Origin of the sequence: Streptomyces peucetius (genome assembly GCF_025854275.1) — a bacterium.
In the GTDB taxonomy this organism is placed as follows: domain Bacteria; phylum Actinomycetota; class Actinomycetes; order Streptomycetales; family Streptomycetaceae; genus Streptomyces; species Streptomyces peucetius_A.
On record NZ_CP107567.1, the window covers coordinates 7,997,322 to 8,050,611 of the forward strand.

46 protein-coding genes and 3 pseudogenes (1 of these 49 running past the window's edge) are annotated in these 53,290 nt (G+C 69.8%); 26 read left to right on the forward strand and 23 right to left on the reverse strand.

Translation table 11 applies throughout. The features are described 5' to 3' along the window. From OGH68_RS35835 to OGH68_RS35845, 3 genes are all read right to left on the reverse strand, one after another. A protein-coding gene (locus OGH68_RS35835) for an FAD-binding oxidoreductase (protein WP_264249768.1) crosses the window boundary here: on the reverse strand, positions 1-375 show its 5' end (the start). 978 nt of this gene lie to the left of the window's left edge; the window shows 375 of its 1,353 coding nt (coding positions 1-375); it begins with the start codon at positions 373-375; its stop codon lies beyond the left edge, outside the window. Positions 376-423: 48 nt separating this feature from the next. Further along, positions 424-1,176: an SDR family NAD(P)-dependent oxidoreductase gene (locus OGH68_RS35840; RefSeq protein WP_264249769.1), complete on the reverse strand. Its 753-nt coding sequence runs from the start codon at positions 1,174-1,176 to the stop codon at positions 424-426. Positions 1,177-1,280: 104 nt separating this feature from the next. Next, positions 1,281-1,925, reverse strand: a complete 645-nt coding sequence (locus OGH68_RS35845; RefSeq protein ID WP_264249770.1) for an isochorismatase family protein — start codon at positions 1,923-1,925, stop codon at positions 1,281-1,283. Between the two features lie 252 nt (positions 1,926-2,177). Here OGH68_RS35845 and OGH68_RS35850 point away from each other — a divergent pair, with 252 nt between their 5' ends. After that, positions 2,178-2,783, forward strand: a complete 606-nt coding sequence (locus tag OGH68_RS35850; protein WP_264249771.1) for a TetR family transcriptional regulator — start codon at positions 2,178-2,180, stop codon at positions 2,781-2,783. 117 nt (positions 2,784-2,900) lie between these two features. On the opposite strand, the gene OGH68_RS35855 is transcribed toward OGH68_RS35850, so the two are convergent. From OGH68_RS35855 to OGH68_RS35880, 5 genes are all read right to left on the reverse strand, one after another. Continuing rightward, the gene (locus OGH68_RS35855) at positions 2,901-3,356 is read right to left on the reverse strand and encodes an SsgA family sporulation/cell division regulator (protein WP_319020263.1); all 456 of its coding nucleotides are present in this window, start codon (positions 3,354-3,356) and stop codon (positions 2,901-2,903) included. Positions 3,357-3,725: 369 nt separating this feature from the next. Then, complete coding sequence (locus tag OGH68_RS35865) at positions 3,726-4,805, reverse strand: alpha/beta hydrolase (protein ID WP_264249772.1); 1,080 nt, start codon at positions 4,803-4,805, stop codon at positions 3,726-3,728. A gap of 86 nt (positions 4,806-4,891) precedes the next feature. After that, complete coding sequence (locus OGH68_RS35870) at positions 4,892-5,863, reverse strand: alpha/beta hydrolase (protein ID WP_264249773.1); 972 nt, start codon at positions 5,861-5,863, stop codon at positions 4,892-4,894. Positions 5,864-6,654: 791 nt separating this feature from the next. Continuing rightward, positions 6,655-7,515 (reverse strand): helix-turn-helix domain-containing protein, encoded by an 861-nt coding sequence (locus OGH68_RS35875; protein ID WP_264249775.1) that lies wholly within the window; start codon positions 7,513-7,515, stop codon positions 6,655-6,657. Positions 7,516-7,594: 79 nt separating this feature from the next. Further along, positions 7,595-8,581, reverse strand: a complete 987-nt coding sequence (locus OGH68_RS35880) for a helix-turn-helix domain-containing protein (RefSeq protein WP_264249776.1) — start codon at positions 8,579-8,581, stop codon at positions 7,595-7,597. A gap of 855 nt (positions 8,582-9,436) precedes the next feature. Between OGH68_RS35880 and OGH68_RS35885 the strand changes: the two genes are divergently transcribed. Beyond that, positions 9,437-10,723, forward strand: coding sequence for an MFS transporter (locus tag OGH68_RS35885; RefSeq protein ID WP_264249777.1), 1,287 nt, complete (start codon positions 9,437-9,439; stop codon positions 10,721-10,723). A gap of 99 nt (positions 10,724-10,822) precedes the next feature. Here OGH68_RS35885 and OGH68_RS35890 read toward each other — a convergent pair whose 3' ends face one another. Both OGH68_RS35890 and OGH68_RS35895 read right to left on the reverse strand, forming a co-directional pair. Next, complete coding sequence (locus OGH68_RS35890) at positions 10,823-13,696, reverse strand: ATP-binding protein (RefSeq protein WP_264249779.1); 2,874 nt, start codon at positions 13,694-13,696, stop codon at positions 10,823-10,825. 316 nt (positions 13,697-14,012) lie between these two features. Beyond that, positions 14,013-14,894 carry an alpha/beta fold hydrolase gene (locus OGH68_RS35895; protein WP_264249780.1) on the reverse strand — a complete coding sequence of 294 codons (882 nt, stop codon included), beginning with the start codon at positions 14,892-14,894 and terminating at the stop codon, positions 14,013-14,015. Positions 14,895-15,024: 130 nt separating this feature from the next. Here OGH68_RS35895 and OGH68_RS35900 point away from each other — a divergent pair, with 130 nt between their 5' ends. Further along, positions 15,025-17,010, forward strand: a complete 1,986-nt coding sequence (locus tag OGH68_RS35900) for a BTAD domain-containing putative transcriptional regulator (protein WP_264249782.1) — start codon at positions 15,025-15,027, stop codon at positions 17,008-17,010. 132 nt (positions 17,011-17,142) lie between these two features. Here the strand turns inward: OGH68_RS35900 and OGH68_RS35905 are convergent, their stop codons facing one another. Further along, on the reverse strand, positions 17,143-17,766 hold the full coding sequence (locus OGH68_RS35905) for a VanZ family protein (protein WP_264249784.1): 624 nt from the start codon (positions 17,764-17,766) through the stop codon (positions 17,143-17,145). A gap of 176 nt (positions 17,767-17,942) precedes the next feature. Here OGH68_RS35905 and OGH68_RS35910 point away from each other — a divergent pair, with 176 nt between their 5' ends. From OGH68_RS35910 to OGH68_RS35930, 5 genes are all read left to right on the forward strand, one after another. Next, on the forward strand, positions 17,943-19,178 hold the full coding sequence (locus OGH68_RS35910; protein WP_264249785.1) for a sensor histidine kinase: 1,236 nt from the start codon (positions 17,943-17,945) through the stop codon (positions 19,176-19,178). Beyond that, positions 19,175-19,828, forward strand: coding sequence for a response regulator (locus OGH68_RS35915; RefSeq protein WP_264249786.1), 654 nt, complete (start codon positions 19,175-19,177; stop codon positions 19,826-19,828). The genes OGH68_RS35910 and OGH68_RS35915 overlap by 4 nt, the downstream gene beginning before the upstream one ends. Before the next feature lie 305 nt (positions 19,829-20,133). Next, on the forward strand, positions 20,134-20,670 hold the full coding sequence (locus tag OGH68_RS35920; protein WP_264249787.1) for a PadR family transcriptional regulator: 537 nt from the start codon (positions 20,134-20,136) through the stop codon (positions 20,668-20,670). After that, complete coding sequence (locus OGH68_RS35925) at positions 20,667-21,386, forward strand: ABC transporter ATP-binding protein (protein WP_264249789.1); 720 nt, start codon at positions 20,667-20,669, stop codon at positions 21,384-21,386. The genes OGH68_RS35920 and OGH68_RS35925 overlap by 4 nt, the downstream gene beginning before the upstream one ends. Further along, on the forward strand, positions 21,383-22,927 hold the full coding sequence (locus tag OGH68_RS35930; protein WP_264249791.1) for an FtsX-like permease family protein: 1,545 nt from the start codon (positions 21,383-21,385) through the stop codon (positions 22,925-22,927). The genes OGH68_RS35925 and OGH68_RS35930 overlap by 4 nt, the downstream gene beginning before the upstream one ends. A 103-nt stretch (positions 22,928-23,030) precedes the next feature. Here OGH68_RS35930 and OGH68_RS35935 read toward each other — a convergent pair whose 3' ends face one another. The 6 genes and pseudogenes from OGH68_RS35935 to OGH68_RS35960 all read right to left on the reverse strand — a co-directional run bounded on the left by OGH68_RS35935 (position 23,031) and on the right by OGH68_RS35960 (position 27,732). Further along, positions 23,031-23,156: a hypothetical protein gene (locus tag OGH68_RS35935; RefSeq protein WP_264249793.1), complete on the reverse strand. Its 126-nt coding sequence runs from the start codon at positions 23,154-23,156 to the stop codon at positions 23,031-23,033. A 410-nt stretch (positions 23,157-23,566) separates the two neighbouring features. Next, a complete protein-coding gene (locus OGH68_RS35940) occupies positions 23,567-24,361 on the reverse strand; it encodes a hypothetical protein (RefSeq protein WP_264249794.1) in 795 nt (264 codons plus the stop codon). Between the two features lie 21 nt (positions 24,362-24,382). After that, positions 24,383-24,718 (reverse strand): RNA polymerase sigma factor, encoded by a 336-nt coding sequence (locus OGH68_RS35945; RefSeq protein WP_264249795.1) that lies wholly within the window; start codon positions 24,716-24,718, stop codon positions 24,383-24,385. A gap of 64 nt (positions 24,719-24,782) precedes the next feature. Further along, positions 24,783-24,947: pseudogene (locus OGH68_RS36265) on the reverse strand (hypothetical protein); the annotation flags it as partial. Between the two features lie 318 nt (positions 24,948-25,265). Continuing rightward, positions 25,266-27,050 (reverse strand): sensor histidine kinase, encoded by a 1,785-nt coding sequence (locus OGH68_RS35955; protein ID WP_264249796.1) that lies wholly within the window; start codon positions 27,048-27,050, stop codon positions 25,266-25,268. A gap of 1 nt (position 27,051) precedes the next feature. Further along, complete coding sequence (locus tag OGH68_RS35960) at positions 27,052-27,732, reverse strand: response regulator transcription factor (RefSeq protein ID WP_264249797.1); 681 nt, start codon at positions 27,730-27,732, stop codon at positions 27,052-27,054. A 224-nt stretch (positions 27,733-27,956) separates the two neighbouring features. Between OGH68_RS35960 and OGH68_RS35965 the strand changes: the two genes are divergently transcribed. The 7 genes from OGH68_RS35965 to OGH68_RS35995 all read left to right on the forward strand — a co-directional run bounded on the left by OGH68_RS35965 (position 27,957) and on the right by OGH68_RS35995 (position 35,676). Continuing rightward, positions 27,957-29,378 (forward strand): peptidoglycan-binding protein, encoded by a 1,422-nt coding sequence (locus OGH68_RS35965; protein ID WP_264249799.1) that lies wholly within the window; start codon positions 27,957-27,959, stop codon positions 29,376-29,378. Further along, positions 29,375-30,061, forward strand: a complete 687-nt coding sequence (locus OGH68_RS35970) for an ABC transporter ATP-binding protein (protein WP_264249801.1) — start codon at positions 29,375-29,377, stop codon at positions 30,059-30,061. The genes OGH68_RS35965 and OGH68_RS35970 overlap by 4 nt, the downstream gene beginning before the upstream one ends. After that, positions 30,058-31,368 (forward strand): ABC transporter permease, encoded by a 1,311-nt coding sequence (locus OGH68_RS35975; protein ID WP_264249803.1) that lies wholly within the window; start codon positions 30,058-30,060, stop codon positions 31,366-31,368. The genes OGH68_RS35970 and OGH68_RS35975 overlap by 4 nt, the downstream gene beginning before the upstream one ends. 40 nt (positions 31,369-31,408) lie before the next feature. Beyond that, positions 31,409-32,026 (forward strand): hypothetical protein, encoded by a 618-nt coding sequence (locus tag OGH68_RS35980; RefSeq protein WP_264249805.1) that lies wholly within the window; start codon positions 31,409-31,411, stop codon positions 32,024-32,026. Between the two features lie 493 nt (positions 32,027-32,519). Beyond that, a complete protein-coding gene (locus OGH68_RS35985; protein ID WP_264249807.1) occupies positions 32,520-33,095 on the forward strand; it encodes a Dps family protein in 576 nt (191 codons plus the stop codon). A gap of 333 nt (positions 33,096-33,428) precedes the next feature. After that, positions 33,429-34,280, forward strand: a complete 852-nt coding sequence (locus tag OGH68_RS35990; protein ID WP_264249808.1) for an alpha/beta fold hydrolase — start codon at positions 33,429-33,431, stop codon at positions 34,278-34,280. Between the two features lie 778 nt (positions 34,281-35,058). Next, positions 35,059-35,676, forward strand: coding sequence for a TetR family transcriptional regulator (locus tag OGH68_RS35995; protein WP_264249810.1), 618 nt, complete (start codon positions 35,059-35,061; stop codon positions 35,674-35,676). 234 nt (positions 35,677-35,910) lie between these two features. Here the strand turns inward: OGH68_RS35995 and OGH68_RS36000 are convergent, their stop codons facing one another. Then, a complete protein-coding gene (locus OGH68_RS36000) occupies positions 35,911-36,387 on the reverse strand; it encodes a MarR family winged helix-turn-helix transcriptional regulator (RefSeq protein ID WP_264249811.1) in 477 nt (158 codons plus the stop codon). Between the two features lie 122 nt (positions 36,388-36,509). On the opposite strand from OGH68_RS36000, the gene OGH68_RS36005 reads away from it, so the two are divergent. Further along, positions 36,510-37,499, forward strand: a complete 990-nt coding sequence (locus OGH68_RS36005; protein WP_264249813.1) for a hypothetical protein — start codon at positions 36,510-36,512, stop codon at positions 37,497-37,499. A 407-nt stretch (positions 37,500-37,906) separates the two neighbouring features. Here the strand turns inward: OGH68_RS36005 and OGH68_RS36010 are convergent, their stop codons facing one another. Next, positions 37,907-38,887, reverse strand: coding sequence for a lysophospholipase (locus tag OGH68_RS36010; RefSeq protein WP_264249815.1), 981 nt, complete (start codon positions 38,885-38,887; stop codon positions 37,907-37,909). A 619-nt stretch (positions 38,888-39,506) separates the two neighbouring features. Here OGH68_RS36010 and OGH68_RS36015 point away from each other — a divergent pair. From OGH68_RS36015 to OGH68_RS36030, 4 genes and pseudogenes are all read left to right on the forward strand, one after another. After that, the gene (locus OGH68_RS36015) at positions 39,507-40,010 is read left to right on the forward strand and encodes an SsgA family sporulation/cell division regulator (RefSeq protein ID WP_264249817.1); all 504 of its coding nucleotides are present in this window, start codon (positions 39,507-39,509) and stop codon (positions 40,008-40,010) included. 274 nt (positions 40,011-40,284) lie between these two features. After that, positions 40,285-40,518: pseudogene (locus OGH68_RS36020) on the forward strand (transposase); the annotation flags it as partial. 249 nt (positions 40,519-40,767) lie between these two features. Continuing rightward, positions 40,768-41,778 (forward strand): IS110 family transposase, encoded by a 1,011-nt coding sequence (locus OGH68_RS36025; RefSeq protein ID WP_319020264.1) that lies wholly within the window; start codon positions 40,768-40,770, stop codon positions 41,776-41,778. Between the two features lie 93 nt (positions 41,779-41,871). Beyond that, positions 41,872-42,402, forward strand: a pseudogene (locus OGH68_RS36030) (transposase); the annotation flags it as partial. Here the strand turns inward: OGH68_RS36030 and OGH68_RS36035 are convergent. Continuing rightward, entirely contained in the window at positions 42,397-43,011 is a 615-nt protein-coding gene (locus OGH68_RS36035; protein WP_264249819.1) for a TetR/AcrR family transcriptional regulator, read from the reverse strand. The pseudogene OGH68_RS36030 and the gene OGH68_RS36035 overlap by 6 nt on opposite strands. Before the next feature lie 95 nt (positions 43,012-43,106). Here OGH68_RS36035 and OGH68_RS36040 point away from each other — a divergent pair, with 95 nt between their 5' ends. The 3 genes from OGH68_RS36040 (at position 43,107) to OGH68_RS36050 (ending at position 46,875) form a co-directional block, all read left to right on the forward strand. Then, complete coding sequence (locus tag OGH68_RS36040; protein ID WP_264249820.1) at positions 43,107-44,039, forward strand: alpha/beta fold hydrolase; 933 nt, start codon at positions 43,107-43,109, stop codon at positions 44,037-44,039. Between the two features lie 497 nt (positions 44,040-44,536). Then, the gene (locus OGH68_RS36045; protein WP_264249822.1) at positions 44,537-46,153 is read left to right on the forward strand and encodes an IS4 family transposase; all 1,617 of its coding nucleotides are present in this window, start codon (positions 44,537-44,539) and stop codon (positions 46,151-46,153) included. Beyond that, the gene (locus OGH68_RS36050) at positions 46,150-46,875 is read left to right on the forward strand and encodes an IS5 family transposase (RefSeq protein ID WP_264249823.1); all 726 of its coding nucleotides are present in this window, start codon (positions 46,150-46,152) and stop codon (positions 46,873-46,875) included. The genes OGH68_RS36045 and OGH68_RS36050 overlap by 4 nt, the downstream gene beginning before the upstream one ends. Here OGH68_RS36050 and OGH68_RS36055 read toward each other — a convergent pair. The 3 genes from OGH68_RS36055 to OGH68_RS36070 form a co-directional block, all read right to left on the reverse strand. Beyond that, a complete protein-coding gene (locus OGH68_RS36055; RefSeq protein ID WP_264249825.1) occupies positions 46,817-47,320 on the reverse strand; it encodes a hypothetical protein in 504 nt (167 codons plus the stop codon). The genes OGH68_RS36050 and OGH68_RS36055 overlap by 59 nt on opposite strands. A gap of 133 nt (positions 47,321-47,453) precedes the next feature. Continuing rightward, on the reverse strand, positions 47,454-48,866 hold the full coding sequence (locus tag OGH68_RS36060) for an NF041680 family putative transposase (protein WP_264249890.1): 1,413 nt from the start codon (positions 48,864-48,866) through the stop codon (positions 47,454-47,456). 618 nt (positions 48,867-49,484) lie between these two features. Beyond that, complete coding sequence (locus tag OGH68_RS36070) at positions 49,485-50,063, reverse strand: TetR/AcrR family transcriptional regulator (protein ID WP_264249826.1); 579 nt, start codon at positions 50,061-50,063, stop codon at positions 49,485-49,487. Positions 50,064-50,165: 102 nt separating this feature from the next. Between OGH68_RS36070 and OGH68_RS36075 the strand changes: the two genes are divergently transcribed. The 3 genes from OGH68_RS36075 to OGH68_RS36085 all read left to right on the forward strand — a co-directional run bounded on the left by OGH68_RS36075 (position 50,166) and on the right by OGH68_RS36085 (position 53,200). Beyond that, positions 50,166-50,636, forward strand: a complete 471-nt coding sequence (locus OGH68_RS36075; RefSeq protein WP_264249828.1) for a nuclear transport factor 2 family protein — start codon at positions 50,166-50,168, stop codon at positions 50,634-50,636. A gap of 470 nt (positions 50,637-51,106) precedes the next feature. Then, positions 51,107-52,612: an ISL3 family transposase gene (locus OGH68_RS36080; protein ID WP_413471149.1), complete on the forward strand. Its 1,506-nt coding sequence runs from the start codon at positions 51,107-51,109 to the stop codon at positions 52,610-52,612. A 360-nt stretch (positions 52,613-52,972) separates the two neighbouring features. Then, positions 52,973-53,200, forward strand: coding sequence for a hypothetical protein (locus OGH68_RS36085; RefSeq protein ID WP_264249829.1), 228 nt, complete (start codon positions 52,973-52,975; stop codon positions 53,198-53,200). Positions 53,201-53,290 lie beyond the last annotated feature (90 nt).

Below are 53,290 nucleotides of genomic sequence, written 5' to 3' on the forward strand. Positions count from 1 at the left end.
CGCGAGCTGGGCGGCGACGTCTCCCCAGCGGGCTCCCGCTTCCACGCGGACCAGTCCGGATCTGGCGTCGAGCACCTGCACGGCGTTGAGACCGGAGAGGTCGACGACGATGCCGCCGTCGTTGGTGGAGCGGCCGCTGATGCCGTGGCCGCCGCTGCGCACGGTCAGGGGGAGCTGTGCGGTGCGGGCGTGGGCCAGGGCGGCTGCGATGTCCTCGTGATCGCGGACGCGTATCACGGCGGCCGGTGATCCGGTGCGGGTATAGGTGTGCCGCACGTTGTCGTAATCGCTGTGGCCCGGCCGGATCGCGACCGCGGCGAGACTGTCGGGAAGGGGCAGCCGAGAGGCCGGCGGTGAGCTGTCGATGGTGTGCATGGATGCCTCCGCGGACTCCGTACGGGGACGGGGATCCGCACGTGTTCTTTACTGGGGTGGGGTGGTCCGCACGCCGTGGGCGCGGGTGATCAGGTACTGCAGCGGGGCGTCGGCGTACGCGCCGCTGCGGGCGATGAGCCGGCCCGCGTGCTGCCCGAGGTCCTCGGCGCTGAACCAGCCGGGGTTGTCCGCTCCGATCGCGGCCCGTGGACGGGTGCGGATGGGGCCGATGATGAGCTCGTACACGCGCGGGCCCGCACCGTTCAGTTCCGCGTGCAGCGAGCGCACCAGCGACTTCTTCGCCGCGTTGGTGGCCCCCACGAGGGCGGAGAACGGATAGGGGATGTCCGCGCTGAAACCGCTCAGATGCACCAGCGCTCCCTCTCGGGACAGCAGGGGGGTGAGCGCCCGCAGCGCGTGGAAATGGCTCGTCAGGTTGGAGGCGATCATTTCCTCCCACTCACGGTCGGAGATGTCGAGGATGCCGGTGCGCTCCGGGCTGCCCCAGTCGCCGATGGTGATGACGGCGCCGTCCAGCGCGCCGTATCCGGACAGCTGGGCGCGCACCGATTCGCTGTCGGCGTCGCCGACATTGACCGGGTGGGTGATCAGGGTGCCGGGCCCGGCTTCCTTGACGTGGTCGGCGAGGCCGGCCAGTCGTTCCTCGCTGCGGCCGGTGGCCACGACGGTGGCTCCCTGGCGAAGCAGCGCGAGGGTCATTCCCTCGCCGATGCCGCCGGTCGCGCCCGCCACCAGAACGGTCCGCCCGGACAGCAGCCGGTCCTCCTGTATGTCGCTCATGAGGCGCTCTCCTCTCTGCGTGGCGGGCCGAGACCCGCTATGGGGTGGGTATGGATGGGTGCGTTGACTGGCCGGTACTCGCGGGTGCTCGCGCCGCCGCAGCCTCAGGCGGCTGTGGCGGTGCGCTTGCCCAGTTCGACGGCGTTGCCGAAGGACCGGGCGCCCATGGCCATGGCCGGGACGTTCTCCTGCATCAGTCGCATTCGGTGCGGGGCGTCGTGGAACGTGGGGTCGAGCTGGAACTCGGCGGCCATGGAGAACCAGGTCACCGGGACGGCACCGGCCTGGATCATGCGCTGCACCGCCGCGTTGTGGGCCTCGAGCGAGGGGCTGGCGGAGGCGTCGACCGCCAGGTGCACGCGGTAGCCCTCGCGCAGGCCGCCGAGCACGGTCTGCAGCACGCACCCGTCGGTGGCGATGCCGCCGATCACCAGGTTCTGTCGGCCCTCCGCCCGGACCGCCTGGGCGAACGACTCGTCCAGGAAGGAGTTGAAGTCGACCGCACGCTCGATGACCGGCTGGTCACCGAGGGCCTCCAGCAGCTCCGGGTACAGCGGGCCGGACGGCTTGGTGGACTGGCCGTTGGTCACCACCAGGCCGCTCTCGTACCACTTCGCGGTCTTCGCCAGGCCCACGACGTTGTTGATGTGCTCCGCGAGGTCGTGGGAGCGCAGGAGGTTCGCGAAACCGACGGCGTAGTCGACGAGGACGACGGTGGTGTTGGCCGGGGTGAGGGGCTCAGGAGCCATGACTGGCCTTCTTTCTCTTGTGGTGAACGGCAGCGACGGTTCGGCCGCCGAGCAGACCGAGCAAGCCGACTCGATGGTGACCGTCTGGTCATTAGCGAAGGTAGCCCCTCGAGCTTTTAATGTCCAGGTGGTCACTTAAAAAGTTTCGACCGCTCGGGGTAAATGGGGCCGATTCGTGCAATTAGGCAGCTAGATTCCCATGTCTAGTGACCAACCGGTCAGCGTGCTGGTAACCTTTTGTATACTTTCGGGATGGACACGCCACCCACGAACCTCCCCGACCAGGACGCCACTCCGGCCAAGAAGCGCAGGCGGGACCCTGCGGCAAGCAGGGCCGCGATCCTCGAAGCCGCCCGCGCCGCCTTCGCCGAGCGCGGCTACACCAAGACGACCGTCCGCGGCGTCGCACGCCGGGCCGGAGTGACCCACGGCCTGGTCCTGCGGCACTTCACATCCAAGGAACAGCTGTTCCTCGCCGCGGTGCCCAGCCCCCGCACGCTCATGGCGGAAGTGGCCGGCGACCCCAAGACCTTGCCGACGCGCATCGTCCGGTCCTACGTCCGGCGCGTGACCGAGAGCGGAGGCAGCGACCCGTTCGTGGCCATGCTGCGTGCGGTGGCCTCGGAGGAGGAGACCGCCAAACGGTTGTTCACCGCGATGCAGCAGGACAGTCTGGAGATGTACCGGCAGGTGATTCCGGGCCCAGAACTGGAGGAGCGTGTGGCGTCTGTGGGCGCCTACCTCACCGGGGTGACGTTCTCCCGGTACGTCTTCAAAAGCAGACCCCTGGCCGAGATGTCGGACGAACAGCTCGTCCGGCACCTCATCCCCAACCTGCGCAGCATTCTGCTGGACTGATGACGGGTACCGCCTGAGCACCTTCGCCGCGAGAGCGTCTTCGGTGTCCGGCTCCGGTCGGCCCTTGCTGCCCTGTCGCCTCGGCGAGGCGAGCGCGAAGGGCCGTCGACGTTGCGGTCAGTGGTCCTCGAGCGGGTTGGCCACCAGCGCGTCCCAGTCGAGACCGGTGAGTTCCTCGCCGGGCGGGACCAGGTCGTATGTCTCGAAAAGCCAGTCCTCCACCCGGTGCAGGTCCAGTTCGAACAGCACCCGCATGCCGCAGCGCTCCAGGCGCAGGCGCAGCATCGGCCGACCTCTGCTGATCCTCGGCCAGACCCGCACGTCCCCGATCCCCGTCGGCGCCAGCAGGCCGTCGTGGAGAAGGTCACGGCCGATCTTCCAGGTGACGGGAGGCCCGATTGCTGGGCGGAAGGTGACCGAGACGATAAGAGGATCATTGCGATCGAAACGGAACTCGGCTCGAAGCGGACTCCGTTGGGAGTCCCAAACGATCCGGAAGATCTGCAGTGACAGGGGGGCCACCCCGTTCGAATTCGGCCCTGGGGACCAGGGGCCAGGCAGGTTCTCCATCATGAGTTCGACTCTCTGGTGCGATTTCTTCTACGGAATGCTTCCTGCGGCACCACCGCCCTCTCTCGGACACGCCCCTGACGCGTACACGCAGGGCCCTGGGACGGCCCGGGGCCCTGCGGACGCGACGGTGCCGGTGAGGGTCAAGCAGTAGTGACGGTCAGTCGGTGCCGAGCGCCGTGCGCAGGGTGCTGATCGCCTGGGTGATCGCGGCCTCGGCGGCGCGGGTGTCGCGCGGGGCGTTGAGCATGACGAAGTCGTGGATGATGCCCAAGGCGCCGCGTCCGGCTGCGGGGAGTCTGGGGCGCGGCCACGGAGAATGTTGGGGGTGCTGCCTGGGGCGGCCCGGTGGGCCGGGCCGCCCGGCATGGGTCAGGAACCGTTGTGGAGGTCGGCGTAGAGGAAGCGGTTGGCCTGGTCGACGGCCGCCTTGGCGGCGTTGGTGTTGGCGAGGGCGTTGAGCATGGCGAAGTCGTGGATGGTGCCCTCGTAGCGGACGGCGGTGACGTCGTTGCCCGCGGCGCGGAGCTTGGCTGCGTATGCCTCGCCCTCGTCGCGCAGCACGTCCGCCTCGGCGGTGATGACCAGGGCCTTGGGCAGGTCCTTGAGCTGGTTGAGGTCGGCGCGCAGCGGGGAGGCCAGGATCTGCTTGCGGTCCTTGGCGTTCGGGGCGTAGGCGTCCCAGAACCACTTCATGGCCTTGCGGGTCAGCCAGGGGCCGTCGGCGTACTGCCGGTAGGACGGGGTGGTGAAGTTGGCGTCGGTGACGGGGTAGAAGAGCATCTGCCCGCTCAGCTTCGGTCCGCTGCGCTGCTTGGCCATGAGCGTGACGGCAGCCGCCATGTTGCCGCCGACCGAATCGCCGGCGACGGCGACCTTTGAGCCGTCGACGTCGATCTCGCTGCCGTGCTCGGCGACCCACTTGGTGGCGGCGTACACCTGCTCGATGGCAATGGGGTAGCGGGCCTCGGGCGAGGGCGTGTAGTCGACGAAGATGACGGCGGCGTGGGCACCGTTGGCGATCTGCCGGACCAGCCGGTCGTGGGTGTTCTCGTTGCCCAGGACCCAGCCGCCGCCGTGGACGTACATCACGGCGGGCAGCTTGCCGCTCACACCCGCCGGCCGGACTATGCGGAGGTTCACCTTGCCGGTGGGGCCGACGTTGATGGTGCGGTGGGTGATGTCGGCCGTGGGCTTGGCGACGGGCCCGGACTGGGCGCTGTCCAGGGCCTTGCGGGCGTCGGCGTAGGACAGGGTGTAGATCGGCGGGTTCTTCGCGGCGGCGTCGGCGAAAGTCTGGGCGTCCTTCTCCAGGGCCACGGTTCGGTGCGTGGCGGACGAGGATGGGGTGGCGGAGGCGGTGGCGTTGACGCTGATCGTGACTGCGGTGACAAGTGCGACGGCGGCGGCGACGGCCGCCTTGCGGCTGGTGCGAACAGGGGTGGTGGACATGGAGAACTCCTGGTGCGGTGGTGATGAAGAGGGCGCCGGCTTGCGCACCTTGGCCACGAGGTGGCCACGGTGCCGGTTCAGTGCGGTCAGGCGGTGCGGAAGGCGGTGCGCAGGGTTGCGACGGCCTGGTTGATGGCGGCCTCGGCGGCGTGCGTCTCGCGCAGGGCGTTGAGCATCACGAAGTCGTGGATGATGCCCTGGTAGCGGACCGCGGTGACCGGGACGCCCGCCTCGCGGAGCTTGTTGGCGTATGCCTCGCCCTCGTCGCGCAGCACGTCGGCCTCGCCGGTGATGACCAGGGCCGGCGGCAGCCCGGCGAGCTGCTCGGTGGAGGCGCGCAGCGGGGAGGCGGTGATCTCGGCGCGCTGCTGCTCGTCGGTCGTGTACTGGTTCCAGAACCACTGCATGGCGTCGCGGCGCAGGAAGTAGCCCTCGGCGAACTGGTGGTACGAGCCGGTGTCGAAGGCGGCGTCGGTGACCGGGTAGAACAGCACCTGCTGGACCAGCGGTACGTCGCCGCGCTCCTTGGCCATGAGGGTCAGCGCGGCGGTCATGTTGCCGCCGACCGAATCGCCGGCGACGGCCAGGCGGGAACCGTCCAGGCCCTTGGACACACCCTGCCCCACGACCCACTGCGCGACCGCGTAGTTCTGCTCGATGGCGACCGGGTAACGGGCCTCGGGGGAGAGGTCGTACTCGGGGAAGACGACCGCGGCGTTCGCGCCCGCGGCGAGTTCGCGCACCAGGCGGTCGTGCGTGTGGGCGTTGCCGAACACCCAGCCCGCACCGTGGATGTAGAGGATCACCGGCAGCGTCCCTTCGACGCCGGCAGGCCTGATGATGCGCGCCCGGACACTGCCCGTCGGCCCGCCCGGGACGGTGACCCACTCCTCGTCGATCGCGGGCTTGTCGATCTCGCCGGACTGCACCTCGTCGACCGCCTTGCGGCCTTCGACCGGACCGAGATCGAACAGGTACGGCGGATTGGCGGTCGCCTCCGCGAAGGCAGCCGCAGCGGGCTCCAGGACCGGCTGAACCGGCTCGATGGCGTCAGACATGTCAATCTCCTGGGGTGTTGGGTTGGTACACCGGCCCTTCCGACGACATGACACGGATCATGCGCAGATCTCCCGGTGCGTGTTGATCGTCACGCTAAGACCACTGCCTGGGCGATGATTGACGGCGCGCGCACCGCTGCTTGTTCTTCAGCGAACGGCAGGTGTCGCCGACCGTCACCCGCCGTTGAGCACTTCTGCTCCGCCGACCAGCCGTCCGTCCCCGACCGCGAGACGGTCGGCGCATGTACTCCTGCCGGCGTCTTTTACAGGACGACCACTGGATCATGCGGGGCTCGACGGATGGCGTCCCGCCAAGTGGTGTAGGGGATCAAGACATCGGAATCCGCAGGCCAGGGACGGTTGCTGCGCCCGATCGGTTGTCCGACTCGCTTTACCGGGACGCTTCGTGGGCTGCCGCCTCCAAGCAGATCGTCATGGGCCTCGAACCGGAACGCGTAGCGCTTGATCCCCTACACCACGTCGTGGCACGTCGTGGGACACGGCCGCGCGACGTTCCACCGGCTGCACCTGCTGCTGGACAAGCACGCGGCAAGGCAGAACTCGTCGGCACGCTCAGTGGGTCCGGGTTCCAGGCGTCCGTCGCGGTCGGTGATCCGGCACGCCTCCGAGGTCACGCCGATCCGGGGCGGCACAGCTCACAGCTGCTGTTTACCCAGAGGTGGCCGCGCCGGTGCGCGGCCTGTCGAGGCGGGAGCCGGCGGGGGCCCGTCATGCCCCCAGCACGTCGCCGGGAGCTGTATGCCCTCCTGGCGTGGCTCTTTTCCGCCCCCTCAGCGGGCAGGAGCGGCAGGGTGCGCCGCCTGCCATTGGCTCGGGGACATGCCGTAGGCGGCCCGGAACGCCCGGGTGAAATGGGTGGGGTGGGGGAATCCCCAACGCTGTGCGATCGCCGACACGCTGGGAGCGGATCGCCCGACGCGGTGGAGTTCCTCGCGGCATTTCTCCAGGCGACGCTGCTTGATCCAGCGGCCCACGGTCGTGGCTTCGCCCTGGAACAGTTTGTGCAGGTAGCGCACGGAGATCTGGTGGGCGCTCGCGATCGCCCCCGGTGTCAGGTCAGGGTCGGCGAGGTGCTCTTCGATGAACGTTTTGATCCGCAGGAGCAGCGCATGGGAAGCATCAGGTTCGGCGCTCCCGTCCCCGTCATGGCCGAGCTGCCCGGCGAAGAGACTCGCGAGGAGGTTCATGGCGTGGCCCGCGAGCCGCTCGCCCACCTCGGGTCCGCAGTCCGCCGCTTGAGTAGCGAGCCCGGAAAGGAAGCACGAGACCAGCGCGCCCAGCCCCTGGTCTCCGCGGACGGTCGTCCAGGTGATCCGTCTCAGTTCGGCGCTGTTCAGTCCCAGGGCATGGCGCGGGACGACAAAGCACACGATTTGCCCTTCGGACCGCAGCCGGCATGGACGGGCGGGCTCGAAGACCGTGAAGTCTCCCGCCCGCAGGACCGCTTCCCTGCCGTCCTGGGTGAGCGTCCCCGGGCCGCCGCACTGAAGGGCGATGGCCAGGTGTTTCTCCCGGCCACCCGCCGTCAGGCTCGGCCCGCCGACCGGCTGGTCCGCCTCGCCGTCCACCGTGAAGATCTCCACATAGGCGAGGTGGTGGGTCGTCGCGCCGTTGCCGGGCCCACTGGTCAAGACATCCATGGTTCGCCCTGTGCTGGCTCACAGACGGCGCATGTGCCCGTCTCTACGTTGCATTCCTTGCTCCGGCAGGTCAGGCAGCGGCCACCCCTGGGGCAGGCAGGCTGCTGCGTTCCTGCCACTCGCGCGGTGACATCCCGTAGGCCGCGCGGAACGCCCGGCTGAAGTGGGCCAGGTGGGGGAAACCCCAGCGCCGTGCGACCGAGCTCACCGTGGGGGTGCGGGGGCCGCGGCGGTCCAGCTCGCGGCGGCACTCCTCGAGCCTGCGCCGCAGGATCCACCGGCTCACGGTCATGCCTTCGCCTTGGAAGAGCTTGTGCAGATAGCGCGTGGAGATGCTGTGCGCCCGGGCGATCGACTCGGGCGACAGGCCGGGATCGGCCAGGTTGCGGTTGATGAAGAACCGGATCCGCAGAAGCAGGGCGCGCTGGGCGGTCTCGGCGTCGATCCTGTCGTGACCGAGTCGTTCGGCACACAGCGTGGCCAGCAGGTCTGTCACGTTGCGTGCGAGCTGTTCGCCGACCTCCGCGGTGTGCGCTGCGGCGGTATCGGCAAGGCGCGACAGGAACGGAGACAGGAGCCGTGCCAGTCCTTCGTCACCGCGGATGACCCCTCCGGTGAGGCTGTGCAGATCCGAATCCGGCACGAGCAGGGCAGGCCTCGGCAGCATGACCGACACGATCTCGACCGGCTCCGTATACACCGATGCGTACGGGCCGTACGAGGTCAGGATGACCATGTCGCCCGGTCGCATTGCGGCCTCCTGCCCGCTGTCCTGTGCCACCACCCTCGGTGTTCCGCGGCGCTGCAGGCCGACGAGCACGTATTCCTCGGGATCATGTGAGAACAGGCGGTGAGTGCGGCTGACATGAGCGGGACCGGACAGCACCGTGTTGATCCGCAGAGGACCGAGCTGGTTACTGGCGATGGAGGCCGAAAACGGTCTCGGCCCTTCGAGGAAGTTCATGTTGTGACGGAAGTGCGTCTGCATCACGAGGTCAGCGAAGAAGGCGTGCCGGTCTCGTGGTGTTACCTGGTCCGTGGAGACGATGACGGTCATGGTGACTCCCTCGAATCCTTTCTGCCATGGATGAGTGCGCGCAGGCCCAGCTCGCGGGACCGCCGCGATGTCTGCGGTCGTTGCCACCTGCACCGGTGCGGCACGTACTCCGCATCTGCAGAGTCACCGCCCGACCGACTGTGTGGCGCACGAGGCCGCCGTCCGCTGGTCGCCCATGTCGCGATGGGGCCGCGTGGTGCCCGACGGCTGACCGGATCGTCCCGGAGGCCCCCACTGTCGCCGTGTGTATCGGGAGAATCCGCTGCTGAGGAAGGCGTGCGGCGTCTCGTTGACCTCTTGGGGCTGTTCAGGCGGCGTTGTGCAGGCTGCCTAAACCGGGATCAGGCTCGCTTCCCGCGTCAGCGCGGGCCCGTACGCGGTCGAGTGGAGGGGCAGGACACGGTTGGCCCTGGCCGTAAGCGTGGACATATGTAGCGATATCGGCACTGTTGTCCGTGCTGATCCGGACGTGGGGCATGGATGACTCCGGTTACGTCGGTGTGACCGACCAACGCCTGCACATCGGGTGGTCGGCACCCCTGAGTTTCCGGTGCCCGAGGCCGCGAGACATCTGTCAAATGACAGCGGTCGGCGTCACAGGCCGGCGCGCATGACTGCTGAGAGGCGGTACGGGAGACTCCGGCCTCACGGGCGACTCCGGCGCTCGTCACCCTCCCCCGCGTGTGCCGCTCCTCAGCAAGAAGCCCCCGTCCGTCCCTTGCCCAGGCACCGGCCCGCGCTTACCTTTGCCGCTACTCACACGTGTCCGTACCACGTGTGAGTACCCGTGTCAGCGTTTTTTCGAGACGCCTCTCGCCGCAATCCCCGCCGCGTCTCCCAGCACGAAGGCGTCGCATGACCACCACCCCTCCCCGTCCTCACCCCGCTCCTCCGTACACGGAGCAACGCCCCCCGCCCGAGCGCAGCGCCCGCTCCTGGGTGGTCACCACGATGGCCCTGGCGCAACTGGGACTGTTCCTGGCCCTGCTCACCCCGGTCTTCTCCAGCCTGGCCATCAAGGTGCAGGACATCGTCCCCGAAGACGATGTGGTCTCCGCGCTCGGCATGGTCAGCAGCCTCGGCGCACTGGCCGCTCTCCTCGCCAACCCGGTCTTCGGCCGGATCAGTGACCGGACGAAAGGCAGGTTCGGCCGACGACGGCCATGGCTGGTGATCGGCGCCCTGGGACTGACCGCCGGCCTCGCCGTCATCGCCACCGCGCAGAGTCTGGCGGTCGTCGCCGTTGCCTGGTTCCTGAGCCAGATGTTCGCCAACGCCGCCCTGGCCGCGTTCACCGCGTCGGTTGCCGACCAGATACCGGTCTTCCAGCGGGGCAAGGTCGCCGGCCTGATCGGCGTCATGCAGAACCTGGCCATCCTCGGCGCCGCCTACGCGGCGAGGGTCCTCGGCACGGACGTGCTCCTGCTGTTCATGGTTCCGGCAGCGGTCGGGCTCGCCCTGGTCGTGCTGTACGTGATCGTCCTGCCCGACAAGCCGCTGCCGCAGCGTCCGCCGTACGGCGGCGGCCTTCGTGCGGTGCTCAGGACGTTCTGGGTGAACCCCCGCAGGCACCCGGACTTCGCCTGGGCCTTCGTCTCCCGCTTCATGGTGATCCTGGCGATGTTCATGTTCACCACCTTCCGGCTGCTGTTCCTTCAGGACCAGCTGGGTCTGTCGGACGACCGGGCGGTGTCCGTCATGGCCACCGGCGTGCTGGTCTACACCGTGGTCCTGATGGCTGCCGGTCAGCTGGCCGGATGGCTGTCCGACCGCGTGCGGCGCCGCAAGGTCTTCGTCGGGTTCTCGGCGCTCGTCTTCGGCATCGGCACGGCCATGTTGATCACGACTCACTCCGTAGCCGGCTTCTACGCCGCCGAAGCGGTCCTCGGCCTCGGCTTCGGCGTCTACGCGGGCGTGGACCTCGCCCTCGTCCTCGACGTCCTGCCCGATCCGGAGGACTCGGCCAAGGATCTGGGCGTGTTCAACATCGCCAATGCAGCACCGCAGTCCATCGCTCCCGCCGTCGGCGCGCTGCTGGTCAACACCGCGGGCGGCCGCGAGTACCACCTGTTGCTCGGCGTCGCCGCCGCGGTCTGTGTGGTCGGCGCTCTGGCCGTCATTCCCATCAGGAAGGTGCGCTGATCCGTGTCCACGGGTCATCCCACGCCGCCCGGACCACCACCAACGTCAGATGCTCACCGGCGCCGACGCCTGGTCGCCGAGACCTGACAGCGGTTGGTGTCAGAGATCGGTGGGAATGGCTGCGGGGTCGCGGTTGAAGGCCTCCCGGGCGATCTCCACGCGGCTGCGCATTCCGAGCTTGGCGAGGATGTGGGAGATGTGCGTCTGTGTGGTGCGCCGGGTGAGGAACATGCTCTGTGCGATGTCGGAGGTGGAGCGGCCGGCCGCGACCAGGAGGGCGATCTTGTGCTCGGTCGGGGTCAGGGCGTCCCAGCCGTGCGCGGGCCGCTTGGTCCGGGCGCCGCGCACGCCGCTGCGGATCCCGTGCCGGCGCAGCCGTGCCTCGGCGCGGCGGATGTCCCAGACCGCGCCGAATCCGCCGTAGAGGTCGAGGGCTTCGCCGATCAGGCGCTTGGACTCGCCCGTGTTGCCGTGTTCGGCGAGGACGACGGCCAGGTCCTCCACCGTTCCCGCCAGCTCCACCGGCACGCCGACGGCCCGGTAGTGCTCCATCGCCGAGCGCAACGGTGCCGGATCGCGCTCGTAGAGTCCTGTGCACCAGTTGGCTGCGGCCGTGGCGCGGGCCGGGACCTGCTCGGCGGCTGCCTCGGCCCGGCAGGCGGCCAGCGCGGCCGCGGCGGCGGAGTCGTCGTCCACGGCGAGTGCCAGACGGACAACCGTGGGCAGCCACTGGTGGATCAGCGTCATCTCGCCCGGCTCCCGGGTGAGGAGACCGCCGAGGTGCGAGAGGGCCAGGTGCGGGTCCCCGTGCTGCTCGGCGGAGAGCGCCTGCGCGAACAGCAGGAAGTCGGTGTTCTCGCGATCGGCGACCGTGACCGGTGGCTGACGCAGCCCGGCCCGCAGGTGCCCCTCGGCCGCGGCGCGATCGTCCCGGCGGACGGCGATGAGGGCGGCCAAGCCGTGCCACAGCCATATGGGGCCGCGTTCGCGCAGACCCCGGTAGGTCATCGCGGAGACGCTCTGGTCGACCGATTCGAGCTCCGCCAGCGTGTCGTCCCACTGGCCCAGCCAGTAGGTGAGGACTGCGGCGGTGACGCTGAACCTGGCGTCATCGGTCCGGTCGTCGTCGAGCAGGAACTGCCGCGCATCCCGAAGGGCTGCCTCGGCGTCCGACCACCGGCTCAGGTTCTGCAGGGTGAAGATCCGGGCATGCAGTGCATAGCACCGCAGGTCCGCGTGGTCGTCGGTGGCGTTCAGTGTCTCCAGGGCCCGGTCCACGCAGTCGAGCGCGGACAGGTATTGCCGCTGTACGGAATGGGTGAGCCACAGATCGGTGAGCGCGTACGCGATGGCGAACGTGTCTCCGGCACTTTCGCCGGTCTCCAGCGCGCGGCGCGCGGTGGCGTCCGCGGCTTCCAGCGCCCCCGATCCGGCCCGCTGGAACATCGCCAACGAGCCGAGCAACCGGGCGCGCCAGGCGTCGGGCAGATCTTCCTCCAATGCCTGCTCCAGCGTTGCGACCGCCGCGTCGTTGTCACCGCCGCTGAACAGCGCGCGGGCCAGCACCCAGTACATCCGCCCGCGGTCGGCCGGCTCTCCTGACACCGCCAGGGCCTGCCGGGCACGGCCCGCGGCCTTCTCGTGCTCGCCCGCGCCGATCAGGATCTGGGCAAGAGCCGCGCTGAACGCGGCACGGTCACGCTGGTCCGCGACCCCGTGTTCCAGTTCCCGGTCCATCAGCTCGGCCGCGAGGCGCGGGGCCCTGACCGCCAGTACCGGCGCGGTGCGGGCGAGCCAGCGCCGGGCCCAGCGGTCGCCGACGCGGCCCGACTCCAGCAGTTGCTGCGCCACCCGTTGGGGCTCGACACCGCCGATACCGTCCAGCGCCCGGGCCGCGTCCTGGTGCAGCGCAACGCGCAGCGCCGTCGGCATGCCGTCGTACAACGCCTGGCGGATCAGCGGATGCCGGAACGCCATCCGCGTACCGGCATCGACGAGGATCCCGGCTGCGACCGCCTCCTGGAGATCATCGGAGATGTCGATGGTGGACCGGCCCAGGACCGCTGCCACCTCTCCGACCGCGAACTCCCGGCCGAGCAGCGCGGCCACCCGCAGTATGTCGAGCGCGTCGGCCCGCACGAAGCTCAGCCGACTGTCCAGTGCCGCAGCCAGCGACCTTCGGACGGTGCACAGCGAGGTCTCCCGCAGATCGGCATGCTCGCCGACCGTCACGCCGCCTTCACGCACCAGGGACTCGACCAGCTCCCGCACGTACAGGGGATTGCCGCTGGCCTGGGCGGCAAGCTCGACCAGCGCGGGACCTGGCGGCGCACCGGCGACATCGGACAGCAGATCGCGGATCGCGTCCGGGCCGAGGGGCCCCAACGAGATCGTTGTCGTGGCGTGGCCGCGCAGCGCGGCGCGCAGCTGCCGCATCCCGGATCCGCGGGGCACCGGCCGGAAGGAGAGGACCAACAACAACGGCAGGTGCGCGGCGGTCGATGCCAGGCGCCGGCACACGTCCAGCGACGCGTCGTCGGCCCACTGCACGTCGTCGAGCACCATCATGGTCGGCGCGGTCGCGCAGTCGTCCTCGACCAGGGTGAGGAGCATCTCGATCATCGCGGCGTGCACGGCGCTGCTCACGAGGAGGTCGGGCCGCTCGGCGCGCGCGAAGCGCAGCATCTCGGCGCGGCGGGCATCGTTCGCGCGCTGCTTGATCTCCAGGCAGTCGCACAGCAATCGCAGCGGCAACGGGTGCGCTGCCTGATCCGCGGTGGCGTGCAGCACCGTGCAGCCGGACTCCTGGCCGACCGCGACCGCTGCGGCGACCAGTGACGACTTGCCGATACCGGGCTCACCCTCGACCACGACCACGCCACCGGTGCCGGCTCGCAGCTGTGCGATGGCGTCCCGCAGCACCGCCAGCTCGGCCTCGCGTCCGACAAGACGAGCAGGGAGGCCCGACGACATCGTCGGGTCCTCCCGCCGGACAGGGGAGATCCAGGGTCTACGAGTGGTATCTCCTGTGGCCGTTGCCATGTGACCGCTTTCCCGCCGCTTCGCTCATTTCCGACATGGTTTCAACGGAAAGCGTACTGTCGTAGTCGCTCCGTTCCACGAGACGGTAAAACCTTGAATGCGGTGAGGGAGTCGGAGACCTGACAGATGATCTTGAATGCGTGATGTCGTCATGGGTCGGGTTGCCGCTGCAGGACCTGAAAACTCCCTCTGATCTGCCGTCAGAAGCTGCAGGTAAGTCGCTGCGGGCGCCGTCGGCGCCGCGTGCTCAGCGGAGCACGAGTTTGCGGAGTTCCGAGGCGATCTGCTCGGGGGCTTCTTCGGCCATGAAGTGGCCGCAGCCGACGGTCGTGTGGGCCAGCTTCGGTGCCCAGGCGGACCAGAGTGCCCGGGCGTCGAAGCCGAGGGCGGCACCCCAGTCCTGCTGGAGCACGGCGACCGGCATGTCCAGTCGGCTGCCGGCGTTCCGGTCGGCCTGGTCGTGGTCGACGTCGATGTCGGCGGAGGCGCGGTAGTCGGCCACGATCGAGGGCACCGCGTCGCGGCAGGCATCCAGGTAAGCGGCGCGGATATCAGCGGGAACGGCCTCGGGGTCGCGGGTCCAGATGTCGAGGAAATGGCCGAAGAAGGCGTCCGGTGCGGCCGCGATCATCTGCTCGGGCAGGCCCGGGGGCTGGGCCATGAGGTAGAGGTGGAACCCGATGGCGGCTTTCGTGCCGCGCATCACCTGCCACATGTCGAGGGTCGGGAGAACGTCGAGGCAGGCCAGGTGGGTGATGGTGGTGGGATGGTCGAGTCCGGCGCGGAAGGCGACCAGGGCGCCGCGGTCGTGGCCTGCCAGTGCGAACCGCTCGTGGCCGAGCGCGCGGGCCAGGGCGACGATATCGGCGGCCATGGTTCGCTTGGAGTACACGTCCGGGCCGGCCTCGGCGGGCTTGTCGCTCGCGCCGTAGCCGCGCAGGTCGGGGCAGATGACCGTGTGGTCCGCCGCGAGGTCGGCGGCGACGTGTCGCCACATCAGGTGGGTCTGAGGGAAGCCGTGCAGGAGAACGATCGGGCGGCCCGAGCCGCCGACGGCGGCGTTGAGGGCGATGCCGTCGGCGACCTGGACGCGCTGGTAGTCGAAGCCGGGGATGGTCGGTGCTGCCACGGTGTGCTGCTTTCGTCGGGTGTTCGAGGGTCCGGGGTCGGCGGACACGATCGAGTTTGCAGCGGGCGAATCAGCATCCGGTCAGCGCGTACCGTGGCAGGTCAGGGCAGGCCAGGGTCGGGAGGCGGGGATGGAGGGGATCACTTTCGGTGTGCTCGGGCCAGTGGTCGCGTGGGATGCGGCCGGTGGCGTTCTCGGGCTGAAGGGGCCGCGGCACCGGGCGGTGCTCGCTCGGCTGATCACGGCGCGCCGACGGGTGGTTCCGGTCGCCCACCTCGTGGAGGACCTCTGGGACGAGCCCGGGCCGGGCGCCGTGGGCGCCGTCCAGACCTTCGTCGCCGCGCTGCGCCGTGTCCTGGAGCCGGACCGCCCGGCCCGGGCCCCGGCCCGTCTGCTGGTCACCGAGGGCCCCGGGTATGCGCTGCGGGCAGCACCGGATGCCGTGGACGCCTGGCGGTTCGAGGCGGCCGTCGGTGCCGCCGCGAAGCTGTCGCCCGCGCAGGCGCTGGAACAACTGCAGGCCGCGCTGGACATGTGGCGCGGCCCGGCCTACGCGGAGTTCGTCCAGGAGAACTGGGCACGCGGGGAGCGCTCCCGCCTGGCCGAGCTGCGGCTGCAAGCTGTGGAGCAGCAGGCGCAGGCCCGGCTGGCCCTCGGGCTGGCCGCCGAGGCGGTACCCGACCTGGATGCCCACCTGGCCGAGCATCCCTGGCGGGAGGAGGCCTGGCGGCTGCTGGCCCTGGCGCTCTACCGCACGGGCCGACAGGCGGATGCACTCGCGGTGCTGCGCCGGGCCCGGACCATACTGGCCGACGAGCTGGGCCTGGACCCCGGCCCGGAGCTGCGCCGACTGGAGACGGACGTCCTCACCCAGGACGCGCGCCTCGACCCACCGGACGAACCGGCGACGGCGGCGGCCCGGCTGTGGACACGGGCGGCCGCGGCCTACGACCGCACGGTCGCCGCATACCCGCGGGCCCGGCTGGAGGCGACCGTCGGGCTCCTCCGCAATCTCGCGGTCACCGGAGGCGGCGGGCTGCAGTCAGCCCAGGAACACCGCCTGGCGACCATCACCGCGGCGGAAGAGCTCGGCGACCCGGAGCTGACCGCCCGCGTGATCGGTGCCTACGACGTCCCGGCGATCTGGACCCGCAATGACAACCCGCAGCAGGCGCAGCAGATCGTCGCGGCCGCCGAGCGCACACTGGCCGCCTTGCCGCGCGGTGGCTCACACGAGGCGGCGCGCTGCCGCCTGCTGGCCACGGTCGCACTGGAGATGCGCGGCACCCGCTCCGCACGCGGCCCGCAGGCCGCAGGCGAGGCGGAGGAGATCGCCCGGCGCCTGGACGATCCCACGCTGCTGGCGTTCGCCCTCAACGGGGCCTTCATGCAGTCCTGCACCCGGGCCGGGCTCGCGCCGAGACGGGACGCGATCGGCGCGGAGCTGGTCGCGCTGGCCGTCCGCCACGGTCTGGTGACCTTCGAAGTCCTCGGCCACCTGATCCAAGTGCAGGCGCGCAGCGCGCTCGGCGACTTCCGGGCGGCCGACGAGCATGCCGCCGCCGCGGAACGTCTGGCCGAGCGCCACGAACGGCCGCTGGCGAGCGTCTTCACCCAGTGGTATCGGGCGCTGCGTCTGGCTGCTTCCGGGCAGACCGTACAGGCGGAGGCCGCGTACCGGGCGGCCTCCGCACAGCTGGACGGTGCCGGTATGCCCGGCGTCGAGCACGGCCTGCTGCCCCTCGCGCAGCTGTGCCTGCGCCTGGCCGGCGGCAGTACGTCGGCAGCGGCAGCAGCCGAACACGTCGACGCCGATGCGGACTGGGGCCCGTACCGCCCCTGGGCCGAGGTCTTCGTCCCGCTGCGCACCGGCCGCCGCGCCGAAGCCAGGGCGATACTGCGCGCCTTGCCGGAGCCGCCCGCGGACCTGATGTACGAGGCAATGTGCTGCCTGGAGACAGCAGTCGCACTGGAACTCGGCGACCGGGTCGCGCTGGAGCGACTCCACACCTGCCTGCTGCCGGCCGCGGGCGAACTCGCCGGTGCGGGCAGCGGCCTGATCACCCTCGGTCCTGTGGACGGGTGGCTCACCGCCATCACCGATGCGCTCGACTGACGTGCTCGCATGCGGGTCCGGCTGTGCGGCTCTCACCTGGCATGTGGTCGGACGTCATGGCTGTGGTGCGCCCACAGCCGACGATCACCCACCCCGTCAGCCGACGTGAAATGCCTTTCTGGACGTCATCGGTCAGGATGCCGGCCCGGCGTGCCCGTGCCCGGTGGCGGGGATGCCGGCCGGGCGCGCGGAGGGCAGGGCGAGCTCCTGCACCAGCCCGGCCAGCGACCGCGCCCGGGCGACCCACCGCAGGGCGAGGAGGCCCAGGACCGTGCCGAGGGTGTTGGCGACGACGTCGTCGATGTCCACGGAGCGGCCGTTGCTGAACAGGATGTACGACAGCATCTGCGTCAGCTCGATGGCCAGGCTGATCCCGGCACCGGTCAGAGCGGCCCGTCCTGGGGAGGACACGCGGACGGACATCAGGGGCAGCAGCGCCCCCAGCGGCAGCATCATGATCACATTGGGGACGAAGCTGAAGTCCGCGATGATCAGCGGCACCCACTGGACCATCTCGTACCAGGGGGTCTGGTTGGCGTACGTCCCGAACACCACGTGCAGCGGGAAGATTGTCAGCTGGAGGACCGCCGCCGCGTAGAGAGCGCCGCCCAGCCGCAGCAGCGCATGCCTGCCGGTCCAGCCGGGGCTGCCGGACCGGGCACGCAACAGAACCAGGACGGCGAAGAGGACCAGTGCGGGCACCAGCACCATGGCCGCGGAAACCGTGAAGTCGAGATTGACCATGCGTGTGAACACTTCCCTGTCGTGACAGCCCGTTGCCGTCGTCTCGCCCCGAGTGTCACCGCCTCGCACACCCTCGCGGATCTTCCGCAGGACAGGTTCCGCTGCCGCCCGTTACGACTTTCGGCAGACAGCGACGACCTACCGTGGACGGAGGCCGCACCCCGCACCGCCTTGTTAGGCTCGCCGGTGTGATCGTCCGCTGCAGCTCCTGGTCGCGCGTCCTGGCGTGGACGATCTCTCTGGCCCTACCGCTGGGCGCGCTTGGCCTGCTGGACCACCGGTGGGGTGCGTTCAGCGTCACGGGGTTCGGGGCTTTGCCGCTGGAGGCCGCGCTGCTCGCCGTGCTGGTGGCCCTCCTCGCCCCGCACCTGAAGGCGAACGTCCTGCCTGTCGCCGCCATGGCCGCTGCCCTTGCCTCGCTCGGCGTCGCTTCCGCGGTCCACGCCATGGACTCCTCGGACGGCGACCGCTTCACCGGTCTGGACGGGTATGCGTTCACCGAGTCCGTCGCGCTCGTCGTCGTGCTGGGCTTCGTCACCTGGCGGGCCACGCCCGTCGCGGTGACGGTGACCGCCCCCGCGCTGCTCGCAGCGGTGGTGCTGCGCCCGCTGGCCAGCGGTGTGCGCGACACGGTCGTCGCCGTGTCCCTCTTCCTCGCGCTGATCGCCTTCGCAGTGGTGGGGGCAGGGCTGGCCGCCCGCCTCGTCGCCGCGGACCGGCGCCGCCGGGAAACCGCGCTCCAGCTGCGTCAGCGCACCGAATTCGCCCGGGACCTGCACGACTTCGTGGCCCACCATGTGACCGGCATCGTCGTGCTGGCGCAGGGCGCCGGTGCCGTCGCGGCGAAGAAGCCGGAACTCCTGCCGCCCGCGCTGGAGCGGATCGAGCAGGCGGGGACCGAGGCGCTGGAGTCGATGCACCGCATGGTCGGGATGCTGCGCGAGCCGGACGACAGGGTCGCCCCGCGGCCGGTCGCCGACCTCGAGGGTGCCGTACGCCGGCTGGTCGAGCGGTTCGAGCTGCCGGGTGCCCGGACGGAGTTGGTCGAAGAGGGTGAGCCCGGCCCGCTGCCGGCAGAGGTCGCCACCACCGCGCACCACGTGGTGATGGAGGCCCTCACCAATGTCCGCAAGCACGCCCGCCATTGCACCAGTGTCGAGGTCCGGCTGGCCCACACCGAGGACACCGTACGGATACGGGTGAGCAACGACGGCGGTCGGCGCCGGAGCACCGGCGGGCGCTTCGGCCTCAGAGGCCTGGAAGAACGCGTCGCGATGATCGGCGGCACGCTGCGCTCGGGCCCGGCCGCCCGGGGCCGCTGGCTGGTCGAGGCAGTCCTGCCGACCGGCACCGCACCTACGAATGCGTCCGGTCCCACGGCGCCCGGCCAGGGCCACGACCGGACACAGAGAGAGACCGTGTGACCATTCGCGTGCTGCTCGCGGACGACCAGGCGATGGTCCGCACCGGTTTCGGCCTGATCCTCGCAGCGGAGGACGACATCGAGGTCGTCGCCGAGGCGGTGGACGGGGTCCAGGCCGTGGAACTCACTGCCCGCCACCGCCCGGACGTCGTGCTGATGGACATCCGGATGCCCCGGCTCGACGGCCTGGAAGCGCTGCGGCTGCTGCGGCGGCCGGGCGCGGCCGAGCCGCCGCAGGTGATCGTCGTGACGACGTTCCGCGACGAGGAGTACGTCCACCGTGCGCTGCTCGGTGGCGCCTGCGGTTTCCTGCTCAAGGACTCCGGCCCCGCCTTGCTGGTCGAGGCGGTGCGGGCCGCGGCGTCCGGGGAGGCGCTGATCAGTCCGGCCATCACGGTGTGGCTGCTGTGCCATTTCCGTACGTCGGCGACCACCCCGGCGGCTGCTCCGGGGGCCGAGTTGTCTGCCCGGGAGACCGAGGTGGTCACGCTCGTCGCCAGGGGGCTGACCAACGCCGAGGTGGCGGCGCGTCTCCACATCACCGTCGGCACGGTCAAGACGCATCTGACGCGGATCCAGAACAAGATCGAGGCGCGCAACCGAGTGGAGATCGCAGCCTGGGCGTGGGAGTCAGGCCTGATGAACAGCTGATCCGCGACGCGGGACGCAGGCCGGTACCCCCTGCGGCGCGTGCTGCGCCGCCTCCGCCCCGGCCCAGCGGGCGAGTGCGTGCGGGAGGGCGACCAGACCGTGGGCCGGGGGCAGGGCGTCGCTGGTGCTCGCCCGGCGACGAACGCAAGCCGTCGCTGGACGTCGTGGTGAGCGCACCGTTCCCGGCGTTCGATCCGAGGAGCCGAGGGCATTGTGAGTGGCGCCCCTGGTGCGCCACACCCCCGGCAGTGCACCGACGACGGACACGGTTGACACTTCTATTCTCTCAGTGAATAGTTACTGCCGTGTCCACTCCCCATCTCCTTCTCGGTCTGCTCACCCCCCGCGCCATGCACGGGTACGAGTTGAAGCACGCCCACGACACGCACCTGCCGGGCGCCAAGCCGCTTCCCTTCGGGCAGGTGTACGCGACCCTCAAGCGCCTGGCCCGCGACGGCCTGGCCGCCGAGGCCGGGCACGACCGGGTGGGCGGCCCTGACCGCACCGCGTACGCGGTCACCGACCGCGGGCGGGAAGCGCTGGCCGCATGGATCTCGCGGATCGAACCGCCGGCGCCCCACCTGTCGAACGAACTGCTGGCCAAGGTCGTGATCACCTTGCTGGTGGCGGACGAGGCGACGGCCCGCCGCCACCTCGCCGCACAGCGGGCCGCCCACCTCGCACGGATGCGTGCACTCACAGCGGCGAAATCCTCCGGAACGCTGCCCATCACCCACGTTCTGGCCGCCGACTTGGCGATCGCCCACCTTGACGCGGATCTGCGGTGGATGCAGACCGCCGTGGACCGCGTCACCGACCTGCACCAGGAGGTGCACCAGTGATCATCGAAGCCCGGGACGTGGTGAAGGCCTACGGGCCGACACAGGCTCTGCGCGGCATCTCGGTCGGCATAGGAGAGGGCGAGATCGTCGCCGTCACCGGGCCGAGCGGCTGCGGCAAGTCGACGCTGCTACACATCCTGGCGGGCATCCTGAGCCCGGACGCCGGCGCCGTCCGGTACCAGGGCAGGCGTGTCGACGAGTGGAGCGAGTCACAGCGCTCGGCCATGCGGCGTACGGACTTCGGGGTGCTGTTCCAGTTCGGACAGCTCGTCATGGAGCTGTCCGCGGCGGAGAACGTGGCGTTGCCGCTGCTGCTCGGCGGTGTCCGCCGGCGCCGTGCGGCGGGGACGGCACTCGAGTGGCTCGACCGGCTCGGGGTGGCCGAACTGGCGGACAGGCTGCCCGGTGAGATGTCCGGCGGGCAACAGCAGCGGGTGGCACTCGCCCGGGCCATGGTCACCGAGCCGAAAATCCTCTTCGCCGACGAGCCGACCGGCGCACTCGACACCCTCGCGAGCGAGGTCGTACTGCAGCACATGGTCCAGGCCGCCCAAACCCAACGCACCACCGTCGTGCTCGTCACGCACGACGCGACGGTCGCCGCGTACGCGGACCGGGAGATCAGGCTGCGCGACGGAGCGGTGGAAGCCGGCGACTTCGCCCTGTTCGGTGCGGGCACAGCGCTTCCCGCCGGCACCGCGGAGACCTCCCGGTGAGCCCGCTCATCACGCTCCGGCTCGCTCTGGCCGGCGGCCGGGCGGATCGGACCCGCATCGCACTGACGGCGTTCGGCGCCGCACTCGGCACACTCACCCTGCTTGCCGCGGCAACGGTCCTCGCCGTGACCGAAACGCACGCGGCCATGTACACCAACGACCTGCTCAACGACGAAGGTCTGCGCCCGGGTGTCGCGTTCGGGATGCTGCTGCTGACCATTCCGGTCCTGGCGTTCGTCGCGCAGTGCAGTCGGCTCGGCGCCCCCAGCAGGGAGCGCCGACTCGCGGCGATGCGGATGGCGGGAGCGACACCGCGCCAGGTGGTCCGGATAGCGGCGGCCGAGACCGCCCTCGCGTCCGCCTTCGGTGTCGCGACGGGCTACTGCGTGTACTTCCTCGGCCGTGCGCTGCTCGACGCACCCGGTGCCGACGGGCGCCGGCCCCTGCCGACGGACGTCCTGCCCGGACCCGCATTGATGACTGGCGTCGCTGCGGGTGTGCCGCTGTTCGTCACACTGCTGGCGGTGCTCACCTTGCGCCGCGTGACGCTCACCCCGCTCGGCGTGGTCCGCGGCATCTCGCGCGGCCGCCCGAGCAGGACACCGGGCGTGCTCATCCTCGCGGGTCTCGGAGCGTGCGCGCTCGTCGAACCGGTCCACCGGTACTTCACCGACCACCCGCGGAACGACGACGTGCCCCTGCTGGTCATCGGAGGACTGATCGCGGTCGGTGCCCTCACCGTCAGCGTCGGCGTCGTGTCGGGAACCGGCTGGATCGCGTACACCGTCGGCCGGGTGCTGCACCGTTTCGCCCGTCGTCCCGCCGCACTTCTGGCCGGCAGGCGGCTGATGGCCGACCCGTGGTCCGGCAGCCGCACCTTCTCCTCGATGCTGGTAGGGCTCATCGCCGGATCCGCAGCCGCCGGACTCTCCGCACTGACCGTGGCAACGGTCGCGGCCCAGGAGGAGAACACGCGACGATTCGCACGGCTCCTCGGTGAACCGTACGACCCGTCCGGCACGGGCTTCTACGAGCGCGCGTACGCACTCGTGGGATACGCGGTTCTGGTGGCGATGGCGATCGCCGCCATGGGCCTGCTGGTGGCGCTCGTCGACGGTGTCGCGGCCAGAAGGCGCACGCTCGCCTCCCTCGTCGCCGCCGGCACCCAGCGGGGCGTCCTCGTCCGCGCACTCGGCTGGCAGGTCCTCACACCTGTCGTTCCCGCGGTCGCCCTGTCCGTGACCGTGGGCGCGCTGCTGCCGCGCTTCGCCGTACCGGACGCCCGCGAAGCAGCGCGGATGGAGGTGCACCGCTGCACACCGCTGCCGGGCGATCCAGCCGATGCCTGTCAGGACCCCGCCTACGAGCAGGCACACACCGTGCTGCTCACCGCGGAGAAGGTGCCGGTCACGGTAGACGTCCCCTGGGACCGGCTCGCCCTGCTCGCCGGGGGAGCCGTCACCGCCGCCGTCGCGATCACCCTCGTCGGTCTGCTCTTCCTCCGCTTGAACACGCGGGCCACGGAGCTGCGCGTGCAGTGAGCCGAGTCGCGCATGCGGGGAACCGGCCATGAGGGGAAGACGTGGATCAGGGACCGGTGCTCCACCGTGCCTGTGCCGGCCCGGACGTATGGCACGGGTCGCTTCACTTCCGTCGGTGTGACCGACTGGCGGAGAGCGCCTGCGCGAACAGCAGGAAGTCGGTGTTCTCGCGATCGGCGACCGTGACCGGGGGCTGACGCAGGCCGGCCCGCAGGTGCCCCTCGGCCACGGCACCGACTCCGACGCGAACGACGTCGTCCTCCGGCAGAACGACAACGTCACGTGGAACCACGACAAGGATGCGGACCAAGCAGGCGGGCGGAGGACTGGCCATCGAATCGTGGACAGTCCTCCGCGCTGTGCTACGCACACAGAGTGTGGTGCTGCAGCCGCTCGGGGAGCCGGCCCCGGCACACACCCCACCGTCCGGCCCTGGCAGGTGGAACGGCGAACGAGCGTGCCGCTCCACCGTCACCGGGACGGAACCGGTGCCGTTGCCATCAGTGCGGCGCGCCGGCTTCACAGCGCCCTGCCCTCGGGCGCGCGGCAGCCCATCGGCGCGGGCCCACCCGTCGTGCAGCGGTGTGGTCGCGCCGGTCGAACCCATGGCCCTGCGCGGCACGAGCGGGGCGGCGCTCTTCAGCCCAGCAGCGAGGGGCCGTTGACCGTGCGGGTGGTGCCGTCGGCCAGGGTGAGGGTCAGCGTGCCGGTGAGCAGGCCTTCGGGGTTGCCGTCGGGCCACCAGGCGGTCCAGCGACCGTTCTGCACGGTGGCCTGCACCGTTTGGCCGGAGTCGCGCACGGTCACCTCCCTCACGTCCGCCCCGACCGCCCCGAGCGCGTAGTTGAACTGGCCGGAGTCGCTGCCACGGGCACCGAGGGTGTCCAGGGTGACGGCGTCGGCGGCGGCGCCGGCCGCCACCGTGTCGAGCGCCATCGACACGCCCGACCCGTCTGAACCGGCCAGGCAGTACGTCGTCTCACCGGCGCTCGTGACGACCATCGAAGCGACCGATCCGCGGATGTCCGCGTTCGAGATCTTGGCCGGTGCGCTGTCGTCCTGGCCCCCCTTCGCGGCGTCCAGGCACCACTTCTCGGCGGCGCCGCCGTTGCGTGAGGAGCTGTCAAGGCCCGCCGGGGTGGCGGTCCAGCTAGCCAGCTGCGCGGAGGACAGCGGCCCGGAGCTCTGCGAGCCGGGCAGGATGCCGGTGGCCGCCAGCACCGCCGCCGCGGCGGCCAGCCCCCCGGCCGCCGTGAACGCCACACGCCTCACCAGCGGACGACGGAAGGGCGCACCGGCCGTCCGCACCGGCCGCCCGGTGTCCTCCAGCACGGTGCGCAGCAGCTGCACCTTGCGGTCGAGTTCGGCCGCGGACAGCTCGGTGCGCGGCGCGGCGTCCAGGTCGACCAGGCGGGAGAGAAGGTCGTTGTTCACCAGGGTCTCCTATCAGGGGGGTCAGTGGATGACAGCGACGGCGGGCGCGCTGGCACCGTTGGGGGTGAGGTGTTTGGCCAGGCGGCGTTTGGCACGGGTCAGGCGCATGGCGTAGGCGGCGCGGGTGCAGCCCAAGACCTGCGCCGCCTCCCGGGCTGTCAGCTGCTCCCACACGTGCAGGGCGAGGACTTCCTGGTCATCCGCGGCCAGGGCCTGCCAGGCAGCGCCGAGTTCGAGCCGCTGGTGCACCCGCGCCGCGGCATCGTCGGTCGCCTCCCGCAGGCCGGAGGCGGTGGTCTGCTGGATGTGCACCACCAGCGCGGACCGTCGGCGCATGCCGCGCCCGTCGTTCAGCATCGTGTTTGCGGGCCGTGCGAAACAGCCACGGCCGCGGGTTGTCCGGCAGCTCACGCCTGCGGCGCCAGGCCGCCAGGAACGTCTCGCCGACGATGTCGTCGACGTTCATCGGATGCGCCCGTCGGCGCACGAACCGCACAACGTCGTCGTAATGAGCCCGGTACACGTCCGTGAACTCGGCCTCGGAATCAATGGGCATAACTTCCTTCCGTAGCGTCTGCCCCTGCATGTCCACGACCGGCACAGGTGCAACAGGCACACCAGAAAGAAGTCGTTCGACGTCGAAGCCCACAGGAACGCCTGCCAGCAGCGGTCGGCGTCCCTCGCGCCGGTGCCCGCCACGGCAGCGCCGTGTCCCCCGGCTCGGTCAGGCTGTGAGAACAGGCCTGCCCTCAGTCGAGGGCGTATTGAGGTGGCTCAGGCGGCGCTGAGTCCGGCGCGCTCGACGAGCCGGCCGCGTTCGAAGCGGGCTTTGGCGCGGGGAGGGCGACAAGGAGTGGGGTGTTCACGGCCCGCCCCGGCGCGGGCTGCGGCTTCCCGCCGGCAGCTACTCGTCCGCGGGCATCTCGATGGTGAACACCGTCCGCACGCCCGGCGTGCTCTCGGCCCCGACCGTCCCACCGTGGGCCTCTGTCAGTTTGCGGACGATGGGCAGGCCCAGGCCGCTGCCGCCCGTCCGGCGGCTGCGTGACTTCTCCGCGCGCCAGAACCGGTCGAAGACCCTGGGGAGGTCGTCCGGGGCGATACCGGTGCCGGTGTCGGTCACCTGGAGGGTGACGGTGTCACCGCCGCGGTGGGCTGCGAGCGTGACGAAGCCTCCGGCAGGTGTGTGCTGGACGGCGTTGGCCACCAAATTGCCCACGGCCTGACGCAGGCGTACCGGGTCGGCGGTAAGTTCGACGTCCGCGGCGGCGTGCACCTGAAGCGTCACTCCCGATGCGGCGGCCTGTGCCTGGTGAGCGGCCGCCACCTGGGAGAGTACGTCCGCCACGCGCAGCGGCTCGGGATGGATCCGCAGTTCGCCCGCGTCGGCGGCGGCGAGGACCTGCAGGTCGTCGACGATGCGCTGCAGGAGCACCGCTTCTTCGAGGAGGGAGCGTACGAACTCGGGGTCCGGGGAGACGATCCCGTCGTCCGCGATCTCCAGCCAGCCCCGCATGGTGGTCAGCGGTGTGCGCAGTTCGTGCGCGATGTCGCTCACCATGGCCTTGCGCTGCGCCTCGATACGGGACCGGCGCTCGGACAGGTCGTTGAAGGCGGCCGCAAGGTAACCGGTCTCGTCACGGGTGGTGACCGGTACGGTGACGTACTCCTCGCCCGAGCGCTGCGCTGCGTCCGTGAGCGCTCGCAAGGGCCGTACCAGCCGGATCGCGACGGCCGCCGTCACCGCGACCGTCAGCGCGAGCACGGCGCCCGTCACACCGACGAGACGGACCGTGTTCCCCTTCGACAGGTCGAACAGGGGAGCGGTGTCTGCGTCCGCGGAGGCGAGGTAGAGCAGCGCGGGCGGCGCGACATACGGGTCGAGCTGCGTTCTGCGGCTGTCGTCGACGCATTCGTCCACGGCCTTCTTGGACTTCTGGTCCGTTATCTCCTTGCTCACCCAGGTGAGGTCCGGCTGGATCCGGAAGATCTCGGTCACCGGGAGTTCCTGCTCGGCGAGGCACTGCTTCACCAGCGTGTCGAGCCGCTTCAGTGCCCGCTCTTCCGTTGCGGTGGGTTCACTCAGCTCGCCGTAGTCGCATTCGGCCATGTCCAGCGGGCCGTCGTCCTGCGCAGGCTCCAGCGAGGGCCGCCCGCTGGAGGATTCGGCCACGCGGACGTCTATACGGAAGTCACGCAGACAGAGCGACATCTTCTTCGCGATCTTGTGCAGCGCAGAGCGTTCCTCGGCCGGAAGACGGTAGGGCCCCACCGCACGCGGGTCGATGCGATAGCCCTCCACCCGTCCGGTGCCCGAAGCGGACTCCGCACGCAGCGGATCGATGGCGGCGGAGGCACGCCGGGGGAGCGCGGTCGCCTCCGCGGCAGTGTCGGCGATCACCCGGTGGGCTTCGGTGGTCAGCGCGATGCGCTGATCCGTCCTGCGCGCCAGTCGATCCAGGACCGGTCCCACACCGCTCCAGTCGGCGTGGGTGGCGGCGTACCCCGTGAGCTCGTCCTGGATGGCCGCGTCATCCGCCAGTACCTGCCCCTGTTCCTGCTCGATCGCGCGGGTGGTGATGCGCACCGCGAACCACGTGGTGGCCGCGATCGAGCACATCGCGATCAGCACCGAGGTGGCCAGGAGCCGCGCGAGGAGGGTGTGGCGCAGCGGAATTCGGCTCGTCACGCTACCCGCCGATCAGCTTGTACCCGACGCCGAAGACCGTCACCAGCCGGGCCGGCGATCGCGGATCGGCCTCGATCTTCCTGCGCAGGTTCATGATGTGCATGTCGATGACCCGCTCGGTCTGCATCCGCTGGTCGCCGAAGCACCGCTGGAGCTGACGGCGTGTGAAGACCCGCCCGGGCGAGGCCGCCATGGCGCTGATGATCCCGAACTCGCCGGGTGTGCAGGACACTCGCCGCCCGTCGCACAGCACCTCGCGCCGGTCCGGATGCACGACGAGCGTGCCCACCCGCAGCGCCCCGTCGTCGTCGGGTTCCCTGCGGCGGCGCCGCAGCATCGCCCGGACGCGGGCCGTCAGCTCGCGCGGGCTGTAGGGCTTGGTCATGTAGTCGTCCGCACCCAGGTCCAGGCCGGTCAGGATGTCGTCCTCCGAGGTGCGCGCCGTGAGCATGAGCACGAGCGCGTCGCATTCCGCGCGCAGGACGCGGCACACCTCGAAGCCGTCGATGTCCGGCAGCATCACGTCGAGGACCAGCAGGTCCGGGGGCCACCGCCGCGCCTGTTCGAGGGCGGCCGGCCCGTCGTGCACGACGCAGACGACGTGTCCCTCGGGGATCAGGGACAGGCGGATCACCTCCGCCTGTTTCGCGTCGTCCTCGACGACAAGGATGTGTGCGCTCATCGGTCCGATGCTAAATCCGGTTCGCCATGGCACGGGCACGGCTGAGAGGAACCTCGCACGCTGACCACTTCTTGATATCCGTACGCCAGGCTCTGCCGTACGGCCTTGTCACGGCGGGCAAAACGGCCCGCGGAAGGTCGGCCGGATGCCGTGCTCCGCGCACCCCGATCGCCGTCGCCTGACAGTCCGGAACGAGCCATGTGCACGAGAAGAGTCTGCGAAGCATGAGAGACAACCGCAGGGGGACGGACAGTGCCCACGTCAGCCCCGAGGAGACGATGCGTCTGGCCGCCGTGCGGCCGTTGGGTGACGTGGAGCCATATGCCGGGAGGCCCGGGGACGGTGCGGTGACCGAGTCGTCGGCCGACCCGGTTCCGGTGTCCAGGGGCAGGTCCGCACGGCGCCGCCGAACGGCGGTAGGCGTCGCGGTGGTCCTCCTCGCGACGGGCGGCGCCGCGACGGGCACGGTCCTGTGGCCCGACGGCGGCGCCGAACGCGCCGCGGCGGAGCCCCAGCAGGTCGAGCTCGCCACGGTGAGCCGCACCACTCTCTCCGAGAGCCTCTCGCTGCCCGGCAACCTGGGGTACGGCGCCCAGCGCACGCTGCACCCGTACGGCGGCGGACGGGTCACCTGGTTGCCGGAGGTGGGTGCCACGATCAAGCGCGGTCAGACGATCTGGCGCGTCGACGACCGCCCGGTCGTCCTGCTCTACGGTGACACTCCGGTGTTCCGCCCCCTGGACAGAGCCGGCCTGGTGGGCCGGGACGTGCGCGTCATCGCAGACCATCTCAGGAGCCTCGGCTACGACATCGGCGCCCAGCTCCCCGAGGGCACCTGGGTGCGCAGCACCGCTGCCTCGTCGTCGAGCGATCCCTCCGCCCGGGAGGCGGACGCCACGACCACGGCACAGCCCAGCACAGCGCCCAGTCCTTCGGCGTCGGACGGCGGATCCGGGACCCAGGCCGAGGACGGTCGGGCCAAGCCCTCCACCACGCTCACCAAGGTGCGCAAGGGCGATGCCGTGCTCACTCCGAGCCTCATCGCCGCCATCGGGCGATGGCAGCGCAGCCAGGACATGGACCCCTCGGGAGTGATCCGGCCGGCAGAGGTCTTCGTCACGTCCGGAGGTGTACGCGTCGGCAAGGTGCTGGCGCAGGTCGGCGACGACACGAGCACTGGTCTGATCTCCGTCACCTCTACCGGGAAACAGGTCACCTTGGCCGTCCACGCCTCGGAGGCCGGCTCGGTACGCGAGGACGCCCGCGTCCGCGTGACGCTCCCCGACCAGAGGCAGGTGCACGGCACCGTCACGTCCGTCGGGACCGTCGTACAGGACGACGAGGCGGACAACCCGGGCCGGAGTGCCACCGCGGGACGCGTCGCCGTCACCGTCCGCCTCGACAGCGACGACGAGGTACGACGACTCGACTCGGCTCCCGTCCAGGTCGAGTTCCCCGGCCAGACGAAGCGCGACGTGCTGGCGGTGCCCGTGGGAGCCCTGCTCGCCCTGAGCGAAGGGGGCTATGCCCTGCGGACCGAGGACGGCCGACTGGTCGCCGTCGAAACCGGCATGTTCGCCAAGGGCATGGTCGAGGTCACCGGCTCCGGCCTGCGCGAGGGACTGCGTGTGGAGACTGCCTCATGAGCGCCGTCATCGCCGTACGCGACGCAGTCATGGCCTACGCCGGCGGCGTCCGCGCCCTCGACGGAGTCTCCCTCAGCGTGCGGGACGGGGAGATCCTCGCGATCGTCGGACCCTCCGGCTCCGGCAAGTCGACCCTGCTGAACATCATGGGCACCCTGGACCGGCCCACCTCCGGCACCGTCGAACTCGACGGCAACGACATCTCACGGCTGTCCGACCGCCAGGTGTCGGCCCTGCGGGGACGGCGCCTGGGGTTCGTCTTCCAGCAGTTCCACCTCACCGACGGACTTACCGCCGCCGAGAACGTCGCCACCGGCCTGCTGTACGCGGGCGTGCCCCGGCGGCGCCGCCTCCCCCTGGCACGGGAAGCCCTCGCACGGGTGGGGCTGGCCCACCGCACCGACCACAGACCCGGCCAGCTGTCCGGCGGCGAACGCCAGCGCGTCGCCATCGCCCGGGCGCTCGTCAACCGGCCCGCGCTGGTCCTCGCCGACGAGCCGACCGGCGCCCTGGACACTGCCAACGGCGCCGCGGTCCTCAACCTGTTCCTGCAGCTCAATGCGGAGGGCACCACCATCGCGCTGATCACCCACGACCGCGGCATCGCCGCACAAATGCCCCGCCGCGTCGAGATCCTCGACGGCCGCATCGTCACCGACACACACACCGGACGCAGCGCATGACCGATCTGAAGCCGCCCGCCGAGTCACCCGCCGCCGAGTCCCCCGCCGAGTCAGGCGCGCGCCGGGGAACGGCCACCGCCGCGCCCGGACGACGCAGGGTCGCGCCCACCGGCCCGGTCCGCCTGACGCCGCTCGACCTGCTCGGACTCGGCCTGCTGGGCATCCGCACCAGGAAGCTGCGGGCGGCGCTGTCCGCCCTGGGGATCTCCATCGGCATCGCCACGGTGATCATCGTGACGGCCATCCCGGCGTCCAGCCAGAAGGCGCTGATGCAGCAGCTGTCCGCGCTGGGCACCAATCTGCTGCGCGCCCAGCCCGTGTCCAACCAGGGCAGCGACAAGCCCGTCTCCCTGCCGGCGGAATCGGTGGACATGGTCGAGCGTGTCGGCCCGGTCATCCGGGCCAGCGCGGTCGCCAACACCCATGCCACCGTGCATCGTTCGGACCGCGCGGACCCCGCGGACTACACCGGCCTGAGCGTGCTGGCGGCCCGCCGCAACCTGCTGCGGACCGTCGGCGGCACGGTGGTCTCCGGCCGGTTCCTGACCGAGGACAATGACCGGTTCCCGACCGTGGTCCTCGGCGCCGTGGCGGCCGAGCGCCTCGGCTTCGGCGCCCTGCATGCCGGTGAGCCCGCCCCGCAGATACGCATCGCCGACCGCTGGTTCACCGTCATCGGCATCCTCGGCCCCGTCCCGCTGGCCGACGACCTCGACCGGGCCGTCCTCGTCGGCTGGGACGCCGCCGTCAACGAGCTGGACTTCGACGGCCGTCCGACCGTGGTGTACACGAGAGCCGAGGAATCCGCGGTCGAAAGCGTCCGCGCTGTGCTGCCCGCCACCATCGACCCGCAGACGCCCGGACTCGTACAGGTCAGCCGGCCCTCCGACGCCCTGGCCGCCAAGCGGGCGACCGAGTCCACGTTCTCAGCCCTGTTCGTGGGCCTGGCCGGCATCGCCCTCCTGGTCGGCGGCATCGGCGTGGCCAACACCATGGTCATCTCGGTGCTCGAACGCCGTCGCGAGATCGGCCTGCGGCGGGCTCTGGGCGCCAGCCGGGGCCAGGTACGCGGCCAGTTCCTGACCGAGTCGGTCGTCCTGTCCGGGCTCGGCGGCGCCGCCGGGGTCCTGCTCGGCTGTGCCGCCGCCATCGGCTACGCGTCCGTGCGCGACTGGCCGCCCGTCATCCCCGCCACCGCGGTCGGCGCCGGTCTGGGCGGCGCCGTCCTCATCGGCGTCGTCGCCGGCGTCTACCCCGCCGTACGCGCCTCCCGTCTGACACCAACCGAGGCGCTTGCCTCGACCTGAAGCCGACCTAAATACGCACACTCACGAACAGGTGCTCACCATGCTCAACATCAAAGGAAAGTCACTCCCTGCGGAGCGTCGTGCTGCCGTGACCTTCGCCGTGGTGACCGTGGTCGCCCTGGGTTTCACAGGTTGCGGCGGCTCCGGTGACTCGGGCGGCTCCGGCAAGAAGCACGAGGTGGCGTCCCTGGAGAAGGGCAACAAGAAACCGTCCGCAGCGGCGTCTTCCGCCGACGCTGACGGGGGGCGGCCACGCCTTCGCGTGGACAGCACGGAGGACGAGGTACGCGCCCTGTACAACGCGTACTACTCCTGTCTCCAACAGCACGGCGGAAAGGCGGAGCAGGTCACCGGACCGAAGTCGGGAGGTGAGTACGTGCTGGGCAGCCCCGAGGACGAGCAGCAGCCGGCGGAGGCGGTGAAGGCCTGCGAGAAGAAGAATCCCCTTCCCCCGCCGGAGACCGACCCCCAGCAGAACCCGAACTACGCCGAAAACTTCCGCGCCTGGGTCGCGTGCATCAACGACCGGGGACTGCGCATCAAGGCCCTGCCCGACGGCAGCGGCTGGAACTGGGACAGCAGCATCTCGGAGGAGGAGAAGGGATCGGCACGGGTCGAGAAGATCATCCGGGACTGCGAGATCGAGGCGTTCAAGTAGGAAGCACCATCTGGATCCCCCTGCGACTTCGGGGGAGGGGCAGGCCTGACTCGCTCGGCGAGCCGGGCCGGCCGCCGTCGTATCTCCCCTTGCCGAGGTGAAGAAGAACCGGGCGGTGCGCGGCAGTCCCGCGGGCGGAGTCACCGGCCAGGCGATGCAGGTGAAGGCGAGGTGGATGTCGGCACGGTCGGTGACAATCCAGCGGGCGGCGGTGTGACGCGGCCCTCGGCGGGCGGCAGGTCGGACAGGTACGGCGGCGTCCTGAGGTTGGGGGCGGAACGCCGGCCGGCCCTTCCGGCAACGGGACACTGATCGCGTCAAACCCGTCCCTGCTGAGTGCACGGTCGGCCGCCGGGAAGGAATGCCCTGGAACTGGCGCCCTGCGGCGGTGCGCTGATGAGCATCACCGCATGCGCTCATGGTCAACACGTTGCCGACGTCAGCGCCTAGCGTCCCTCACGTATCGCAAGCACGGCACCGCGGGAGGCGCTTCATGACCACCAGCCCCAACCCCCTGAGCAGCCAGCCGCGGCTGCATCAAAAAAGCAAGGTGATCCAGGATTTCGGGACGGTCAAGCAGATCCCTCTCGGCCTGTCCTACGACGCGCGTATGTACTCCTGCCAGCGCCTGAACAAGGTCCTGGCGGACACGCAGATCCTCTACAGCCTGTACAAGAAGCACCATTGGAACATGCGGGGCGCGACCTTTTACCAGCTGCACGTGCTACTGGACAAACATGCGGGAGAGCAGCTGGAACTCGTCGACACGATCGCCGAGCGGGTCCAGGCCCTGGGCGGCGTAGCGGTGGGCGATCCCCGGCACGCCGCCGAGATTACGTCGATTCCACGTCCGCCTGACGGGGTGGAGGAAGTCCCCGGGATGCTCGCGCGGTTGCTGGAGGCCCACGAGACGATCCTGGTCGAGGCCCGTGACGCGGCGGCCCGCAGCGCCGAACTGGGCGATGACGGCACCAACGACGTTCTGGTCTCGCAGGTGATCCGCACGGGTGAGTTGCAGGCCTGGTTCCTTGCCGAACACCTGGTCGAGACTCCTCTCGTCCGCCTCTGAGCGCATCAGGACCACCGACGCCTCAACCGGCCGCTCCACGGCGGTGGCAGCGCACCGCTGACAGTTCCTGGAAGTGTCGAAATCCGCGGGCGCCGACTCCCACCCCCGGCCGGCTGCCGTCCCTCCGTGGCCGCAGCCCCGGTCTTCACGCCATGGGGCAGGGCGGGCACCGGATCGTACGCGCTCTTCAGGGTGTGTGCCCCGGCCCCGCGGCCGTCGGATTTCCGATCGGCAGGCGAGAGTGTGACCTCCCTTGCCAGCCGAGTCTTCTTTCGCCCATCCCAGCCGTTCCCCGCAAGAAGTTTCACTGCGACCGTCTCCAAGGAGAATGTCATGTTCCGCTTCTCTCGCGCCCGCTCAACCGTCCACACGATCGCCACCGTGACTCTCGCTTCGATCGTGACCGGCTCCCTGCTTGCCGCGAGCACAGTGAGCAGCAGCGCCACCACACACAAGGCCGGGGCGGACAAGGCCAAGCCGACCATCGTGCTCGTCCATGGCGCCTTTGCCGACGCCTCCAGCTGGTCCGGCGTGATCCAGCGCCTGCAGCGCGACGGTTACCCGGTCATCGCCATGGCCAACCCGCTGCGCGGTCTGAGCAGCGACGCCGTCTACCTGCGCAGTGTCCTGGACACCGTGAAGGGGCCGGTGGTCCTGGTCGGCCACTCCTACGGCGGCTCGGTGATCACCCAGGCCGCCGCCGGGGACCCTGACGTCAAGGCGCTGGTCTACATCGCAGCATTCATCCCGAACGTCGGCGAAAGCGCCGGCGAGCTGGCCACCAAGTTCGCCGGCAGCACCCTGGGCGAGGCCGTCAACACTGCCCCCTACCCCCTTCCCGGCGGCGACAACGGCACAGAGCTGACCATCCAACAGGACAGATTCCACCAGCAGTTCGCCGCCGACGTACCCGTCACCACCGCCGCGATAATGGCGGCCACCCAGCGGCCGGTCTCCACTCTCGCCCTGGAGGAGAAGGCCTCGAAGGCGGCATGGCAGGACATTCCCTCCTACGCCCTGATCGCCGGCGAGGACTACAACATCCCGCCCAAGGCCGAGCAGTGGATGGCCGAGCGCGCCCACGCCCACACTGTCACGGTCGACAGCGCCTCTCACGCGGTCACGGTCTCGCACCCGGCGGCGGTAACCGACCTGATCCTCCGCGCTGCCCGCGACACCCGCTGAACCATCGCAGACGGCGGCCGACGACGTCCCGACCGACCGTAGGCGGCCTCCCCTGAGGCCGCCTACGGCCGTTGCCTTCCGATCCTCGTGGGAATCGAATCCAGCTGGCCGAGTTCCTGACGCGGTGGCGCTGACGTGGAGAAGGGGCAGTACATGAACAAGCATCGCTACCCCTTGCGCGTAAACCGACCCACAGCGGTCATTTCAGCGCAGGCAGTGAGCAGTCGATCCGGGTGCTTGCGGCGCTTGTCGGGCAGGTTCTCGGCGCGGGTGTGATCCAGGATGAGAGGCGGCAGCTGTCGGCTGCCGACTGCGGAGGCTGGACCAACTTGCCGAGGACCGGCAGCGCTGCTTGGCCCGTAATAGCGTCGAGACGACCGTTGTCCGCACGCCCAGCGCCGTCCCGTCCTCACCAGCTGGGCGCGCATCTTCTCGCTGTCGGTGTCGCCGACATTGACCGGGTGGGTGATCAGGGTGCCGGGCCCGGCTTCCTTGACGTGGTCGGCGAGGCCGGCCAGTCGTTCCTTGCTGCGGCCGGTGGCCGACGGTATCAAGGAAGGCAGACCGGGACGAAGGGATCACGTAGCGGCAGAGGGAAACGCCGCTAGTTGGTGACCACTTGGTCATTAAGGACAGTGCGGCTGGCCGTCATTAATGTCCAGATGGCCACTTAAAAACTCGAAATACAGCCTGATCCATGTGATGGATGGGGCTTCTTTCGCCCCTGTCATGCTGACCGCATGGTCAGCATATCGATAACCGCATGTACACTTGCGCTATGGATGAGCCCTCACCGACAACGAACACCGCCGCGAGCGGCCAGGACGTCGCGCCGCCTGTCAAACGCAGGCGCGCACCCGAGGAGCGCAGGGCCGCCATTGTCGAAGCCGCCCGCGCCGCCTTCGCCGAACTGGGCTTCGGCAAGACGACCATCCGCGAGGTCGCGCGCCGGGCGGGGGTGACGCACGGCCTGGTCATGCGGCATTTCGGATCCAAGGAGCAGCTGTTCCTCGCTGCGGTGCCCAGCCCCCGCACGCTGATGGAGGAAGTGGCCGGCGACCCCAAGACGTTGCCGACACGCATCGCCCGGTCCTACGTCCGGCGCATGGCCGTCAGCGGCGGCAACGACCCCTTCGTGGCCATGCTGCGTGCCGTGGCCGCGGAGGAGGAGACTGCCAAGCGACTGTTCGCCGCGATGCAGGAGGACAGTCTCGAGATGTATCGGCACGTGATTCCGGCCCCCAGGCTGGAGGAGCGCGTTGCCTCCGTGGGCGCCTACCTCATCGGCGTGACGTTCTCCCGGTACGTCTTCAAAAGCGGACCCCTGGCCTCGATGTCGGACGAACAGCTCACCCGCCACCTCATTCCCAACCTCCGCAGCATCCTGCTCGACTGATCGGTCGTCGTCCGCCTGTGCGGCAGGGGGCGTCGCCCGCCGCAGCGTGGGTCAGGCACCCCGTGCACGCTCGGGCATACGGCTGTGTCGATGCACCGACATCACCGAGCCCGGCAGCGCTGCCGGGCGGCACGTCGGCACCGGGGCGACACCTGGCCGTGGCGATGCGTTGGGATACGCGATGACGGCGGGTGCGCTCCCAGGGCGAAGCCCGCCGGGCGCCAGGAGGGTCGCCTACTGTCGCGCGGACCGGGCAGCGTGTCCGTCAGCCGGGGCGGACGAAGCAGGCAGGGACGCCAGCGCGCTGCGCTGGGTGTCGTTGAGCGGGGCGAGGAAGAAGGCGCGCACCGCCTCGGCGTGAACGTGGAGCGCACGGCGGGCGGCGTCCGCTCCCGCGGGAGTGAGGCGGACGATCATGTACCGCCCGCTGCCCGCGCTCTTCCGGCTGAGCAGTGCGCGTTTGTCCATGCGGCTGAGCTGGTGGGAGAGCCGGGAGGCCGACCAGGAGAGCGAATCGCCCAGCGTCTGCTGCCCGAGACTGTGCCCGGGCGCTTCCCAGAGCCGCACGAGGATCTCGAACTCGGGCACGGACAGACCGCTCCGCTCGGTCAGGGCGCGCGCGACAGAGGCGGTCACACTCTCGCTCCAGGCCAGGAAACCGCGCCAGAGGTCACGCTCGTGCGGGCTGAGGTAGCTGTCGGGAGAGCTCATGGCACCACTCTGCCCCACGCGACTTGACGTGACAAGTCGGTGCGGCTTAACGTAGGGACTTGACATATCAACTCGAAGTCTCGGTGCCATATCGGGGCCTCCTCGATCAACAGGAGACAGACATGTCCGGGTTCCCGGGCCGCCCCAAGGGCAAGAGCTTCGCCGCCGTCCTGTGGTTCCCCTTTTTCTTCGCCGCCGCCTTCGCCGTCATGTTCCTCGGGGCCTTCGCCAGCCCCACTCCGCACGACATGAGCCTCGGCGTCACCGGCACCAACGCCCACGTCTCGGCGGTCGACAAGGCCGTACGACAGGCGGCCGGAAACGGTGTCGAAATCCGGCAGCTGCCCGACCGGCAGGAAGCCGAGCGCCTGGTCCGCCAGGGCGAGCTCGCCGGCGCCTACGTCGCGGAAGACCCGCAGAACCCCGAACTGCTGGTCGCCTCGGCCTCCAGCGCAGTCCGGGCCGACTACCTGAAGGAGGTCGCCGGCCGGGAAACCGCCCAGCAGGTCAGCGGCACCCCGGCAACGACCGTGGACCTGGTACCCGCGGCGCGAGGCGACGTCAGCGGAGTCGGCCTGTTCTTCTACGCCATGCCGCTGCTGCTTGTCGGAATGATCACATCCATCGTGCTGCTCCAGGCAGTCACATGGACAGCCCGCAAGAAGGCCGCAGCAATCGCCGCCACAGGCGCGTTCGCCTCGGTGTTCGTCTACACGGTGGCGGTGTCGATGGACGTCGTGCCCGCCAAGCCCGTCCTGATCGTCCACGCCTTCCTGCTGACCCAGGCGATCGGCTGGCTGACCACGGCAGTCGCCCTGCTGGCCAAGCACCACTTCATGCCGGTGGCCATGACCTTCGTGCTCATCCTCGGCATCCCCACGGCGGGCGGCAGTGTGCCGCCGGACATGCTCCCGGCCGCCCTGGGAGCGCTGCACCAGATGCTGCCCTTCGGCCAGTTCATCGACCTGGCGCGGTCGTCCGCGTACTTCGGCGGACACGACACCGTCCGGCCGTTCCTCACCCTGCTGGGCTGGCTCGCCGCAGCGGCCACCTTGTTCGCCTTCGCCGCGCGCCGCGCCAACCGCTCGGCGCAACCGTCCCGCGCAGCGTAAAGAGCGTTCGGTGTCGGCCTGGCAGCTGCACCGCAGCGGGGACCAGATGCCCTCGACGGGGGAAGAGTGCACGGCAGGTACAGGCCCCCGCCTTACGAACGGGATTCGTACGACTGGACCGGCCGCACGGTCGAATACCACCGCGCGCAGATCCGGGGCCACCTTGGCTTCCGCGAGCGCAGCGTCGCGGACGCGGAGAAGCTGACGGCGTATCTGGCCGAGCTGCCTCCCACCCCACCTATGCGGCGATGCCGGAGGCCGCCGCGCTTGCGTGGAAGGAGACCAGCGCCGCCACATGTGTAGGTCGCACAGGGTCAGTCTTGCTGGGCGGCTGCCTTACGGCGGCGCAGATCGGACAGCCACCCGGGCGGAGTGGCACCGCCGCCGCGGCGAAGAGATCGGCGAGGTCACTGCCGCGGCGGGTCCTCAGTTGATGTGTCCCAGCCCGGCATGCTGTCGTGCCGTATGTCCTTGACGCTGAGGCACTCCTCAAAGAAGGCGAGGGCCTTGAGGTGGTACGCGCGGGCGGCCCAGCCGAGGCTGATGTTGTGACCGGCCTGTGGCAGGCGGTCGATGACGATCCGCGGGGCGGCGGACAGCAGCGCGGTCAGGTCGGCGAGGTCGTCCTCGCCGTGGCTCCACCAGGCCTCGTGTTCGGCGAAGGTGAGCCGGACGGGGACACGGACGCGCGGCAGGATGGCCGCCGACAGGCGCATCCAGCCGGCCACGGTGCTGACCTCTCGTGCGGGCATGGGCGCCACCACCTGCTGGCTCGCCCTGAACGTCTGCGGCGGATACAGGCCCAGCGGCCCCCAGTTCAGCAGCCGCAGGCTGCCCTCACGGTCTGACCCGACGAGGCCGGTGCCCACGGCCAGTCGGCGCCCGCACCCGGAGACATCCATGCCCAGCAGGTCCGGCGTGTCCCAGTCGGCGGCGGCCGCGAAGGCCGCCTTGGCTCCGAAAGAATGCGCCAGCAGGAACGTGTCGGTACCGGGTGCATGGCGTGCCCTGAACGCCTGGACGGCGCAGCGCACGGCGGCCGCTTGGACGGTCAGCCGTTGCCCTGCGGGCAGGCATGCGGCCGAGGCCCCGTAGCCGGGCCGGTCCAGCGCCAGCACCGTGTACCCCAGGCGCGCGCCGAGAGCCAGCAAGGACACGTCCGGATGCGCCTGTCCGTCGAAGTACCCCGCGTTCATACCGCCACCGTGCAAGGCGACGATCACCGCGCGCGGGGCCTCCTGGTCGGGTCCACTCAGCAGGCCGGACAGGCTGAGGCCATCCGCATCGATGGTGACCGGGCGGACGCCGGGTGAGTTCCGCCGGTGATACGGCTCCGGCGCAGCCGCCGATCTCACGGCGGCGGGCTGCCCGGCGGGGCCATCAAGCATAGAGGTCCTCAACTCGGGTGACGACACGTAAGCAGCAGCACTCTTCGATCGATACCTGAACAGCAGGTGAATCCTGGAGGATGTGTCCAAGCGGGGGCCGGGGCCAGGTTTCAACCGCAGGTTCCGCAGCTCATCCTGCGTGCCGCGCCGGCTGTCAGCCACCCGAGGCGGTGCACAGGGGTCACCTCGTGCGTCACGGTCCAGGGAGTCTGCGGTGCCACGGGGAGGGTCGGCAGCGAGGCGATGTCGTTGCACCGGGCGGTCCGTTCCAGGACCGTCCGATCGATAGTGCAACTGGAGCATGCAGCTCCCGCCGACGTGCTGGAGCATCACGGCTCCCGCTTCGAGGCGGCCACGAACCCGGCGTGCCGGAGCCCTTGGGAACCGCACAGTGAACTGTGGCCCAACGAGTTCACTTCCGTACAACTGCGCGTGCACGGAATGTCAGCGTGGCTGGTCGTGCGGCGCTACGTTCGCCCCATCGAAGTCGGAGCCGGCGGCAGGGACTGGCCCATGACGACCCGGATCGGCGGTCGCGCAAGGGTGAGGCCGCCGCCTCCCGCGAATCCAGGGTGCCGGCCCGGCTGCGTCAAACGGCACCCAGACAGGGGAGAACCCGATGAACAAGCACCTGAGCGGTACCAGTGGTAATCATGTCCACGCCCAGCCTGCCGACCGTGCCGAGCACGGCGAAAACGGCGCGGGCACACCCCGCCTGGTCAGCAGCGAGTTGGCCGTGTTCGTCACCGTCGACGAAGGACACACGGCGCCCTTGTGGGCCAACCTGCACTACGACATGGCCGATCCCTACGCGGTGAGCATCACCTTCCACATGGGCGGCGATCACACCCTGCCCTGGGTGTTCGCCCGTAGCCTCCTCGCCGAAGGACTCGCCCGGCCGACCGGCGTCGGCCAGGTCCGGGTGCGACCCTCTCGCGCGCACGGTCTGAGCACCGTGCGCATATCTCTGATGTCCAACGCAGGTGCGGCCGTGGTCGTGGCGCCGGCACGGGCGATCGCTGCGTTCCTGGAGCGGGCCGATGCCCTCATACCTCCGGGCATGGAATACCTGCATGTGGATCTGGACCGCCTCACGCATCACGTGAACGCCGGCAGCGCCTAGCGCGACGCCCGAACCGCACCGGGGAGCGGGACAACCCGTGCCGGGATCACCGTATCGGCCGCGACGCGGTGGGCAGCGGTGACCGGTCGAGGAGGTCGGCGGCGCGGGTCGGTTCGCGGTGCAGCCGCAGGGTGCGGGAGTGTCTGATCAACGGCGGGTCTGACGATCGCGGAAGCGATGTGAGATGACCGAATCCGCCGTTGAGTCCGAGGGCCGTGACCAGCTCGCCGAAGGGGCCGTGTCGAGCGCGGTGAGCGACGAGCAGTTGATTGCGATGCTGGTCGACCGCGCCCGCTCGGACGGTCCGCAGCTGACCGGGGAGGGCGGGCTGTTGCAGCATCTGACCAAGCGGCTGCTGGAGTCCGGCCTTGGAGGGCGAGATCACCGACCACCTCGGCTATGACAAGCACGAGCGGCGGGCAGGAACGGTGGCCGGTCCCGCAACGGCACACGCTCCAAGACGGTGCTGACCGACGTCGGCCCGGTGGAGATAACCGTGCCCCACGACCAGCATCCTGTGCTCGTCTGCGACTGTGAGGATGATCGTGTTCCGCACGGGGCCGCGGCCTGACCCGGTCTGCGACTGACCAAGGTGTCCTGAGCTCCGATCTGTCGGCCCGGTTCCGTGCGGGGCTCGCTGCCGCCGGCCCGGCGGGCGTGTCCCGATAGGGGCCTTCGCGACAGGCACCCTCACAGTCCTGACCGCCCGACCGGTCCGGTGGTGGCCATCCGCCCGCGAACCGATCGAGACAGGCACATGACCATCCTCAGCATGCCGCACAACGGCGACACTGCGCAGCCGCCCATGGACTCCGCCACCGCCGTGCTCGGTGTCGACACCCACAAGGACGTGCACGTCGCCGCTGTCGTCAGCGTTCTCGGCGCCCTACTGGGCACCCAGTCGTTCCCCGCCACGGCCTCCGGATACCGCCAACTCGCCGACTGGGCCCGTTCGTTGGGAGTCGTCCGGCGGGCCGGGGTGGAGGGGACGGGCTCCTACGGCGCCGGGCTGGCTCGGCATCTGGCCACCGAGGGTATTGAAGTCATCGAGGTCAACCGGCCGGACCGAGCGGCCCGGCGACGCTCGGGCAAGACCGACGCGGTCGACGCCGAGGCCGCCGCCCGGGCCGTGCTGGGCGGACGAGCCACAGGGGCCCCGAAGAGCAAAGACGGCCCGGTGGAGGAGCTTCGCGTCCTGAAAGTCGTCAAGGACTCCGCAGTCCGCAACCGCACCCAGGCCATCAACCAGCTCAAGGCCCTCCTGCTCAGCGCACCGGCGCAGCTGCGCGAGTCCCTCGCCGGTCTCTCGAACCCGGCGCTGTTCAAGGCGTGCGCTGCCCTGGACGCGCAGGCGAGCGCGGTGCACCAGGCCCTGAGCCTGCTGGCCCACCGCATCAAGCAGCTTTCCGCCGAGGCCACCACTCTCACCCGTCGGATTGCCGCGATCATCCAGGCACACAGCCCGCAGTTGCTCGAACTCACCGGCGTCGGTCCGGACAGCGCGGCCATCTTGCTCATAGCCGCAGGCGACAACCACGACCGCCTCCGTGACGAGGCGTCCTTCGCCGCCCTGTGCGGTGTCAGTCCGGTCGAACGCTCCTCCGGCAAGAACCAACGCCGACGGCTCAACCGCGGTGGGAACCGGCAGGCCAACGCCGCCCTTTACCGCATCGTGCTCTCCCGCTTGCGCTGGGAGGAACGCTCCGTGCCTACCTCCTGCGACGCACCGCAGAGGGCAAGACGAAGCGGGAGGTCATCCGCTGCCTGAAGAGGTACGTCGCCCGCGAGATACACCGCGCTATCGCTTCCGCCCCACTGCCCGTTACCGACGGCCACGCGGCTTGACATCCATAGGGGCATCGGGCTCAAGGGCCTGCCCGACGCGGTCGAGACCGTCTGGCCACGCACGATCGTGCAGACCTGCATCGTCCACTTGATCCGCAACAGCATCCGCTACGTCGCCCGCCAGGACTGGGACAAGATCGCCAAGCTCCTCAAGCCCGTCTGCACCGCCCCGAGCGAGGCCGCCGCCACCGAGCGGTTCCTGGAGTTCTCCGAGAAGTGGGGCCAAGTATCCGGCCGTGATCAAGCTCTGGTCCGACCCCTGGGCTGAGATGGTCCCTTTCCTGTCCTTCGACGTCGAGATCCGCAAGGTGATCTGCTCGACGAACGCGATGGAGAGCGTGAACGCTCGCATCCGCAAGGCCTCCCGGCCCGTGCTCGCTTCCCTTCAAAAGCCGCCGTGTCGAAGTGCGTCTACACGGCGCTGATGAGCCTGGAGCCGACCGGCAAGGGTCACCGCCGCTGGACGATGCGCTGGAAGGCACCCATCCCTGCTGATGTGGGCGGGATTGAACGACGCCTGGCTGGCCGAAGCCGGGTCTGGTCATGACCGAAGCCTGGAGACCAGACCCTCGAAGTAGCTACGGTGCACGGCAGTCAGGTCCACCTGCTCGGGGTCCAACAGCCACAGCAGGTGGGCCCCCTCGATGAACGCGGCCGTCTCCGCGGCCAGGATCGACGGGTCCAGGCCGGTACGGGCCGAACCGTCGGCCACGGCGCGCGTGAACAGGGACACCAAATGGATCCGCAGCGCCCTGCCACGGTCCCGGAACCAGGTGTGGAGCACGGAACCGGGCTCCAGGTTCTCTGCGGTGAGAGTGGTGTGCAGGGCAGCCAGTTCGCGTTCGGCGGCGGCGGTGTGCTCGGCGTCCCGTATGAACCAGTCGAAGGCCTGATCCAGGGTGGGTTCAGCGCCCAGCGGGATGGACAGCCGATCCAGGGCACGCCGATCGGCCTCCTCCAGGACAGCTTGTACGAGTCCGTCCTTGCTGCCGAAATGATGGATGAGGGCGGATGGGGTGGCGCCGGCGCGCTCGGCGATCGCGGCTACTCCAGTGCCGCGCACCCCCTGCCGTGAGAACAGCTCGATCGCGGCGTCAACCATGGCGCGGCGGCGCTCCACGCCCCGCTTCTGCACCTGTCCCTTGACTCCAGCCATGGGGATCAGGGTGCCTGTCGGGGGCTGGTGAGTCCAACTCACACTGCCGGGAAAACAGGTGCACACCCAGTGCCGAACCATTATCTTGAACACTCATGCAGGAAAATGAGTTCAACAACGACTACCTGACGGGCCGCGAGCGGATCGTCCGTGCCGGGGACCTTGAGTTGTGGGCAGAGGATTTCGGCAACCCCGAGCACCCGACGGTGCTGTTGGTGATGGGCGCGCAGGCACAGGGCATTCAGTGGAACGACGGCATCGTCCGTCGCCTTGTCGACGGGGACCGCCGGGTCATCCGCTACGACCACCGCGACACCGGACGCTCATCCACCGTCGACTTCGCCGCCCATCCCTACACCGTCGCCGACATGGCCTCCGACGCGCTCACCGTCCTGGACGTGTGCGGGGCTCAACGAGCCCACCTCGTGGGCGCGTCCCTCGGCGGCGTCATCGCCCAGCGGCTGGCCGTCACACACCCGCACCGGGTGCTGACCCTGACGAGCCTGTCGTCCCAGCCTCTCGGCACGGACATGGCGGCCGCAGTGCAGCGTGTCCTGGAGGGGGCACCTCCCCATCCCAGCGAGCTTCCTCCGCCCAAGCCGGAGTTGCTCGCCGCGCTCGCCTCATCGTTCCCCAAGCCGGGGGCGTTTCTGGACGAATACCTCGCGGCCCGGCTGCCGCTGTGGCGTGTACTGCACGGCCCGGTGCTGCCGTTCCACGAGGGTGAGTACCGCGCGATGGAGCAGCAGGTGTACGAGAGGGCGCGCGATCTGCAGGCGGCGCTCAACCACATGTTCGCCGGGGCCTCCGACACGAGCGCCACGGCGGACCTGGCCGCCGTCACCACACCGACACTGGTACTGCACGGCACGGAGGACCCGATGTTCCCGCCCGCGCACGCCGAAGCCACCGCCGCCGCAATCCCCGGCGCCTGCCTGGTCATGATCGAGGGCATGGGCCACACTCTGCCCACGACACTGAACGACCGCCTGGCCGACGAAATCCTGCACCACACGGGCCGCGCATAGAAAGCTCTGACTGGCTGTTCTCCTTCCGCTCGCGTGGTCGGTGGGGTTCGAACAGGGGCCTGGTACGGGTGAGTCTGCCGGTGCGGACGCATGGAAGAAGGGCCTCTTGGTAGCTCGCGGATGTCGAGTCCAGCGAGAACCAAGAGGCCCTGTTGTCGAAATGTCGCGTGGTCACGGTTGCCGGGTCCAGTCCGTCCACTCCTGGGTGTGACTGCCTCGCCCACAGGTTCGGGAACGCAGCCGACCAGCCGGAGCGCCGGACCCGGTACGGCTCGGACATGAGCGATGCCGAGTGGGCCGTGGTGCGTGACTTGCTACCGGTTCCGGGATGGCTGGCCGGCCGGGGCGGGCGGCCGGAAGGCTACTGCCACCGGCAGATGATCGACCAATGCCACGAAGTTAAGGCTCAGTTGACGTTGTCAAGCGCGAGTGCTCACGAGACGGGCCTCTGCTATCCAGGGGATCGACCAAGATCATCCTGAGAGAGCAGAGGCCCGGTGGCTCAGTCTGTCACGTACGGAATCGATGACGTGTTCGCACCTGGGCATGTCGGTGAATTGACGCAGGTCATCCCGACCGAGCTGGTGGATGCGGTGTTGGACGAGACCGGGACTCGTGAGCGACGGCTGCGCAGTCTCCCCTCACGGGTCGGGGTGTACTTCGTGCTTGCGCTCGGGTTGTTCGAGCACCTCGGCGCCGGGCTGGTGTGGGGCAAGCTCGTGGCCGGACTGACCACTGCGGTGCCGCAGACGTCGGAGAAGGCCCTTCGCGATCTGCGCCGGCGGGTCGGGGTGGCCCCGCTCAAGCGGCTGTTCGAGGTGCTGGCAGGCCCGTTGGCCCAGCCGTCCACACCCGGAGTGCGCCACCGCCTCTGGCGGACGGTCGCCTTCGACGGCTGTGGGAGCCTGAACGTCCCTGACCACGAGCGCAACCGGTCCTGGCTCGGCCGTACGGAACGCCGCCACGGCCCTTCCGGTTACCCCCGGCTGATGCTGATGACCTTGTGCGAAACCGGCACCCGCGGCCTGATCGACGCCGTCTTCGGACCCGCCTCGAAGGGCGAAACCGACTACGCCCACGACCTGGTCAACCGCTTGACCTCGGACATGCTCCTGCTGGCGGACCGCGCATTCGACAGCAACAGACTGCTCGCAGACATCGCGGCTCAGGGGGCACAGTTCCTGATCCGTGCCACCAGCACCCGGCGCCCGCCGGTGCTGGCGCTGCTGCCCGACGGCTCGTACCTCACCCGGATCGGCGGCGTTCGGCTGCGGGTGATCGAGGCCGAGGTCCGCTCCCGTACCGCCGACGGCGACTTCGGCGGAACATACCGCCTGCTCACCACGCTGAGCGACCACCGCACCGACCCGGCAGACCGCCTGGTCGGTCTCTACCACGAGCGCTGGGAGATCGAGACCGCCTACCCGGCACTGCGTCACACCCTGCTCAAGGGCCGCGTTCTACGGTCGAAGGACCCGGTGGGCCTCATCCAGGAGATGTGGGGACTCCTGACCATCTACCAGGCCCTGCGGTCGATGATGGTGACCGCGGTGGAGACAGTGCCCCTCTGCGATCCCGACCGGGCCGGCTTCACCGTCGCCCTGGAGGCCGCGCGCGACACGGTCGTCAGCGCCGCTGGGACGACCACAGCCGCAGCTCCGAGCGGACACTCCGACCTGGTCAGACATATCGGCACCCGTGTCCTGCGGGCGTTGCTGCCCCAGCGCCGGATGCGGCTGTCCGCCCGCATCGTCAAGTGCGGAACGTCCCGCTATGCCATCTGGAACCGCGACGAGCGACCTCGAGACAGCACGCCGATCACAGCCGTCGTGATCACCGTGCATCCACCGGCTCTCCCCACCGCGCATGCCCCGGACCGGGCCACCACCGGCCGCTGGGGGCAGGTCTGCAGGATCCTGGCGGAGAACTCCAACCAGGCCATGCACGCCCGCGACATCGCAGGAAACCTCGGCCTCACCATCACCGGACGCGTGCTCAGCGGCTTCAACGCACAGCTCTGCTACTGGGCACGCAACGGCCGACTCATCCGCACGGCACCGAGTACGTACAAGACCCCTCTTCCGGAGGTGTTGACAACATCAACTGAGCCTTGACTTCGCGGCATTGGATGATCGACGCGATCCGCTACCTCGTCGACAACGGCATCAAGTGGCGGGAGATGCTCTGTGACTTCCCGCCCTGGCCACGGGTCTACGCCTTCTTCGCCCGATGGCGGGATGGGGGGCTGGTCGCCGAACTGCACGACCGGCTACGTGGTGCCGTCCGCGATGCCGAAGGTCGTGACCAGGATCCGAGTGCGGCGGTCGTGGACTCGCAGTCGGTGAAGGCGGACGCCACCGTCGCCCTGATCTCGCGGGGCTTCGACGCCGGGAAGAAGATCAACGGACGCAAGCGGCACGTGCTCACCGACACTCTCGGTCTGCTGCTGGCCGTGCTGGTCACGCCGGCGTCGACCACCGACCGGGACGCCGCCCGCATCCTGCTGCCGGCAGCCAAGGACCGCTTCGAGCGGCTGGCACGGGTCTGGGCCGACGGCGGATACACCGGCCACCTCATCGACTGGAGTGCAACGCAGCTCGGAGTTGTCCTCGATGTCGTCCGCCGCAGCGACGACACCCGTGGCTTCCGGGTGCTGCCCCGCCGCTGGGTCGTGGAACGGTCTTTCGCCTGGTGCCTACGCAGCCGGCGCCTGGTCCGGGACTACGAACGGCGCACCGACACGAGCGAAGCCGTCATTCTGTGGTCGATGGCCATGCTCATGAGCCGCCGCCTGGCCGCCCGGCACCAGGTTCCTGCTCCGACAGCGGCAGCGTGAACCTGCCTGGCTTCTTCTCTACCAGCCAGCCTCGCTCCACCAGCCGCTTCCGTGCCCTGGCCCCTTCAGCGCGGGAGGCGGACGCACTGTCCCAGCCCAGTACCACCGCTGCCCGCCGGGCACCGAGCCCGTCGCCTCCCGCATCGGCCGCGGCGGCCATCAACGCCTGGTAGTCCGGCGACAGCTCCTGCACGTCGGTCGCGTGTCGGCGGTGAGGCACCGCCCGGCGCGGTCCGACCGGCTTCCTCCGCGACACCTCGCCGGTCACGTGGACGGGTGCCTCCTCCTCGGTCAGCGCCTCCAAGTACTGCTCGAGGCCGATCACCCGGCGCCCGTGCACCTCTTCCGCGTCCGCCAGAGCGGCACGCACGCGTTCCAACTCATCCTCGAGTTGCTTCACCTGCACAGCTGCGGCCTTCTGCCGCGCTTCCAGAACCGCCCGCATCGACGGCATTCGCCACCCCCACGACCTCTCGCCCGGCAACAAGCCGAGGCTCCCGCAGCAGCAGCTACTTCATGCCTGACCAGCGAAGACATCACACGAGGTTCGGAAAGAGAACGGCCTCTAAGCTTGATCATTAACCTCGCTGCTGTTTCAGGCGGACGTGTTCGGTGAGGGTTTCGATTCGTTTCACGGTCTTCCCAGGCTCGTGACGTGGGGCTGGCCTGCGGTTCTTCGAGCCGGGTGGGCGTCCGGGGCCGGGCTTGGAGGGTCTGGGCACATCGGCGGGACGGGCGGTCTTCACGCGGAGGTGGCGGAACCCCCGGCGCACCCGGGCAGGGGTGAGCCGACGAGGCTGAGTCGGCCGCTCCCAGGGCCGACGAAGATCCTCGGCGAGGGGCCGGGCAAGGCGGAGTTGAGTGTGGGCGGCGATGATCAACCACGTCCACAGGTCGGCCGAGTGCGGATCGCGGACCTTGGGGACGGTCCAGCCCAGAGTCTGCTTGAACAGCCGGAAGGTATGTTCAAGATCGAATCTGCGCAGGAACGCCTGCCAGCGCAGATCGACGTCTTCGCCGGTCAACCCGGTGCGCGAGGACCACAGCCACACCGGCTTCGGATCGCGGTCACCGGGCAGGTGGTGGACCTTCAGCCGGATCAACGTGCCGTGGATCAAAGGGAGTTCACCGCAGTGGTCGAGCCAGGGGCCACGGGCCTGCAATCGGGGGTGTATCCGGTCCCAGGCGAGGGCTTCGGCCGTGCCGTAGCGGGTGGTGTCGCACGTCGTGGCCTGGTCAGGGGTGTGCCAGGACTCCGGCTTGGAGAAGGTGAGGACGCCGCCGTGCTTGCGGGGCTGTCCGCCGCGCGGGGTGGAGCGACGCGGTCCGGCATCCCGGAGCATGACCCGGTCCGAGCGGAGCCGGCCTACCAGCTCAACAGGCAGGTCGGCCAGGACATAGGCGAGGCGGGTGACGTCGTAGCCGGTGTCCAGGACGACGAGGATGTCCGCGTCGCCCGGCCGCCACTGCCCGGCGTGCACCAGCCGGGCGACCACCTCCCGCAGCTGGGCGGCGGTCACCGCGGTGGCGTCGTCGGTCGGCCCCAGCCGGATCGCGTCCAGCACGGCCGTCCAGGACGTGCGCCCGGTCTCCAACGCGGCAACGAAGGAGTAAGGCCAGCCGGGGATGAACTGATCTGTGCTGCGGCCTCGCCCGTAGACGTGGCAGAACAGCAGGCCAGGGCTGGTGGGGGCGTCGGGCCGCAGCCAGTTGCTCACGTCGACGGCGAGGACGATCCGCCCGTCGGCCGCACGCGGCAGTGGCGTGGAGGCAAGCAGCCTGCGCAAACGGCGCGGCTCCAGCCAGCCGTGGTTGACCGCGTTGTACATCGCTCCGTGCCCTCGCCGGTGCTCGGCCGTGAGCGTCAACTCGACCAGCGACGTCACTGGGCCGTCCGAGCACAGCACCGCGTCGGTGAGCTCGAAGAGCGCATCCGCCCGGGTGTAGAGGCAGTCGTAGAACTGGACACGAAAGTGGGACAGGACACCCAACGCAGCATCAGCGGACTGTTCAAGGGCGAGACTCTTCACCAGCGGCCGTTTCTTCACGCGACGTTGCTCAACACCTCGAAGCGTGAAGAACGGCCGCCCTGCTGTCCCGGGAATGAACCAAGATCAGCTGGTCAGGTGAACGGCTGAGGTTAAACGCCAAGCTAAGGGGCCACCCGTCGGCCGCGCTGGACGCACCCAGCCCGGGACGGTCGATGGTGATCTGGCGGATGCCGAGCCTTGTGATCGCGTCGATGGGGAGTCCGAGCCATCGGCTCGTCGCTGATCCGGAGCACAGCAGGACAGGCGTGCCCGAGGGCGGCCCCCACTCCGCCCAGCCGAGCCGGCGGCCGTCCGTAAGGCGCGCCTGTCCCAGCCGCTCGGGCGGAGTCACGTTGGTGGCCATGTGGGGGATCTGCCCTCCCTGCCCGGTCAGGGCGCCCGCCGGACGGCCTGACCGGGGGTGGGCCGGGTGAAGTCTTTGGCCTGGCGCACGCGCTGGTGTGCCGGCGGTGGGAGCATGCGCTGCACTGGGAGCAGGAGCAGGAGCAGGAGCAGGCCTGACGGCGCCGGCCGTCCCGCACCGTCACCCTCCTGCACCGCGGCGCCTACGACTCCCCGCTACGAGGGGAAGGCGACGTGGCGTGTGTCGAGCGTCAGCAGAAGCTGCGCCGCCTGCTTGGCTTGGCGGGCCGCTGCGGGTGTGCCTGAGATGGCGGCGGTGGTCATGGCCCCCTCGGCCAGCAGGGCGATCTGGGTGCCGGTATCTGCTGCCACTTCCGCAGCTGTCGTGAGTTCCCGCAGGTAGGCGTGGAAGGTGTCCTTGTGGTGCCGGGCCAAGGCTGCGACCTGGGGTGATGTGCCGCCCAGCTCGCCGAAGGAGTTGATGAAGGCGCACCCGTGGAAGTCAGGCTGGGTGAACCAGTCCTCCAGCCAGTCGAAGACGGCGAGCAGCCGCTCCTGCGGAGTTTCCGCGGCTGTGTCGACATGGGTGGCAAGGTTTTGGAGCCAGCGGGTATCCCTGCGAGCCAGGTAGGCCTCGACGAGGTCGCCCTTGGAGGGGAACAGCTGATAGAGGCGCCGGAGTGTGACGCCCGAGGCGTCGCGGATCACGTCCATGCCGACGGCTTGGATGCCTCGGGCGTAGAAGAGGTCTTCGGCGGCGTCCAGGATGCGCTCGCGTGCCAGATCGGTGTCCACGTTTCTTGCCCCTTGCGTGAGAACCATCGTTCTCATAGTATCAGGAGCACATCGCGAGAACGACCGTTCTCACTGTCGTAGAGCTTCCCAGAGGAGTGCGTCATGTCCGAGCAGCGTCCCCCGTTCCCGCCGTTCACCCGGGAAACGGCGATCATGAAGGTCCGCCAGGCCGAAGACGGCTGGAACACCCGCGACGCCGAGAAGGTCGCCCTCGCCTACACGCCCGACTCGCGCTGGCGCAACCGCGCGGAGTTCCTCACCGGCCGCGACGAGATCGTGAAGTTCCTGACCCGCAAGTGGAACCGGGAACTGGACTACCGCCTCATCAAGGAGCTGTGGGCGTTCGACGGGAACCGCATCGCGGTGCGGTTCGCCTACGAGTACCGCGACGACGCCGGCCAGTGGTTCCGCGCCTACGGCAACGAGAACTGGGAGTTCGACGACAACGGCCTCATGCGCGTGCGCCACGCGAGCATCAACGACCTGACTATCGCCGAGGAGGAGCGCAAGTATCACTGGCCGCTGGGCCGCCGACCCGACGATCACCCGGGTCTGTCCGACCTCGGGCTGTAGACCGCACCCGGCGGCCGGCCGGTGGCGCGACCGCATCCCGGCAGGGGAGGCCCCGTGCCCGGCGCTCTCTCACCCAGCACGAGCGGACAACCGCGCAGGAGTGGCCGGCATCCCGCTGCGCCTGCGAGCCACCGCCGGCGCCCTGGGGCAATCAGGACCCGGGGCGGGGGCTTCCCCCTGGTGTGCGGACACCCAACCGGGCGGTCCCGCTCATCACCGCGCGCATCCGCTTCGCCCGCACTCTGCCCCCCAGGAAGCCCGAAGTCGAGGCGCGTTCCCGCAGGCAGCCGGGCGCGGACACGGCCGGGCCGGGGCCCGTCATCGCCCCGGCCCGGCGCAACAGTTCCACTCACACCAATCCTTTAAGAGGGTCTGTCTAATCAACGGCCCTGTCGCACATTCGGTGGTGACGGAGAGTCGTGAGGGTCGTTGGCATTCCCGTGAAGGATGTCAACGAGCTTGTGCAGACGGTGTTTTCGGGCCTGTCCCCGCTGGTCATAGAGGACGTCACCGATGAGGGCGAGCGGATCGTGGTGCGAGCTCGGACGCCGACGGAGGCCGCGGGCTGCCCGGTGTGCGGGGCGCCGTCCGGGCGGATGCACGGATATCACTGGCGGACGGTGGCCGACGTGCCGGTCGACGACCGCCGGGTGGTGGTCCGTGTGCGGGTGCGGCGACTGGTGTGTCCCACCCGCGGCTGCCGCCACACCTTCCGCGAACAGGTGCCCGGAGTCCTGGAGCGATACCAGCGCCGCACCGCCCGCCTGACCAGGCAAGTCAAAGCCGTGGTCAAGGAGTTAGCGGGCCGAGCGGGTGCACGCCTGTTGGCGGTACTCGCGGTGGGCCTGTCGCGTCACACGACCCTGCGCACCCTACTGCGCATCCCGCTGCCCACCGGGCGGACACCCCGCGTGATCGGCGTCGACGACTTCGCCCTGTGCCGACGTCACCGCTATGCCACCGTGGTGATCGACGCCGAGACCCATGAGCGGATCGACGTACTGCCCGACCGCACCGCCGTCACCCTGGAAGCGTGGCTGCGCGAACATCCGGGCATCGAGGTCGTGTGTCGTGACGGCTCGGCGACCTATGCCGAGGCCATCCGCCGAGCCCTGCCCGACGCGGTCCAGGTCGGCGATCGCTGGCATTTATGGAAGAACCTGTGCGAAGCCGCCCTGAGTGAGGTGAAGGCACACAGCGCCTGCTGGGCCACCGTACTGGACGCGCCGATCTACGACGGGCCCCGCGCCCAGACCACCCTCGAACGCTGGCACCAGGTCCACGACCTCCTCGACCAGGGCGCCGGCCTGCTCGAATGCGCACGCCGCCTGCAACTCGCCCTGAACACCGTCAAACGGTACGCCCGAGCCGACCAGCCTGAACGGATGCTCCGCGTCCCAAAATACCGCGCCAGCCTCGTCGATCCCTACCGCGAGCACCTGCGCAAACGCCGAGCCGAGGACCCCGCCGTCCCCGTCAAGCACCTCTTCGAAGAGATCAAGACCCTCGGCTTCACGGGCTGCCTGAACCTCTTGCATAAGTACATCAACCAAGGCCGCGCGGACGCCGACCGCAGCCACATCTCCCCGCGCCGGCTCGCCCGGATGCTGCTGACCAGGCCCGACAACCTCAAGGTCGAGCAACACGAGCTCCTGGCCAAGCTCACCGCCGCCTGCCCCGAGATGACCCAACTCGCCGCCGGCATCAGCGACTTCGCCCCGCTCCTTACGCCGCACCCCGACAACGCCGATGCGCTCACGCGCTGGATCGCCCAAGTCCGAGCAGCCGACCTGCCTCATCTGCACGCCTTCACCCGGGGCCTGGACCGGGACATCGACGCCGTGATCGCGGGGCTCACGCTTCCGTACAGCAATGGCCCCACCGAGGGCGTCAACACCAAGACCAAGCGGATCGCGCGCCAGATGCACGGACGAGCAGGCTTCACCCTGCTTCGGCACCGCATCCTCCTCGGATAGCAGCACGCTCCGTCACCACCGAATGTGCGACAGGGCCGTTGATTAGACACTCCCCACCGACCCCGTACCGGCCTTCGCCTGCTGCGGTGCGCAGTCGAGGGAGTGTTGCTGGGCGTTCCTGACGCCGACGGGTAGGTCAGCAAGAATCGGACATGGCTGGCGAGCGCGGCGGGGACCGGATTCTGCCGTCGTCGAAGTCACTTCGTGGCCGTCGCGGATGTGGGCGCGTGAGGAGACCGCACCGCCGGCCGTGGTCGAGGGGGGAGCACCCAGTTCAGAGGCTGTCCACTTTTTTCCTACCTCTTCTGCGGACCGGCAAAAGCTGGATTGGGACCGAGGTCGGGCGCAAGAGTGTTGCCCATGACAGTTACTCGTTACCGCGTGCTGGTAGTCGCCTTGGTGGGTCTCCTCGCTGCGGCCGTCGCCGTGATGCTCGCAGTGCTCGACAAGCACGCCGCTACGGATGTCATCCGGAACGCTGGCGTCGCATTCGGCGGGACCACCACGCTGGGCCTGCTGCTGAGTGGCTTTATCGACGACTCACGACAGCAGTTGCTTACGACTGCGGGAGGCACCCGCCAGGGCTGAATCTCGATGTCGACGAGAACGGGCGGCGGTGGCGGGCACCCGGCAACGGCGCGATGGCGGCTGCCACCTACGCCCGTAGCCAGCGCTTTT

What these genes read in the sequence shown, in the direction of transcription:
- OGH68_RS36040 (WP_264249820.1), top strand. Translation starts at nt 43,107, where the DNA reads ATGCAGGAAAATGAGTTCAACAACGACTACCTGACGGGCCGCGAGCGG.
- OGH68_RS35890 (WP_264249779.1), bottom strand. Translation starts at nt 13,696, where the DNA reads ATGTCGTCGGGCCTCCCTGCTCGTCTTGTCGGACGCGAGGCCGAGCTG.
- OGH68_RS35980 (WP_264249805.1), top strand. Translation starts at nt 31,409, where the DNA reads ATGCTCAACATCAAAGGAAAGTCACTCCCTGCGGAGCGTCGTGCTGCC.
- OGH68_RS36015 (WP_264249817.1), top strand. Translation starts at nt 39,507, where the DNA reads ATGAACAAGCACCTGAGCGGTACCAGTGGTAATCATGTCCACGCCCAG.
- OGH68_RS35855 (WP_319020263.1), bottom strand. Translation starts at nt 3,356, where the DNA reads ATGATGGAGAACCTGCCTGGCCCCTGGTCCCCAGGGCCGAATTCGAAC.
- OGH68_RS36075 (WP_264249828.1), top strand. Translation starts at nt 50,166, where the DNA reads ATGTCCGAGCAGCGTCCCCCGTTCCCGCCGTTCACCCGGGAAACGGCG.
- OGH68_RS35990 (WP_264249808.1), top strand. Translation starts at nt 33,429, where the DNA reads ATGTTCCGCTTCTCTCGCGCCCGCTCAACCGTCCACACGATCGCCACC.
- OGH68_RS36055 (WP_264249825.1), bottom strand. Translation starts at nt 47,320, where the DNA reads ATGCGGGCGGTTCTGGAAGCGCGGCAGAAGGCCGCAGCTGTGCAGGTG.
- OGH68_RS36010 (WP_264249815.1), bottom strand. Translation starts at nt 38,887, where the DNA reads ATGCTTGATGGCCCCGCCGGGCAGCCCGCCGCCGTGAGATCGGCGGCT.
- OGH68_RS35870 (WP_264249773.1), bottom strand. Translation starts at nt 5,863, where the DNA reads ATGTCTGACGCCATCGAGCCGGTTCAGCCGGTCCTGGAGCCCGCTGCG.
- OGH68_RS35970 (WP_264249801.1), top strand. Translation starts at nt 29,375, where the DNA reads ATGAGCGCCGTCATCGCCGTACGCGACGCAGTCATGGCCTACGCCGGC.
- OGH68_RS35985 (WP_264249807.1), top strand. Translation starts at nt 32,520, where the DNA reads ATGACCACCAGCCCCAACCCCCTGAGCAGCCAGCCGCGGCTGCATCAA.
- OGH68_RS35850 (WP_264249771.1), top strand. Translation starts at nt 2,178, where the DNA reads ATGGACACGCCACCCACGAACCTCCCCGACCAGGACGCCACTCCGGCC.
- OGH68_RS35845 (WP_264249770.1), bottom strand. Translation starts at nt 1,925, where the DNA reads ATGGCTCCTGAGCCCCTCACCCCGGCCAACACCACCGTCGTCCTCGTC.
- OGH68_RS36085 (WP_264249829.1), top strand. Translation starts at nt 52,973, where the DNA reads ATGACAGTTACTCGTTACCGCGTGCTGGTAGTCGCCTTGGTGGGTCTC.
- OGH68_RS35975 (WP_264249803.1), top strand. Translation starts at nt 30,058, where the DNA reads ATGACCGATCTGAAGCCGCCCGCCGAGTCACCCGCCGCCGAGTCCCCC.
- OGH68_RS35840 (WP_264249769.1), bottom strand. Translation starts at nt 1,176, where the DNA reads ATGAGCGACATACAGGAGGACCGGCTGCTGTCCGGGCGGACCGTTCTG.
- OGH68_RS35965 (WP_264249799.1), top strand. Translation starts at nt 27,957, where the DNA reads ATGAGAGACAACCGCAGGGGGACGGACAGTGCCCACGTCAGCCCCGAG.
- OGH68_RS35880 (WP_264249776.1), bottom strand. Translation starts at nt 8,581, where the DNA reads ATGACCGTCATCGTCTCCACGGACCAGGTAACACCACGAGACCGGCAC.
- OGH68_RS35995 (WP_264249810.1), top strand. Translation starts at nt 35,059, where the DNA reads ATGGATGAGCCCTCACCGACAACGAACACCGCCGCGAGCGGCCAGGAC.
- OGH68_RS36000 (WP_264249811.1), bottom strand. Translation starts at nt 36,387, where the DNA reads ATGAGCTCTCCCGACAGCTACCTCAGCCCGCACGAGCGTGACCTCTGG.
- OGH68_RS35960 (WP_264249797.1), bottom strand. Translation starts at nt 27,732, where the DNA reads ATGAGCGCACACATCCTTGTCGTCGAGGACGACGCGAAACAGGCGGAG.
- OGH68_RS36025 (WP_319020264.1), top strand. Translation starts at nt 40,768, where the DNA reads ATGACCATCCTCAGCATGCCGCACAACGGCGACACTGCGCAGCCGCCC.
- OGH68_RS35900 (WP_264249782.1), top strand. Translation starts at nt 15,025, where the DNA reads ATGGAGGGGATCACTTTCGGTGTGCTCGGGCCAGTGGTCGCGTGGGAT.
- OGH68_RS35885 (WP_264249777.1), top strand. Translation starts at nt 9,437, where the DNA reads ATGACCACCACCCCTCCCCGTCCTCACCCCGCTCCTCCGTACACGGAG.
- OGH68_RS35865 (WP_264249772.1), bottom strand. Translation starts at nt 4,805, where the DNA reads ATGTCCACCACCCCTGTTCGCACCAGCCGCAAGGCGGCCGTCGCCGCC.
- OGH68_RS36035 (WP_264249819.1), bottom strand. Translation starts at nt 43,011, where the DNA reads ATGGCTGGAGTCAAGGGACAGGTGCAGAAGCGGGGCGTGGAGCGCCGC.
- OGH68_RS36005 (WP_264249813.1), top strand. Translation starts at nt 36,510, where the DNA reads ATGTCCGGGTTCCCGGGCCGCCCCAAGGGCAAGAGCTTCGCCGCCGTC.
- OGH68_RS35945 (WP_264249795.1), bottom strand. Translation starts at nt 24,718, where the DNA reads ATGCTGAACGACGGGCGCGGCATGCGCCGACGGTCCGCGCTGGTGGTG.